This window comes from Isoptericola sp. NPDC019482, from assembly GCF_040632295.1.
In the GTDB taxonomy this organism is placed as follows: Bacteria; Actinomycetota; Actinomycetes; order Actinomycetales; family Cellulomonadaceae; genus Isoptericola.
The window spans coordinates 1-51352 of sequence record NZ_JBEYBQ010000033.1 but is presented as its reverse complement, the minus strand read 5'-3'; the positions used below and the strand labels follow the sequence as shown (position 1 = coordinate 51352).

Annotated in this window: 50 protein-coding genes and 1 tRNA gene; 24 read left to right on the top strand and 27 right to left on the bottom strand. The window is 74.6% G+C overall.

The genetic code is table 11. From position 1 onward, the window contains the following. Positions 1 to 120: 120 nt before the first annotated feature. From fbaA to ABZ493_RS17740, 3 genes are all read right to left on the bottom strand, one after another. Positions 121 to 1140: a class II fructose-bisphosphate aldolase gene (gene fbaA / locus ABZ493_RS17750; protein ID WP_430583474.1), complete on the bottom strand. Its 1020-nt coding sequence runs from the start codon at positions 1138 to 1140 to the stop codon at positions 121 to 123. Positions 1141 to 1250: 110 nt separating this feature from the next. Continuing rightward, positions 1251 to 2015 (bottom strand): TrmH family RNA methyltransferase, encoded by a 765-nt coding sequence (locus ABZ493_RS17745; protein ID WP_430583473.1) that lies wholly within the window; start codon positions 2013 to 2015, stop codon positions 1251 to 1253. After that, on the bottom strand, positions 2012 to 2848 hold the full coding sequence (locus ABZ493_RS17740) for an NAD(P)H-binding protein (protein ID WP_430583472.1): 837 nt from the start codon (positions 2846 to 2848) through the stop codon (positions 2012 to 2014). Before ABZ493_RS17740 ends, ABZ493_RS17745 begins: the two co-directional genes overlap by 4 nt. An 88-nt stretch (positions 2849 to 2936) precedes the next feature. Between ABZ493_RS17740 and ABZ493_RS17735 the strand changes: the two genes are divergently transcribed. Continuing rightward, a complete protein-coding gene (locus ABZ493_RS17735) occupies positions 2937 to 3677 on the top strand; it encodes an HAD-IIA family hydrolase (protein WP_430583475.1) in 741 nt (246 codons plus the stop codon). Further along, complete coding sequence (locus ABZ493_RS17730) at positions 3674 to 3919, top strand: hypothetical protein (protein ID WP_430583471.1); 246 nt, start codon at positions 3674 to 3676, stop codon at positions 3917 to 3919. Before ABZ493_RS17735 ends, ABZ493_RS17730 begins: the two co-directional genes overlap by 4 nt. 4 nt (positions 3920 to 3923) lie before the next feature. Here the strand turns inward: ABZ493_RS17730 and pyrE are convergent, their stop codons facing one another. From pyrE to ABZ493_RS17715, 3 genes are read right to left on the bottom strand one after another with little or no spacing between them, the layout of a single operon-like run. Continuing rightward, entirely contained in the window at positions 3924 to 4508 is a 585-nt protein-coding gene (gene pyrE, locus ABZ493_RS17725) for an orotate phosphoribosyltransferase (RefSeq protein ID WP_430583470.1), read from the bottom strand. Further along, the gene (locus tag ABZ493_RS17720; protein ID WP_430583469.1) at positions 4505 to 5806 is read right to left on the bottom strand and encodes a SpoIIE family protein phosphatase; all 1302 of its coding nucleotides are present in this window, start codon (positions 5804 to 5806) and stop codon (positions 4505 to 4507) included. Before ABZ493_RS17720 ends, pyrE begins: the two co-directional genes overlap by 4 nt. A 55-nt stretch (positions 5807 to 5861) precedes the next feature. Next, on the bottom strand, positions 5862 to 6635 hold the full coding sequence (locus ABZ493_RS17715) for an SDR family NAD(P)-dependent oxidoreductase (protein ID WP_430583468.1): 774 nt from the start codon (positions 6633 to 6635) through the stop codon (positions 5862 to 5864). A gap of 88 nt (positions 6636 to 6723) precedes the next feature. Here ABZ493_RS17715 and ABZ493_RS17710 point away from each other — a divergent pair, with 88 nt between their 5' ends. From ABZ493_RS17710 to ABZ493_RS17700, 3 genes are all read left to right on the top strand, one after another. Beyond that, complete coding sequence (locus ABZ493_RS17710; RefSeq protein WP_430583467.1) at positions 6724 to 7614, top strand: exodeoxyribonuclease III; 891 nt, start codon at positions 6724 to 6726, stop codon at positions 7612 to 7614. Positions 7615 to 7629: 15 nt separating this feature from the next. Next, positions 7630 to 8361: a septum formation family protein gene (locus ABZ493_RS17705; RefSeq protein ID WP_430583466.1), complete on the top strand. Its 732-nt coding sequence runs from the start codon at positions 7630 to 7632 to the stop codon at positions 8359 to 8361. A gap of 462 nt (positions 8362 to 8823) precedes the next feature. Next, positions 8824 to 9642: a C40 family peptidase gene (locus tag ABZ493_RS17700; RefSeq protein ID WP_430583465.1), complete on the top strand. Its 819-nt coding sequence runs from the start codon at positions 8824 to 8826 to the stop codon at positions 9640 to 9642. Between the two features lie 84 nt (positions 9643 to 9726). Here the strand turns inward: ABZ493_RS17700 and ABZ493_RS17695 are convergent, their stop codons facing one another. Continuing rightward, on the bottom strand, positions 9727 to 11757 hold the full coding sequence (locus tag ABZ493_RS17695) for a sigma-70 family RNA polymerase sigma factor (protein ID WP_430583464.1): 2031 nt from the start codon (positions 11755 to 11757) through the stop codon (positions 9727 to 9729). A gap of 182 nt (positions 11758 to 11939) precedes the next feature. Here ABZ493_RS17695 and ABZ493_RS17690 point away from each other — a divergent pair, with 182 nt between their 5' ends. Both ABZ493_RS17690 and ABZ493_RS17685 read left to right on the top strand, forming a co-directional pair. Then, on the top strand, positions 11940 to 13385 hold the full coding sequence (locus ABZ493_RS17690) for a pectinesterase family protein (RefSeq protein ID WP_430583463.1): 1446 nt from the start codon (positions 11940 to 11942) through the stop codon (positions 13383 to 13385). Between the two features lie 53 nt (positions 13386 to 13438). Next, positions 13439 to 14884, top strand: coding sequence for an RICIN domain-containing protein (locus ABZ493_RS17685; RefSeq protein ID WP_430583462.1), 1446 nt, complete (start codon positions 13439 to 13441; stop codon positions 14882 to 14884). Between the two features lie 105 nt (positions 14885 to 14989). On the opposite strand, the gene clpB is transcribed toward ABZ493_RS17685, so the two are convergent. Then, the gene (gene clpB, locus ABZ493_RS17680; RefSeq protein WP_430583461.1) at positions 14990 to 17584 is read right to left on the bottom strand and encodes an ATP-dependent chaperone ClpB; all 2595 of its coding nucleotides are present in this window, start codon (positions 17582 to 17584) and stop codon (positions 14990 to 14992) included. A 147-nt stretch (positions 17585 to 17731) separates the two neighbouring features. Between clpB and ABZ493_RS17675 the strand changes: the two genes are divergently transcribed. The 4 genes from ABZ493_RS17675 to ABZ493_RS17660 all read left to right on the top strand — a co-directional run bounded on the left by ABZ493_RS17675 (position 17732) and on the right by ABZ493_RS17660 (position 22113). After that, positions 17732 to 18808: a hypothetical protein gene (locus ABZ493_RS17675; protein ID WP_430583460.1), complete on the top strand. Its 1077-nt coding sequence runs from the start codon at positions 17732 to 17734 to the stop codon at positions 18806 to 18808. Continuing rightward, positions 18801 to 19808: an alpha/beta hydrolase gene (locus ABZ493_RS17670; protein WP_430583459.1), complete on the top strand. Its 1008-nt coding sequence runs from the start codon at positions 18801 to 18803 to the stop codon at positions 19806 to 19808. Before ABZ493_RS17675 ends, ABZ493_RS17670 begins: the two co-directional genes overlap by 8 nt. Before the next feature lie 83 nt (positions 19809 to 19891). Next, positions 19892 to 21517, top strand: coding sequence for an Ada metal-binding domain-containing protein (locus ABZ493_RS17665; protein WP_430583458.1), 1626 nt, complete (start codon positions 19892 to 19894; stop codon positions 21515 to 21517). Between the two features lie 65 nt (positions 21518 to 21582). Next, complete coding sequence (locus tag ABZ493_RS17660) at positions 21583 to 22113, top strand: methylated-DNA--[protein]-cysteine S-methyltransferase (RefSeq protein WP_430583457.1); 531 nt, start codon at positions 21583 to 21585, stop codon at positions 22111 to 22113. A 42-nt stretch (positions 22114 to 22155) separates the two neighbouring features. Here ABZ493_RS17660 and ABZ493_RS17655 read toward each other — a convergent pair whose 3' ends face one another. The 9 genes from ABZ493_RS17655 to dcd form a co-directional block, all read right to left on the bottom strand. Beyond that, on the bottom strand, positions 22156 to 23148 hold the full coding sequence (locus ABZ493_RS17655; protein WP_430583456.1) for a cation transporter: 993 nt from the start codon (positions 23146 to 23148) through the stop codon (positions 22156 to 22158). 23 nt (positions 23149 to 23171) lie between these two features. After that, positions 23172 to 23528: a monovalent cation/H(+) antiporter subunit G gene (mnhG, locus tag ABZ493_RS17650; RefSeq protein WP_430583455.1), complete on the bottom strand. Its 357-nt coding sequence runs from the start codon at positions 23526 to 23528 to the stop codon at positions 23172 to 23174. Then, complete coding sequence (locus ABZ493_RS17645) at positions 23525 to 23926, bottom strand: monovalent cation/H+ antiporter complex subunit F (protein WP_430583454.1); 402 nt, start codon at positions 23924 to 23926, stop codon at positions 23525 to 23527. Before ABZ493_RS17645 ends, mnhG begins: the two co-directional genes overlap by 4 nt. After that, positions 23923 to 24561: a Na+/H+ antiporter subunit E gene (locus tag ABZ493_RS17640; RefSeq protein WP_430583453.1), complete on the bottom strand. Its 639-nt coding sequence runs from the start codon at positions 24559 to 24561 to the stop codon at positions 23923 to 23925. Before ABZ493_RS17640 ends, ABZ493_RS17645 begins: the two co-directional genes overlap by 4 nt. Beyond that, complete coding sequence (locus tag ABZ493_RS17635) at positions 24558 to 26174, bottom strand: Na+/H+ antiporter subunit D (RefSeq protein WP_430583452.1); 1617 nt, start codon at positions 26172 to 26174, stop codon at positions 24558 to 24560. Before ABZ493_RS17635 ends, ABZ493_RS17640 begins: the two co-directional genes overlap by 4 nt. Next, positions 26174 to 26704 carry a Na(+)/H(+) antiporter subunit C gene (locus tag ABZ493_RS17630; protein WP_430583451.1) on the bottom strand — a complete coding sequence of 177 codons (531 nt, stop codon included), beginning with the start codon at positions 26702 to 26704 and terminating at the stop codon, positions 26174 to 26176. The genes ABZ493_RS17635 and ABZ493_RS17630 overlap by 1 nt, the downstream gene beginning before the upstream one ends. Then, a complete protein-coding gene (locus ABZ493_RS17625) occupies positions 26701 to 29619 on the bottom strand; it encodes a Na+/H+ antiporter subunit A (protein WP_430583450.1) in 2919 nt (972 codons plus the stop codon). The genes ABZ493_RS17630 and ABZ493_RS17625 overlap by 4 nt, the downstream gene beginning before the upstream one ends. A 115-nt stretch (positions 29620 to 29734) precedes the next feature. Then, a complete protein-coding gene (locus ABZ493_RS17620; RefSeq protein WP_430583449.1) occupies positions 29735 to 30862 on the bottom strand; it encodes a hypothetical protein in 1128 nt (375 codons plus the stop codon). Positions 30863 to 30987: 125 nt separating this feature from the next. Continuing rightward, complete coding sequence (gene dcd / locus ABZ493_RS17615; protein WP_430583448.1) at positions 30988 to 31563, bottom strand: dCTP deaminase; 576 nt, start codon at positions 31561 to 31563, stop codon at positions 30988 to 30990. Between the two features lie 302 nt (positions 31564 to 31865). On the opposite strand from dcd, the gene ABZ493_RS17610 reads away from it, so the two are divergent. The 5 genes from ABZ493_RS17610 (at position 31866) to ABZ493_RS17590 (ending at position 34714) form a co-directional block, all read left to right on the top strand. Then, entirely contained in the window at positions 31866 to 32147 is a 282-nt protein-coding gene (locus ABZ493_RS17610) for a hypothetical protein (RefSeq protein ID WP_430583447.1), read from the top strand. Then, positions 32144 to 32347: a cold-shock protein gene (locus tag ABZ493_RS17605; RefSeq protein WP_429765752.1), complete on the top strand. Its 204-nt coding sequence runs from the start codon at positions 32144 to 32146 to the stop codon at positions 32345 to 32347. Before ABZ493_RS17610 ends, ABZ493_RS17605 begins: the two co-directional genes overlap by 4 nt. 102 nt (positions 32348 to 32449) lie before the next feature. Beyond that, positions 32450 to 32523, top strand: a tRNA-Gly gene (locus ABZ493_RS17600). Positions 32524 to 32681: 158 nt separating this feature from the next. Continuing rightward, positions 32682 to 33152: a nitroreductase family deazaflavin-dependent oxidoreductase gene (locus tag ABZ493_RS17595; RefSeq protein ID WP_430583446.1), complete on the top strand. Its 471-nt coding sequence runs from the start codon at positions 32682 to 32684 to the stop codon at positions 33150 to 33152. 137 nt (positions 33153 to 33289) lie between these two features. Next, complete coding sequence (locus ABZ493_RS17590; RefSeq protein WP_430583445.1) at positions 33290 to 34714, top strand: hypothetical protein; 1425 nt, start codon at positions 33290 to 33292, stop codon at positions 34712 to 34714. An 18-nt stretch (positions 34715 to 34732) separates the two neighbouring features. Here the strand turns inward: ABZ493_RS17590 and ABZ493_RS17585 are convergent, their stop codons facing one another. From ABZ493_RS17585 to ABZ493_RS17575, 3 genes are all read right to left on the bottom strand, one after another. Continuing rightward, on the bottom strand, positions 34733 to 35764 hold the full coding sequence (locus ABZ493_RS17585) for a pirin family protein (protein ID WP_430583444.1): 1032 nt from the start codon (positions 35762 to 35764) through the stop codon (positions 34733 to 34735). A gap of 822 nt (positions 35765 to 36586) precedes the next feature. Continuing rightward, entirely contained in the window at positions 36587 to 37594 is a 1008-nt protein-coding gene (locus tag ABZ493_RS17580) for a hypothetical protein (RefSeq protein ID WP_430583443.1), read from the bottom strand. Between the two features lie 84 nt (positions 37595 to 37678). After that, entirely contained in the window at positions 37679 to 38221 is a 543-nt protein-coding gene (locus tag ABZ493_RS17575; protein WP_430583442.1) for a DinB family protein, read from the bottom strand. Between the two features lie 52 nt (positions 38222 to 38273). Between ABZ493_RS17575 and ABZ493_RS17570 the strand changes: the two genes are divergently transcribed. Further along, a complete protein-coding gene (locus ABZ493_RS17570; protein ID WP_430583441.1) occupies positions 38274 to 38876 on the top strand; it encodes a TetR/AcrR family transcriptional regulator in 603 nt (200 codons plus the stop codon). Positions 38877 to 38913: 37 nt separating this feature from the next. Here ABZ493_RS17570 and ABZ493_RS17565 read toward each other — a convergent pair whose 3' ends face one another. After that, the gene (locus ABZ493_RS17565; protein WP_430583440.1) at positions 38914 to 39828 is read right to left on the bottom strand and encodes a sugar phosphate isomerase/epimerase family protein; all 915 of its coding nucleotides are present in this window, start codon (positions 39826 to 39828) and stop codon (positions 38914 to 38916) included. Positions 39829 to 39926: 98 nt separating this feature from the next. Between ABZ493_RS17565 and ABZ493_RS17560 the strand changes: the two genes are divergently transcribed. Further along, on the top strand, positions 39927 to 40571 hold the full coding sequence (locus tag ABZ493_RS17560) for an HAD family hydrolase (protein WP_430583439.1): 645 nt from the start codon (positions 39927 to 39929) through the stop codon (positions 40569 to 40571). 32 nt (positions 40572 to 40603) lie between these two features. After that, positions 40604 to 41611 carry an aminoglycoside phosphotransferase family protein gene (locus tag ABZ493_RS17555; protein ID WP_430583438.1) on the top strand — a complete coding sequence of 336 codons (1008 nt, stop codon included), beginning with the start codon at positions 40604 to 40606 and terminating at the stop codon, positions 41609 to 41611. A gap of 14 nt (positions 41612 to 41625) precedes the next feature. Here the strand turns inward: ABZ493_RS17555 and ABZ493_RS17550 are convergent, their stop codons facing one another. Continuing rightward, positions 41626 to 42384, bottom strand: coding sequence for a GAP family protein (locus tag ABZ493_RS17550; RefSeq protein WP_430583437.1), 759 nt, complete (start codon positions 42382 to 42384; stop codon positions 41626 to 41628). A 123-nt stretch (positions 42385 to 42507) separates the two neighbouring features. Here ABZ493_RS17550 and ABZ493_RS17545 point away from each other — a divergent pair, with 123 nt between their 5' ends. Further along, positions 42508 to 43809 carry a histidine kinase gene (locus ABZ493_RS17545; protein ID WP_430583436.1) on the top strand — a complete coding sequence of 434 codons (1302 nt, stop codon included), beginning with the start codon at positions 42508 to 42510 and terminating at the stop codon, positions 43807 to 43809. Then, on the top strand, positions 43806 to 44516 hold the full coding sequence (locus ABZ493_RS17540) for a response regulator transcription factor (RefSeq protein ID WP_430583435.1): 711 nt from the start codon (positions 43806 to 43808) through the stop codon (positions 44514 to 44516). Before ABZ493_RS17545 ends, ABZ493_RS17540 begins: the two co-directional genes overlap by 4 nt. A 51-nt stretch (positions 44517 to 44567) precedes the next feature. On the opposite strand, the gene ABZ493_RS17535 is transcribed toward ABZ493_RS17540, so the two are convergent. Together ABZ493_RS17535 and ABZ493_RS17530 are read right to left on the bottom strand one after the other, a co-directional pair. After that, entirely contained in the window at positions 44568 to 45434 is an 867-nt protein-coding gene (locus ABZ493_RS17535) for a carbohydrate kinase family protein (RefSeq protein WP_430583434.1), read from the bottom strand. Between the two features lie 36 nt (positions 45435 to 45470). Continuing rightward, complete coding sequence (locus ABZ493_RS17530) at positions 45471 to 47417, bottom strand: NHL domain-containing thioredoxin family protein (RefSeq protein ID WP_430583433.1); 1947 nt, start codon at positions 47415 to 47417, stop codon at positions 45471 to 45473. 78 nt (positions 47418 to 47495) lie between these two features. On the opposite strand from ABZ493_RS17530, the gene ABZ493_RS17525 reads away from it, so the two are divergent. Continuing rightward, complete coding sequence (locus ABZ493_RS17525) at positions 47496 to 47840, top strand: DUF1538 family protein (RefSeq protein ID WP_430583432.1); 345 nt, start codon at positions 47496 to 47498, stop codon at positions 47838 to 47840. Positions 47841 to 47846: 6 nt separating this feature from the next. Here ABZ493_RS17525 and ABZ493_RS17520 read toward each other — a convergent pair whose 3' ends face one another. After that, positions 47847 to 49040, bottom strand: coding sequence for an FAD-dependent monooxygenase (locus tag ABZ493_RS17520; protein WP_430583431.1), 1194 nt, complete (start codon positions 49038 to 49040; stop codon positions 47847 to 47849). Positions 49041 to 49143: 103 nt separating this feature from the next. Between ABZ493_RS17520 and ABZ493_RS17515 the strand changes: the two genes are divergently transcribed. Then, complete coding sequence (locus tag ABZ493_RS17515; RefSeq protein ID WP_430583430.1) at positions 49144 to 49695, top strand: TetR family transcriptional regulator; 552 nt, start codon at positions 49144 to 49146, stop codon at positions 49693 to 49695. A gap of 3 nt (positions 49696 to 49698) precedes the next feature. Here the strand turns inward: ABZ493_RS17515 and ABZ493_RS17510 are convergent, their stop codons facing one another. Both ABZ493_RS17510 and ABZ493_RS17505 read right to left on the bottom strand, forming a co-directional pair. Then, a complete protein-coding gene (locus ABZ493_RS17510) occupies positions 49699 to 49920 on the bottom strand; it encodes a hypothetical protein (protein ID WP_430583429.1) in 222 nt (73 codons plus the stop codon). A 91-nt stretch (positions 49921 to 50011) separates the two neighbouring features. After that, the gene (locus tag ABZ493_RS17505) at positions 50012 to 50254 is read right to left on the bottom strand and encodes a hypothetical protein (RefSeq protein WP_430583428.1); all 243 of its coding nucleotides are present in this window, start codon (positions 50252 to 50254) and stop codon (positions 50012 to 50014) included. 119 nt (positions 50255 to 50373) lie between these two features. On the opposite strand from ABZ493_RS17505, the gene ABZ493_RS17500 reads away from it, so the two are divergent. Next, on the top strand, positions 50374 to 51213 hold the full coding sequence (locus tag ABZ493_RS17500; protein ID WP_430583427.1) for an aldo/keto reductase: 840 nt from the start codon (positions 50374 to 50376) through the stop codon (positions 51211 to 51213). Positions 51214 to 51352 lie beyond the last annotated feature (139 nt).

Here is a 51352-nt window from a genome sequence, read left to right as displayed (position 1 = left end):
CCGGCAAGCTCGAGCAGGACACCGAGGACGCGCTGGCCGCGGCCGTCGAGGGCGCGCGATGCGGGCCGGCCTTCGTACTACCTCGGCGAAATCCGTACTACCTCGCCGTCGGGTGAGAGGTCACATCTTGTGGCCGGCGGAGCGCAGCTGCTGCGCGGCCTCGACGATGCGGGCGGCCATGCCGGCCTCGGCCTGCTTGCCCCAGGCGCGCGGGTCGTAGGCCTTCTTGTTGCCGACCTCGCCGTCCACCTTGAGGACGCCGTCGTAGTTGCGGAAGAAGTGGTCCGCGACGGGGCGCGAGAACGCGTACTGCGTGTCGGTGTCGATGTTCATCTTGATGACACCGTTGTCGACCGCCTCGGAGATCTCCTCGGCCGTGGAGCCCGAACCGCCGTGGAACACGAGGTCGAACGGGTTCTCCTTGCCGATCTCCGAGCCGACGGCCTTCTGGATGTCCGCGAGGATCGACGGGCGCAGCTTCACGGCGCCCGGCTTGTACACGCCGTGCACGTTGCCGAAGGTGAGGGCCGTGAGGTAGCGGCCCTTCTCGCCGGCGCCGAGCGCGCGCACGGTGGCGAGACCGTCCTCGGCCGTCGTGTAGAGCTTCTCGTTGATCTCGGCCTCGTGGCCGTCCTCCTCGCCACCCACGACGCCGACCTCGATCTCGAGGATGGTGCGCGCGGCCTGCGAGAGCTCGAGCAGCTCGGCGGCGATGACGAGGTTCTCGTCCAGGGGGATGTCCGAGCCGTCGAACATGTGCGACTGGAAGGTCGGGTTCTTGCCGGCCTTCACCTGCTCCGCCTCGAGGGCGAGCAGCGGGCGCACCCAGGAGTCGAGGTTCTTCTTGACGCAGTGGTCGGTGTGGATCGCGATGTTCACCGAGTAGTTCTTCGCGACCTCGGTGGCGTAGGCCGCGAGGGCCAGCGAGCCGACGACGCGGTCCTTGATCGTCGCGCCCGACGCGTACTCCGCGCCGCCCACGGAGACCTGGATGATGCCGTCCGACTCGGCCTCGGCGAAGCCCTGGAGCGCGGCGGTCACGGTCTGCGACGAGGTGATGTTGACGGCGGGGTAGGCGAACTTGCCGGCCTTCGCCCGGTCGATCATCTCGGCGTAGACCTCGGGGGTTGCGATAGGCATCTGCGGTACTCCAATGACGGGGCGTACGAGGATGCAGCGGGATGCTTCGTCGCGACGGGCGCCGTGCGACCCGCATGCAACCGGATTTTCTCACGTCCGGGTCATGGGAGTCACATGCCGTCGGCTCCGTGAGACGGCGCGAGCCAGCGCGACGCCCAGGCGTGCATCGCGACGGCGCCTGCGGCGCCCGCGTTGAGGGAGCGCGTGGAGCCGTGCTGGGTGATGTGCAGGACGGCGGAGCACACCGCCTGCGCCTCCGACGTCAGGCCCACGGACTCCTGGCCGAACAGCAGCACGCAGCGGGCGGGCAGGTCGTAGGCCTCCAGCGGTACCGACCCGGGCACGTTGTCGATGCCGATGACCGGGAGTCCTCCCCCGCCGTCCGTCGACGCCGCCCAGGCGGCGAGCGCCGCCGCGTCCGGGTGGTGGTGGGTGTGCAGGTAGCGGTCGGTGACCATCGCGCCGCGCCGGTTCCACCGCCGTCGGCCGACGACGTGCACGCCGGCCGCGTTGAACGCGTTGGCCGTGCGCACCACGGAGCCGATGTTGAGGTCGTGCGCCCAGTTCTCGATCGCGACGTGCAGCTGCCGGTCCGCGGGGCGGCGGGCGTCAAGGTCGGCGACGACCGCCTCCACGGTCCAGTACCGGTAGCGGTCGACGACGTTGCGACGGTCGCCGTGCGCCAACAGCTCGGGGTCGTAGCGGGGGTCGGGGGCGCCGTCGGGCAGCCGGGGCCACGCGTCCGGGCCACCGGGCCACGGGCCGACGCCGACCTCCGGTCTTCCCCCGGGCGGCCGACGGTTCTGATCGCGTTCGTCATTCGGCGGATAACGTTCGCGATCAGAACCGTCGGCGGGGGTGGGCGGCGGAGTCATGCGTCCGCCAGCCACTGGTCGTAGGTGATCGTGCCCACCGCGGCGTCGGGCACGAGGTTGCGACCGGCCCGGAAGAACTCCCCGAGCGGGCCGGGCAGCGGCACCGCCACCGGCAGCCGGCGGGAGCCGTGCGACCGGCGCCAGGCGCGCGCCATCTCCCGCGCGTCGAGCACCTGCGGCCCGCCGACGGTGGCGGTCGGCGCCCCGGACGGTCCGGTCGTGGGCGCGACCCCGAGCGGGTCCGCGCCCTCGGCCGCGTCGACGAGCGCGCGGGCGACGTCGCGCAGGTCGATCGTCTGGAAGCGGCAGCCGCGCGGGTACGGCAGCAGCCCGAGGCGCGACCAGGCCCCGAGGCGGCCGTCGCGGCCGAGGAAGAGGTCGAGGAACCCGTGGAACTGGGTGGCCCGCACGACCGTCGCCGGCACGGACCCGGCGGCGTACACGCGCTCCTGCTCGGCGTGCGCCCGGTAGTACCCGTACCCGCTGCGGTCCACGCCGGCGATCGAGAGGACGACGGCGCGCCCCACGCCCGCGCGGCCCGCGGCGTCCGCCACCCGCCGCGCGCCCGCGGTGAAGACGGCCTGCGCGGCGGGCGTCATGCCGTTGCTGGTGTCGACCACGGCGTCCACTCCGTCGAATGCCGCGGCGAGCGCGCCGGCAACCCGTGCGTCGTCGTCGTCGAGGAGGTCCACCGCGTGGTGCGCCGCGCCGGGCTCGAGGTCCGTGGGGCGCCGGCGCGAGACCACCCGCACGTCGTGGCCGCGCCCTGCGGCCTCCCGCACCACGGCGCGCCCGGCCTGACCGGTGCCGCCCACCACCGCGATCGTCGTCATGCGCCCATCCTGGCGCACGCGCGGGCCCGCCCCGCCCACTAGGGTGAGCCGCGTGAGCGAACGACGGATCGAGTGCTGGCTGACCGACATGGACGGCGTCCTCGTGCACGAGGGGCAGGCCATCCCCGGGGCGCCGGAGTTCATCCGCGCCCTGCGCGACGCGGAGCGCCCGTTCCTCGTGCTGACGAACAACTCGATCTTCACGCCGCGCGACCTGCGCGCCCGTCTCGCGACGTCCGGCATCGACGTGCCGGAGGAGGCGATCTGGACGTCCGCGCTGGCCACCGGGCAGTTCCTCACCGACCAGATCCCCAACGGCTCCGCCTACGTCATCGGCGAGGCCGGCCTCACCACCGCGCTGTACGAGGCGGGCTACACGCTCACCGAGTCGAACCCGGACTACGTGGTGCTCGGCGAGACCCGCACCTACTCGTTCACCGCGATCACCAAGGCGATCCGCCTCGTGCGCGACGGCGCACGGTTCATCGCCACCAACCCGGACACGACCGGCCCGTCCGCCGAGGGGCCGCTGCCGGCCACCGGCGCCGTCGCCGCGATGATCCAGGCCGCCACCGGCCGCTCGCCGTACTACGTGGGCAAGCCGAACCCGATGATGTTCCGTTCCGCGCTCAACCGGATCGACGCGCACTCCGAGGTCACGGCGATGATCGGCGACCGCATGGACACCGACGTCGTCGCCGGCATCGAGGCGGGCCTCGAGACGTTCCTCGTCATGACCGGCTCCACCACGGCGGCCGAGGTGGACACGTACCCGTTCCGGCCGTCGCACGTCGTCGACTCCATCGCGGACCTCATCGGCCGGGTATGACGCCACGCGCGCGGGCTCTCGTGTGGACGGCGGTCGTCGTCGGTGCCGCGCTCGTGGTGCTCGGGGTCTACCAGGCCTCCACCTGGAGCTTCACGTTCGGCTGGTTCGCGTACGCCCCGCTGTCGGACACGACGTTCCACCCGCAGATCGCGAACTTCTGGGTGCCGCCCGCCATGATCGGCGTCGGGGCGCTGCTCGTCGGCCTGGGCGGCGGCTTCCTGCTGGGCCGCCGCCGCGGCTGACGGTTCAGACCAGTCCGAGGTCGGCCAGGTCGTAGAGGTAGTGGTAGGGCACGCCGAGCCCCTCGATCTTCTCGCCCGCGCCGGTGGCGCGGTCGACGATCGTCGCGCAGCCGAGCACCTCGGCGCCCGCGGCGCGCAGCGCCTCGATGGCCGCGATGGGCGACCCGCCCGTCGTCGTCGTGTCCTCGAGGACCACGACCTTGCGGCCCGCGACCTCGGGGCCCTCGATCTGCCGCTGCATGCCGTGCGCCTTGGCTGCCTTACGGACGACGAACGCGTCGAGGTCCTGCCCGCGCGACGCCGCGGCGTGCAGCAGCGCGTCCGCGATCGGGTCCGCGCCCAGGGTCAGGCCGCCGACGGCGTCGACCTCCGCGGTGCCGAGGCCGACCTCCTCCAGGTGGTCGAGCAGCACGTGGCCCACGAGCGGGGCCGCACGGTGGTGCAGCGTGATGCGGCGCAGGTCGACGTAGTAGTCGGCCTCCTTGCCGGAGGACAGGGTCACCTTGCCGTGCACGACGGCGAGCTCGGTGATGAGGTCGCGCAGCTGCTCGCGGGGCGTGGGGCCGAAGGCGGGATCCGAGGAGGTCACGCGGTCATCGTACCGACGGCTTCCGGCCCGTCCGCGGGGACGTCGTCCACCTGGAGCGCGACGAGCGCCACGTCGTCGGTGCCCCGGATCGGCGTGCTCCGCGCCAGCACGCAGTCCGCCAGTCGCTCCAGCCGGAGGTCCACGACCCTCTCCACGTCCCGGCGCAGGTGCTCGAGGGAGTCGCTCAGCAGCTCCCCGCGCCGCTCGACCAGGCCGTCCGTGAAGAGCAGCAGCGCCGCGCAGGGCTCGAGCACGCGGGCCTGCTCCGGCCGTTCCTTCGGCAGCAGCAGGCCGAACAGCCGGCCGGGACGGTCGTCGAGGAGCTCGGCGCCCAGGTCGGCCCACCGCACCAGCGGCGGCAGCGACCCGGCGCGAGCCCAGGTGACGCGCCGGGACCCGTCGGGCGCGGGCGGGTCGACGACGGCCACCGTCACGGCGGCGAACGCCTCGATCCGCAGGGCGGCGGCGGCCCGCTCGGCCCGATCGAGGATCGCGGCCGGGCCCGCGTCGTCCTCGACCGCCACGGTGCGCAGCACGCCCTTGAGGTGCGCCATCGCAGCCGCGGCGTCGACGTCGTGCCCCGCCACGTCACCCACGACCAGCACCGCGCGGCCGGACTCCCGGAGCACGACGTCGTACCAGTCGCCGCCCACCCGCGTGATCCGGTTCGCCGGCTGGTAGCGGACGTCCAGCGTCAGTCCGGGGACGTCCGGCGGCGGAGTGAGCACCGAGGACTGGAGTGTCACCGCCGCCTCGCGCTCCGCGGCGGCCGTCGCCCGCATCCGCGCCACCGTGCTGTGCCACGACATCTGCGCCGGCGTGGCGTCGCCGTCGGTGCCCTCGACGTCGGCCGCGTCGATCTCCTCCACCCGGACCACGACCGCGCGGACCGCGGCGTCGCCCGCACGCATGACCGGCAGCACGAGGAGCATCCAGTACCGCGCCCCCGTCTCGCCCGTACGCGGGTCGGGCAGGTCCCACCGGGTCGGTTCGACAACCTCGGGCATGCCCGTGCGCAGGCACCGGGCGATCGCGTCCATGGCGCGAGGCACGGGCGGCGGGCCGCCCGGCACCCGCGCCAGCGCGTCGGCCAGCGTCCGCCCGACGAGCGCGTCCACCGGCATGCCGAGGAGCTCGGTGTACGAACGGTTCGCGTCGAGCACCACGAGGTCGGGGTCCAGCACGATCTTCGGCACGGCCAGGGCGTCGAACAGGTCGCGGTAGTCGAGCGCGTCGCCTCCCGGGACGGCGCTGCGAGCGCCCCCGGTGTCCGTCGCCGGTGTCGTCCCCCCGATCACCCTTCCATCGTGGGACAGGCGGCAGGATCTCGCCCGGCCTCGGTGACGACCGAGGTCAGCGGTACTTGCCGACGGCGCGCACGGCGGCGCGCGGGGCGAGGCGCAGCAGCGCGGAGGCCGCCTTGTAGCGGACGGACGGCGTCGAGATGACGACGCCGCGGCGCACGTCCGCGAGCGCCTCGGAGACGACGCGCGGGGCGTCGAGCCAGCCGACGTCGGGCACCGTGGTCATGTCGATGCCCGCCCGGTCGTGGAACTCGGTGCGCACGAACCCGGGGCAGAGCACCGTGGCGGTGACGCCGGTGCCCTTGAGCTCGACGGCGAGCCCCTCCGTGAAGGACCGCACGTACGCCTTCGCCGCCGCGTAGGTGCCTCCGGCGGTGAGGGCCGCGACCGACCCGACGGTGAGGATCGCCCCGCGCCCCCGGGCCGTCATCTGCCCGACGGCCGCGTGCGAGAGGACGAGCACCGCCCGGACCATGACGTCGAGGGCGGAGAGCTCGACGGCGAGCTCGCCGCGCACGAACGACTGCGCCGTCGCGAACCCCGCGTTGTTGACGAGCAGGCCCACCGGGCGCCGGTCGTCGCCCTCCTCGTCGCCGGTGACGGCGAGCCGGGCGGCGACCCGCTCCAGGTCTGCCGGGACGGACAGGTCCGCCGGCAGCACCTCCACCCGGACGCCGGCGGCGGCGCGCACCTGCGCGGCGACCTGCTCCAGGCGGTCGGCGTCGCGCGCGACGACGACCACGTCGTGTCGCGCGGTGGCGAGCTGCCAGACGAACTCCAGGCCGAGGCCGGCGGTGGCGCCGGTGACGAGCGCGGTACCCATGGGGGCAGCCTAGAGGGCGGACAGCCCCGGGTCTGACCCTGACGCGACCGCCACCCGGGGCGACGGGGCCGGCCGGTAGCCTGGCGCGGTGCGCCTCGCGACCTGGAACGTCAACTCCGTCCGTGCCCGCGTCGACCGGGTGATCGCCTTCCTGGAGCGCTCGGGCACCGACGTGCTCGCCATCCAGGAGACCAAGTGCCGCGACGAGCAGTTCCCGCACGCGGCGTTCGAGGCCGCCGGGTACCAGGTGGCGCACACCGGGCACTCGGCGTGGAACGGCGTCGCGATCGCGTCGCGGGTCGGGATCAACGACGTCGAGACGTCCTTCCCTGGCCAGCCGGGGTTCGCCAAGCCCGCCGCCGCACCGGCGCCCGCGGACGGCGCGCCCGCCGAGGCCCCCGACGCGTCACCCGACGAGCCGGGGGCGGCCACCCTCCTCGACGTGCCGCCGCCGGTCGAGGCGCGCGCCCTCGGCGCCACCTGCGGCGGCGTCCGCGTGTGGTCGCTGTACGTGCCGCACGGCCGGGCGGTCGGCGACCCGCACTACGCGTACAAGCTGGCGTGGCTGGGCGCGCTGCACGACGCCGCCGCGGGCTGGCTCGCGGCCGACCCGCGCGCCCAGGTCGCGCTGGTCGGCGACTGGAACGTCATCCCGCTCGACACGGACGTCTACGACCCCGCCGCGTTCGAGGGGCACACCCACGTGACCCCCGCGGAGCGGGAGGCGTTCACCGCGTTCGCCACCGCCGGGTATACCGAGGTGACGCGCGAGCACCTGCCCGCCGAGCACACCTACACGTACTGGGACTACCAGCAGCTCGCCTTCCCGCGGAACAAGGGCCTGCGCATCGACTTCGCCTACGCCTCCCCCGCCGTGCGCGAGCGCGTCACCGGCGTCGTCATCGACCGGGACGAGCGCAAGGGCAAGGGCGCCAGCGACCACGTCCCGGTGATCCTCGACCTCGCCGACCCGGCCTGACGCGCGGAGCACGTCGTGACCCAGGACCCGGCGCAGGACCCCCTGCAGGACCCGGCCCGTCACCCGGCCCAGAACGCGTCCCAGGACGCCGCGTCGCCCGCGGATCCCGTCTTCGCCGCGCCCACGCCGGCGGGCGTGCTGCCCGCGGACGGCCTGGCCGACCTGGGACTGCCTGACACGAGCGGGGACGAGGCCGGTCCCCACGGGGCCCGTCCCGGCGACGCGCGGCGGGGCGCGGCCCCCGCGCCCGGAGGCGTCCGCGCCGCCGGGGTCCGTCGCGTCGCGGTCCGCGGGGCCGTGGCGGTGGTGGCGCTCGCCGTGGTCGGCGGCGCCGTCGCGATCGGGGTCACGACGGCGCGCGACCGGGCCACCGCCCCCGTGCCTGCCGCGGTGACCGGGGCGCGCGAGGTGAACGCGGCGCAGCTCGTGCTCGGGTCGTGCCTGCGCGACCTCCCGCCCGGCGACGTCGGCCGCGTGACGGTCACGCCGTGCGCCGACGCGCACGCGGCGCAGGTGGTGGGGCGCACGGACTCCGCCGCCGGGGCGGTGTGGCCCGGTCACGACGCCCTGGTGCGCAAGGCGTCCGCCGACTGCGGCCCGGGGCTGCTGGGGGCGGCGGGCCGCGAGGTCGAGGGGCTGACCTTCGTCGTCCTCACCCCCTCCGAGGACGGCTGGTCGGCCGGCGACCGGACCGGGCTGTGCCTCGCGGTCTCCACCACCCCCCGGTCGGGCGACCTGCTCGCCTGAGCCTTTCCGGACGACGGGCCCATAGCAGAGTCCCGGTCGTGAAAGGCGTCGTCCGTCTCCATCCACGGGGGGATTCTTACAGTGACCTTCGTCACATCCGGTATCACGCGACCGCGCCCGGTTCGGACCGGGATGCCCGGACTCGTCCAGCGACGATGCTCGTGGACCGCCCCGTCAACGACACGCCCGGGGTGTTACCTGAACGTGACCTCGTGGGGTCTGCAGGGTTAGCGTCCCTCGACCGCACCTACCCCACGGGTGCCGGCCGACCGAGGCGCAGCCGAGTGCTGCCGGCGCCCCGGTGACCACGACATCCACGGCAGCAGCGGGAGACCCACTTCCGGCCGGCCGCCCGGGCACACCGCCCGGACGCTCCCGGCCTTGGGGTTCAGCCACCTTGGTGGCGGGCCAACGATCTCGGCCTCACCCGACAGCTCATCTCGCAGGCTGGAGGTCACGCCCATGTCAACGACCCCTGCTCCCGCGCGCCCCGGCACCGTCGCCGTGGCCGCCCGCCGGCCCCGACGGGCGATCATCGCCCTGGCCGTCGCCGGCGCCCTCACCGGCGGTGGCCTCGTCGCCGCCGCGCCCCACGCCTCCGCGGCCCCGGTCAGCGCCGTGGCCGTCAAGACCGCCAAGACGACGCCGTACGCCAAGCTCACCGTGTCCAAGCGGACCGTGGTGAAGAACGACCGCTCCTCGCGGCCGAAGTTCACCATCGTGGCCAAGCACGCCGGCAAGCCGATCTCGGCCCGCGCGAAGCTGATCATCAACGGCAAGACCATCACGACGCGCACGATGCACGGCGGCAAGATCACCTTCCAGCCGTACAAGAAGCGCTACAAGGTCGGCACCAACAAGGTCCGCCTGGTCGTCCTCCCGAAGTCGAGCGCGCTGGCCGACAAGTCGTCGCGCACCGTCTCCGTGAAGGGCGTGAAGAAGGAGACCCGCAGCCAGAAGATCGTGCGCGTCGCCAAGGCCCAGGTCGGCGACCGGTACGTCTACGGCGCGAGCGGCCCGAGCTCCTTCGACTGCTCCGGCCTCACCCGGTACGTCTACAAGAAGGCCACCGGCAAGACGCTGCCGCGCTCGTCGTCGGCCCAGAAGAGCCGCGGCAAGGCCGTCTCCCGGAAGAACGCCCGCCCGGGCGATCTCATCTGGACCCCCGGCCACGTCGCGATCTACATCGGCAACGGCAAGCAGGTCGAGGCCGCGCGCCCCGGCGTCGGCGTCGTGAAGCGCCACATCTGGCAGGACAACCCGCGCTTCATCCGCATCTGACCCGGCCGAGGTAGCACGACACCCGCCGAGGGAGTTCGAGGGCGGGCCGCATCGGATGCGGCCCGCCCTCGAGCCGTCTCGACGTCATGCCGGCCCGGGCCACGAGTTGCCGGACGCGTCCACGTCGTCGCCCAGCTTGGCCGCCACGTCGTTGCCCGACGTCGTGTTGTCACGCAGGACGGCGGCCGCGGTCTCCAGGAAGAACCCCGCGGCCCCGTTGTCCCGCGCCGTGTTCCCCACCAGCCGGATCGCCCCGGCGTTGCCGCCGTCCGTGAAGCCGTGGTGCCCGTTGCCCCACGCCACGTTGCCCTCGACGACGTGCGCGACGGCGGGAGGCTCGTCCCCGCCGCCCAGCGTGTAGCCGCCCCCGTTGCCGTGCCAGCCGGCGATCCCCCACCGGTCGATGCCGTTGCGGAACGACTCGTTCGAGCGCAGCGTGACCGGGCTCGCGAACTCCCCCAGGTCGACGCCGTCGTCGGCGTTGTCGTAGAAGCGGTTGCCCTCCACGACGTTGCCCGTGCCGGAGCCGAACTTGACCCCGAGGCCGAGGCCGGCGTCGCCGGCGGCGGAGTCGTCGTGGTTGTCGTAGAACGCGCTGTCGCGCACGACGTTGTCCGCCGTCCCCGCACCGCGCAACTCGAGGCCCGAGCGCGTGTTCGCGTGCACGCGAAGGCGCTGGAACACCCCGCCCGCGCAGGACACGCAGAGGTAGCCGTGGCTCCGCGACCCCCGGACCTCCAGGTCCTGCACCGTCCAGAGGTCCGCCTCCTGCACGAGCGGCCACTCGTCGGCGGGCACCGCCGCCAGGTCGAGCACCGCCCGCTCGTCGCGGTAGCCGCTCAGCGTGATCCGGGCGCCCGGGGCGCCGTCGGTCGTGATCGACACCGGCTCCTCGACGCGGTAGGTGCCGCCCCGCAGCGCGATCACCTGGCCCGGCCGGACCACCGACACCGCGCGGGCGAGGGTGGCGAACGGCCGCGCGTAGCTGCCGTCCGCCGCGTCGGAGCCGTCGGGCGCGACGTACAGGTCGGCGGTGGGCACGCCCGACGTCGGCCCGTCGGCGGGCGGCTCCGTCGCGGCCGGCGCCGCGACCGGGTCGACCGGTGACGACGGCTCCGGCGCGGGCGACGCCGCCACGACCGGTGCCGCATGCTCCGGTCCCGGCAGGACCACCGTGGTGACCGCCGCCCCGCCCCCGGCCACGACGACCGCCGTCGCGGTCACCGCCGCCACCGGGCGGGCGACCACCGCGTCCCACCCGTCGCGCAGGTGCTCCGCGAGGGCGTGCCACCAGCCGGGCGGCCCCGGCGCGCCCGCGTCGAGCACCCCGCGCACGACGTCGTGCGCCGCCCCCGCCGGGATCGCCACGAGGCCGATCGCGGGGACCAGCCGCTCCGGCGGCACCAGGGCCGCGGCGAGGCCGGAGCACGCCGGGCAGTCCCGCACGTGGCGCCCCAGGCGCTTGCGCCACAGCGGCGACGGCACGCCGTCCCAGCCGGCGGCCGCGCGGTCGAGCCCCGCGCACCGCGGGACGGCGTCGAGCGCGAGGCCGACACCACGGGCCGTGGCGAGCTGCGCCCGCATCCGCTGCACCCGCACCGCGGCGTGACGCCGGCCGACGCCGAGCGCGCGGGCGAGGTCGCGCCGGCCGAGCCCGCCGCACAGCTCCTGCCACCACAGCCCGAGGACGCCCTGGTGCGCCGGGTCGAGCCAGCGACCCGCCGCGACCAGGCCGCGGCGCTGGTCGGCGGCGACGACGTCGGCCGTCACGCGCAGGTCCGGGGACGGCGCCGGGTCCGCGACGCGGGCCAGCGCGGGGTCGGCCGGGACGGGTCGTCCGCGGCGCGCGCGGTGGTGGTCCTGCATCTGCCGGTAGGCGACCGCCATCAGCCAGGACCGGAACCGGGCCGGGTCGCGCACGCTGCCCAGCGACGTCACGGCCCGCAGCATGGTCTCCTGCACGACGTCGTCGACGTCGGCGGCGCAGGAGCCGTCGTCGCCGAGCCCTCGCGCGACGACACCGCGCACGAGCGGCAGGTGCCCCGCGAGGAGCTCCCCGAGCGCCGCGCGGTCGCCGGCCTGGGCGCGCACCACCAGGTCGGCCGTCCCGTCCACGTCGCGCCCCGTCCTCGTCGTCGGCGGCCCGCGCCGTCGTCGGGCCGTGTGCATGCTAGCGAGCGGTGCATCGATGAAAAAGTGTTGTCCCCTCCCCCGGCCCACCGTCTACCTCGTGGCCCGCGACGACGCGGGCCACGGACCAGCACCGGTCCGTCAGCCTGAGGGAAGGACCGTCGGACATGACCGACATCCCCACGCACCACCGTCGACGGCTGGCCGGCGCCGCAGCCGCCACGGCCGTCGCCGCCGGGCTCCTCGTCGGGGCCACGACCACGACCGCCGCCGCGGCGCCCGCCGCCGGCACCTACCAGCTCACCGTCGCCCGCAGCGGGCAGTGCCTCGACGTCGTCGCCGGGTCGAAGGACAACAGCGCCCTGCTGCAGCAGTGGGGCTGCAGCGGCGCCGCCTGGCAGCAGTTCCGGCTCGAGCCGCTCGGCGGCGGCGCGTACCAGCTGCGCAACGTCAACAGCGACCGCTGCCTCGACGTGCCCAGCGGCACCGACGTCGTCGGCACCCGCATCCAGCAGTGGAGCTGCAAGCCCGCCCAGACCAACCAGCAGTGGACCCTCACCGCGTCCCGCGACGGGTCCTACCTCGTCGCCAGCGTGGCCAACGGCCTGTGCCTCAGCATCCAGGGCGCGTCCACCGCGAGCGGCGCGGCCGTCATCCAGGAGGGCTGCACGCACAACACCAACAAGCAGTGGACGTTCACCACCACCGGCGGCGGCTCGACGGAGGACGCCACGGTCGCGGCCGATGGCTCCGGGACGTACCGCACGGTCCAGCAGGCGGTCGACGCGATCCCCGCGAACGCGACGTCCAAGCAGCGCATCACGGTCGCGCCCGGCGCCTACCGCGGCAAGGTCGTCGTCGGCAAGGACAAGCCCTTCGTGGAGCTCGTCGGGCTCGGGGACGACCCCGCGGACGTCGTGATCGTCGACGGCGTGAGCGCCGGCGAGGGCGGCAGCCACCGCGGCAGCGCCACGATGGTGGTCGAGGGCGCGAACTTCAGCGCGGACAACCTCACGGTGTCGAACGACCACGACGAGTCGGAGACCACGGAGGGCAACCAGGCCCTGGCGATGTATCTCAACGCCGACCGCACCCTGCTCGACGACCTCCGCCTCCTGGGCGACCAGGACACCCTGCTCGTCAACGACGCCGCCCGCGCGTACGTGACGGACACGTACGTCGAGGGCACGGTCGACTTCATCTACGGCGGCGGCATCGCCGTGTTCCACCGCAGCACGATCTACGAGAAGCGCACCACCGGCGGCCCGATCACGGCGGCGAGCACGCCGTCGGACCGCAAGTACGGCTTCCTCTTCTACCAGTCCCGCATCACGGGGGCCACGAACAACACCACCCAGCTCGGGCGGCCGTGGCGGCAGGGCGCCCAGGTGCTGTACCGCGAGTCGGACCTCTCCGCGACGATCAAGACGTCGCAGCCGTGGACGGACATGTCGGACAGCACCTGGCAGAACGCCCGGTTCCTGGAGTACCGGAACACCGGCGCCGGCGCGACGGTGAACTCCAACCGCCCGCAGCTCTCCGACGCGCAGGCCGCCGAGTACACGCCGCAGAAGTACCTGGCGGGCTCCGACGGCTGGAACCCGGTGGGCTAGCCGTGACGATCACGCACCGCCTTCAGACCCACGCTGAGAAAGGACGATCGGACATGTCCGACACCACGCACCGCCGACGACGCCGTCTCCTGGCCGCCGTCACGACCGCCGCCGTCCTGGCCACCGGCCTCGCCGTCGGCTCCACCACCACCGCCACCGCGGCGCCCGCCGCCGGCACCTACCAGCTCTCCGTCGCCCGCAGCGGCAAGTGCCTCGACGTCGTCGCCGGGTCGAAGGACAACAGCGCCCTGCTGCAGCAGTGGGGCTGCAGCGGCTCCGCCTGGCAGCAGTTCCGGCTCGAGCCCGTCACCTCCACCACCTACCAGCTGCGCAACGTCAACAGCGACCGCTGCCTCGACGTGCCCAGCGGCACCGACGTCGTCGGCACCCGCATCCAGCAGTGGAGCTGCAAGCCCGCCCAGACCAACCAGCAGTGGGCCCTCACCGCGTCCCGCGACGGGTCGTACCTCGTCGCCAACGTCGACAGCGGGCTCTGCCTCAGCATCCAGGGCGCGTCCACCGCCGACGGCGCCGCGCTCGTCCAGGAGGGCTGCACGCACAACACCAACAAGCAGATCACCTTCACCCCCGCGGGCTCGGGGGGCGGCTGGTCGTCGACCGCCGACGGCTTCGCCTCGACCGACGGCGGCACCACGGGCGGCGCGGGCGGCACGGCGGTGACGGTCACGACCCAGGCCGACCTGGAGAAGTACGTGACCGCCTCGGGCCGGTACGTCATCACCGTGGCCGCGCCGATCACGATCTCGCCGAAGGGCAAGGAGCTCAAGGTGGCCTCCGACAAGACGATCGTCGGCAAGGGCACGTCGGGCCAGATCGTGGGCGGGGGCTTCTTCCTCGGCGACACCACCAGCAACGTCATCCTCCGCAACCTCACCATCCGGGACACGCGGATGACCGAGGACGACCCGGACGACAAGGAGTTCGACTACGACGCCATCCAGATGGACGGCGCCGACCACGTCTGGATCGACCACAACCGGCTCACGCGGATGAACGACGGCCTGATCGACTCGCGCAAGGACACCACGAACCTCACCGTGTCGTGGAACGTGCTCGAGGAGAACAACAAGGCCTTCGGCATCGGCTGGACGGAGAACGTCTCGGCGAAGATCACGATCCACCACAACTGGATCCGCGCCACGAACCAGCGCAACCCCAGCACGGACAACGTGGCCTACGCCCATCTCTACAACAACTACCTGCAGGACGTCGCGAGCTACGGCAACTACGCCCGCGGCGGCACGAAGATGGTGCTGCAGAACAGCTACTTCGAGCGGGTGAACGACCCGTACTACCGCGACGACACGGCCGCGCTGGCCCAGTCCGGCAGCATCGTCGTCGACTCCACCGGCCAGAAGGAGAGCGGCGGGACGGCGTTCGACCCGGCGTCCTTCTACCCCTACACGCTCGACGCGGCGGCCGACGTGCCGGCGCTCGTGCGCGCGGGCGCCGGCCCGCAGGCCTCGATCGGCGGCTGACCCCGGCCGAGGTAGTACGAGAAACGCCGAGGTAGTACGAGGGGCGCCCACAGCTTCTGTGGGCGCCCCTCGTACTACCTCGGCGTTTCTCGTACTACCTCGGCATCAGCTCGGGGTCACGACCAGACCCGCGGCGTCCGGGGCCCGGTCGACGACGACGGTGCCGCCGTCGGACACCGCGCCCGACAGCAGCTCCTTGGCGAGCCGGTCGCCGATCTCGCGCTGCACCAGGCGGCGCAGCGGACGGGCGCCGTACGCCGGGTCGAAGCCCTCCAGCGCCAGCCACTCGCGCGCGGCGGGCGTGACGTCCACCGTGATGCGCCGGTCGGCCAGCCGCTTCGCGAACGCCGCGACCTGGAGGTCGACGATCTCGCCCAGCTCCTCGACGTTCAGCGCGTCGAAGATCACCACGTCGTCGAGCCGGTTGAGGAACTCCGGCTTGAACGACGCGCGCACGGCCGCCATGACCGCCTCGCGGCGCGCGGCGTCGTCGAGCGCCGGGTCCACGAGGAACTGCGAGCCCAGGTTCGACGTCAGCACGAGGATGACGTTGCGGAAGTCGACCGTGCGGCCCTGGCCGTCGGTGAGGCGGCCGTCGTCGAGCACCTGCAGCAGGATGTCGAAGACCTCGGGGTGCGCCTTCTCCACCTCGTCCAGCAGGACGACGGAGTACGGGCGCCGCCGCACGGCCTCGGTGAGCTGCCCGCCCTCCTCGTAGCCGACGTACCCGGGGGGCGCGCCGACCAGCCGCGACACCGAGTGCTTCTCCGAGTACTCGGACATGTCGATGCGCACCATGGCGCGCTCGTCGTCGAACAGGAAGTCCGCGAGCGACTTGGCCAGCTCGGTCTTGCCGACGCCGGTGGGGCCGAGGAACAGGAACGACCCGGTCGGCCGGTCGGGGTCGGCCACGCCGGCCCGCGAGCGCCGCACGGCGTCGGACACCGCGCGCACCGCGGCGGTCTGGCCGATGAGCCGCTCGCCGATGACGTCCTCCATGTGCAGGAGCTTCTCCGACTCGCCCTGCAGCAGCCGCCCGGCGGGGATGCCGGTCCAGGCGGCGACCACCTCGGCGATCTCGTCGGAGCCCACCTTGTCGGCGATCATCGGCGCCTCGTGCGCGGCCTCCTGCGACGCCTCGGCCCGCTCGGCGTCCGCGAGCTCGCGCTCGACCTGCGGGATCTCCCCGTACAGGAGGCGGGCGGCGGACTCGAGGTCGCCCTCGCGCTGCAGCCGGTCGGACTCGGTGCGCAGCTCGTCGATGCGGGCGCGCAGGTCGCCGACGCGGTTGTGGCCGGCCTTCTCCGACTCCCACCGCGCGGTGAGCGCGGCGAGCCGCTCGCGCGTGTCGGCGAGGTCGGCGCGCAACCGCTCCAGGCGCTCCTTCGAGGCGGCGTCGTCGGACTCCTTGAGCACGACCTCCTCCATCTCGAGGCGCGTGACGACGCGCTGCAGCTCGTCGATCTCGACCGGCGAGGAGTCCATCTCCATCCGCAGGCGCGACGCCGCCTCGTCGACGAGGTCGATCGCCTTGTCGGGCAGCTGGCGGCCGGTGATGTACCGGTCGGACAGCGCGGCGGCGGCCACGAGCGCGGAGTCGGCGATCGTCACCTTGTGGTGCGCCTCGTACCGCTCCTTGAGCCCGCGCAGGATCGCGACCGTGTCCTCCACGGACGGCTCGCCGACGAACACCTGCTGGAACCGGCGCTCGAGGGCCGGGTCCTTCTCGATGTGCTCGCGGTACTCGTCGAGGGTCGTGGCGCCGACCAGCCGCAGCTCGCCGCGCGCGAGCATCGGCTTGAGCATGTTGCCCGCGTCCATGGCGCCCTCGCCGCCGGCGCCCGCGCCGACGACGGTGTGCAGCTCGTCGATGAAGGTGACGACCTCGCCGTCCGACGCGGTGATCTCCTCGAGCACGGCTTTGAGCCGCTCCTCGAACTCGCCGCGGTACTTGGCGCCCGCGACCATGCCGGCCAGGTCGAGCGCGACGAGGCGCTTGCCCTGCAGGGACGTCGGGACGTCGCCCGCGACGATGCGCTGGGCCAGGCCCTCGACTACGGCGGTCTTGCCGACGCCGGGCTCGCCGATGAGCACGGGGTTGTTCTTGGTGCGGCGGCTCAGCACCTGCACGACGCGGCGGATCTCGGAGTCGCGGCCGATGACCGGGTCGAGCTTGCCGTCGCGGGCGCGCTGCGTGAGGTCGCTGCCGTACTGCTCCAGCGCCTTGTACGTGCCCTCGGGGTTGGGGCTGGTGACGCGGGAGGAGCCGCGGACGGCGGGCAGCGCGGCGCGCAGCGCGTCGGCGGTGGCGCCCGCCTCGGTGAGCGCCTGGGCGGCGGCGGACTGCCCGGCGGCGAGCGCGATGAGCAGGTGCTCCGTCGAGACGTACTCGTCGCCGAGCGCCTCGGCCTCCTTGCCGGCGTTCTCCAGCACGGCGCTCATAGCGCGCGACGGCGCGGGCTGCGCGACGGCGGACCCGCTCGCCTGCGGCAGGGCGACGAGGGCCGCGCGGGCGCGCTGGCCGATCTGCTGGGCGTTCGCGCCGACGGCGTCGAGCAGGCCGACGGCGACGCCGCCCGTCTGGTGGAGCAGCGCCTGCAACAGGTGGACGGGCTCGAGCTGGGGGTTGCCCGCGGCCGACGCCGACTGGACGGCGTCGCCGAGCGCCTGCTGCGACATGGTCGTGAGCTTGATGTCCATGGGACCTCCGGGATGACGTGCGATGACACGGGAAGAACGTCTGTCGGGAGAACGCCGCCAAAGTTGAGTGTATTCCGCTCAACTTTGATCGCAAGGCGCTCGGGGCGCCGGGTGGCTCGCGGAGGGCCGCTGCGGGATGCTGGGCCGGTGACCACTCCAGCCCGCGGCCCCGTGCGCCGCCTCCGCACCGCGATCGCGGCGGTCCTGGCCGCCGTCGGCCTCCTCGCCCTCGCCGGGTGCATGAAGGTCGACATGGACATGACGCTCTCGGAGGACGACACCGTCTCCGGCACGATCGTCATGGCCGTCTCGAACAGCCTCGCCGAGACCATGGGGATGGAGCCGGGCGAGCTGTGGCAGCAGGCGGGCGGCGAGCTCTCGCAGAACCTGCCCGAGGGCACCTCCCAGGAGCCGTACTCGGACGACGAGTACACCGGCACCAAGTACACCTTCACGGACGCCCCGATCAGCCAGATCTCCGGCGAGGGCGGCGAGGACCTCACCATCACGCGCGACGGCGACGACTACGTCGTCGACGGCACCATGAACCTCTCCGAGGGCGCCGACCAGCTGAGGTCGCTGCCGCAGAACGTCCAGGACGCGTTCGACGTCAGCCTCGCCATCACCTTCCCCGGCCCCGTCAGCGACGCCACCGGCGCCATCGACGGCAACACCGTCACCTGGACGCCGAAGGTCGGCGAGAACACCGAGATCCACGCCGTCGGCTCGGCCACCACCGGCAGCAGCTTCCCGTGGTGGATCGTCGGTCTCGTCGTGGGCCTGATCGTCATCGGGCTCGTCGTGTGGTTCGTCGTGCGGAACAACCGCCGCCCCGCAGTGGCGACGGGAACGGTCACGGGCACCGCGACCGGGGACGCCGCGTTCGCCGCGGAGACGACACCCGGAGTCGTCCCCGCCACCGGCCCGACGCCGGAGGAGCAGGTCTTCGGCGCCCCCGCGGCCCCGCCAGCCGCCGGGCCGACGACCGGCCCCGTGGCCGAGCCGCTCGAGCCCGAGACCGCGCCCGAGGCGACGCCGCCGGCCGGCCCGACCACCGGCCCGACCACCGGCCCGACCACCGGCCCGACGACCGGCCCGACGACCGGCCCCGTCGCCGAGCCGCTGGAGCCGGGCCGCCCGGGCGAGGAGGACACGGTCCGCCAGGAGCCCGGCCAGGAGCCCGGCGACGAGGACCGCCCGTCCGGTCCCACGCACGGTGCCTGACGCGTCGACCGCGCCGCACCCCGAACCCGGGGCGTGGCGCGAGGACGTCCTCGGACCGGACTTCGAGGCCCGCACCCTGCCGCTGCCCGACGGCGCGGAGGCCGTGCTGGTGCGGCACGTGCCGTCCACGCCGGGCGACGACGGCGGCTCACCGGGCGCCGTCGCGCGCACGGCGGTGCTGTCCGTGCACGGGTTCGTCGACTACTTCTTCCACCCGCACGTCGCGCGCGCGGTCGCCGCCCGCGGGCACGCGTTCTACGCCGTCGACCTGCGCGGCCACGGGCGGGCGCTGGCCGCGCACGTCGCCGGCGGGCGCGACCCGAACCTCGTGGACGACCTGACCCTGTACGCCCAGGACCTCGACGCCGCGGCCGCCGTCGTGCGCGCCGCGGGGCACGAGCGGCTGGTGGTGCTCGGGCACTCCACGGGCGGCCTGGTCGCGCCCCTGTGGGCGAACGCCCGCCCCGGCCGCGCGGACGCGCTCGTGCTCAACAGCCCGTGGCTGGAGCTCAACGAGAGCTGGCTGATGCGCGGCCCGGCGACCTGGGCGATCGACGTCGTCGGGCGCGTCGCGCCACGGCTGGTCGTGGGTTCCGTCGGCGAGCACTACGGCGCCGCGCTGCACCACGAGACCGGCGGAGAGTGGGACTACGACCTGGCCTGGAAGCCGCACGCCGGCTTCCCCGCCCGCGCCGGGTGGCTGCGCTCCGTGCGCCGCGCGCACCACCGGGTGGCCCGTGGGCTCGACCTCACGATCCCGGTCCTCGTGCTCGCGTCCGACCGGTCCGGCCCGGCACGGTCGTGGCACGACGAGCTGGTCACCACGGACTCCGTGCTGGACGTCGCGCACATCCGCGACCGGGCGCCCCGCCTGGGGAGCGACGTCACCGTGCGGACGGTCGCCGGCGGCGCGCACGACCTGGCCCTGTCCCCGCGGCCTGCCCGCGACGCCTACCTCGCCGCCGTCCTCGACTGGATCGAGGCGCTTCCCCACTCCTGACCCGCAGCTCCGCCGAACAGGCCCCCACGGCCGTGTCCGATTCCCGCTAGCCGTCCGTCGGGGGCGCGCGTGAGGATGGGGACATGACCACGACAGCCCGGCCGCAGGAGCGGGAGTTCGACGAGCGGTACCGCGCCATCGCCGCGCGGGACACGCGGTTCGACGGCCAGTTCTTCACCGCCGTCCGCTCGACCGGCATCTATTGCCGGCCGTCGTGCCCGGCGCGCACGCCCAAGCCGGAGAACGTCACCTTCTACCTCACCTCGGCGGCGGCGCACGAGGCCGGCTACCGCGCGTGCAAGCGGTGCCTGCCCGAGGCCGCCCCCGGCACGCCCGCCTGGGACCTGCGCCACGACCTCGCCGGACGGGCGATGCGCCTCATCGCCGACGGCGTCGTCGACCGGGAGGGCACGGACGGGCTCGCGGCCCGCCTCGGGTACAGCGCCCGGCACGTGCACCGGCTGCTCGCCGCCGAGCTCGGGGCCGGCCCGCTCGCGCTCGCCCGCGCGCAGCGGGCCCAGACGGCGCGGAGCCTCGTCGTCGGCACCGACCTGCCGCTCGCCGACGTCGCGTTCGCCGCCGGGTTCGGCTCCATCCGGCAGTTCAACGACACGATGACCGAGGTCTTCGCCGTCGCGCCGAGCGAGCTGCGGGCCCGCGCCCGCCGTCGCCCCCCTGCCTTCCAGCAAGCGATCCGTCGCGCCGACGGACCGGGTGCCGCGACGGATCGCTTGGTGGAAGGCGGGTCCGTGGGCGACGTCGCGCGCGTCCGCCTCGACCTCGAGCTGCCGGTGCGCGAGCCGTTCGACGCCCGCGGCGTGGTCGCGTTCCTCGCGGCGCGCGCCGTCGACGGCGTGGAGGTGGCGGACCTCGCCGGCGACGACGTGCGGTACGCCCGCACGCTGCTGCTCCCCCACGGGCCGGGCGCGGCGGAGGTCCTCGCCGGGCCGGGCGTGGGGCCCGGCCGGGTCGCCGTGCGCCTGGAGCTCGCGTCCGCCGCCGACGTCTCGGTCGCGGTGGCCCGCCTGCGCCGACTGCTCGACCTGGACGCCGACCCCGTCGCCGTCGACACGGCCCTCGCGGACGACCCCTCGCTGGCGCCGCTCGTCGCGCGCACGCCCGGCCTGCGCCTGCCCGGCACGGTGGACCCGCACGAGATCGTGGTCCGCGCCATCGTCGGGCAGCAGATCAGCGTCGCGGCGGCGCGCACCCACCTGGGCCGGCTCGCGGCCGGCGCGGGCACCCCCTTCTCGTCGGCGGTGCCCGGGCTCACCCGCCTGTTCCCGACCGCCGCCCAGGTCGCGGCGTCGGCGGCGGACCACCTACGTCTGCCCGCGCGGTCGGTCGCGACGGTCGTCGACACCGCTCGGGCGCTCGACGACGGCACCCTCGCCGTCGGTGTGGGCGATGACGGCGACTCCCTGCGCGCCGCGCTCGTCGCGCGGCGCGGCATCGGGCCGTGGACCGCCGCATACGTGGCGATGCGCGTGCTGCGCGACCCGGACTCCTGGCTCGACGGCGACGTCGCGCTCCTCGCGGGCGCCGCCGCGGCCGGCGTCGACCTGGGGCTGCCCGACGACGGGGAGACGACGCCGACGCGCGCCGCCCGGTCGCGGGCCCTCTCCGCCCGGGCCGAGCGCTGGGCCCCCTGGCGCTCGTACGCCGCGCTGCACCTGTGGCGCGCCGCCCTCCCGCCGACCATGCAGTAGCGCACCTTCTCAGCCCGCATTCCGAGCACGAGTGCATGCTCGGCGCCCGACCCCACGGAGGAACCATGCCCACGAAGCTGTCCGCCCGCACCACCACCCTCAGCACCCCCGACGGCCCGTTCACCGTCGTCGTCGACCCGGACGGCACCGTGCTCGCGTCCGGGTGGACCACCGACACCGACTCCCTCGTCGGCCTCACCCACCCCGACCTCCGCCCCGCCGAGACCGTCGCGGTCGTGGAGGACGACGGGGCCGTCGCGCCCGCCGTCGCGGCCGTGCGCGCCTATTACGCGGGCGACGTCCGCGCGATCGACGCCGTCCCGGTCCGCCAGGTCTCCGGCCCGTACCGCGCGCACGCGTGGGACGTGCTGCGCACGGTCGACGCGGGCGACCCGGTCACCTACACCCGCTACGCGGAGCTGTCCGGCCGCCCGGCCGCGGTCCGCGCTGCGGCGGGCGCGTGCGCGATGAACGCCGCCGCCCTGTTCGTGCCGTGCCACCGCGTGCTGCGCACCGACGGCAGCCTGGGCGGCTTCCGCTACGGCCTGGACGTCAAGCGCAGCCTGCTCGCCCACGAGGCCCGGCACGCCGGCTGAGACCACCGGCTGACCCGGCACGTGCCCGGCCGCGCGACGACGTCAGAGCGACGGCTCCTCCGGCGTGGACACGGTGAACACCGCGCCGGCGATGACGGGCACCCGCGTCGCCGCCCGCTCCAGGTCGTCCAGGCGCCGCGCGACGGTCTCCTCCGGCTCGTTGCCGCTGAGGTCGACGCTGGCCACGAGGTACAGCGACCGCGGCCCCACGTACTCGAGCCGCAGGTACGTGACCCGCTCCACCTGGGGCATCGTCACCAGGTGCGCCAGGACCGCAGCCCGCGTCTCGGGCCGGGCGGCCTCCCCGACGAGGAACCGCCGGTTGCGGTCCACGAGCACGAGGGAGACGACGGCGAGCACGACGCCGACGACGATCGACCCGACGGCGTCGGGCACGGGCGACCCGGTGAGCTGGTGCGCGAGCACGCCGCCGAACGCGACGACGAGGCCGATCAGCGCGGCGGCGTCCTCGGCGTAGACGGCGCGCAGCGTCGGGTCGGACGTGACGAGCACGTGGTGGAGCACGTCGTGCTCGGCCTTCTTCGCCTCGGCCCGTGCCTGCCGGCTGGCCTGCAGGAACGAGACGCCCTCCAGCACGAACGCGATGCCGAGCACCGCGTACGCGACGCCGAAGTCGCTCGCGGGCTCGGGGTGCACCAGCTCCTGGATGCCGTGCGTGATGGAGACGCCGGCGCCGACGGCGAACAGCCCGATGGCCGCGAACATCGACCACACGTAGGCCTCGCGGCCGAAGCCGAGCGGGTGCTCGCGGTCGGCGGGGCGGCGGGAGCGCCGGTCGGCGACGAAGAGGAAGACCTCGTTCCCGGTGTCCGCCCAGGAGTGCACGGCCTCCGCGAGCATCGACGCCGACCCGGTGAGCACGGCGGCGACGGACTTGGCCGCCGCGATGAGCAGGTTGGCGCCGAAGGCGACGGCGACGGTGAGGAGACTCTCGCCGCCGTGCGCGTCCTGCACCACGCGCGCGCTGACGCCGGGCTGCGGAGGGGCGGGGCGGTCGGGCTCGGCGGATGCCATGCGCCCGGTCTATCAGCCGTGGGTCAGTCGGGCTCGCCGAACTCGTTGGGGCGCAGGTCCTCGGGGTCGACCTTGCCGGTGCGGAACCCGGCGCGGCCCACCATGTGCGCGGCGACAGGCGACGTGACGAGCTGGAACGCGACCACCAGCACGAGCATCGCGACGGCCGACCAGCTGCGCACGCGCAGCGCGAGCGCCGTGAGCAGGAGGATGAGGCCCAGCACCTGCGGCTTGGTGACGGTGTGCATGCGGGCCAGCAGCGACGGGAAGCGCACCAGGCCGAGCCCCGCGGCGAGCGTCAGGAACGCGCCGGCGAGCAGGCAGACCGCGGCGACGGTGTCGGCGATCGTGGTCCACAATCCCGGGTCCACGTGGGTCATCGCGGCGCACCCCCCGTGCTCTCGGCGTCGTCCTCGGCATCGATGGCGCGGGCGCCGTCGCGCTGTTCGCCGCGCGGCACGTCGGCGGCGCGCGCCTGCGCGGCGACCTCCTCGGGCGTGCGCACGCGGCCCTCGCCCTCAGGCTCCTTCGCGGCGAACCGCGCCATCGTCACCGAGCCGACGAAGCCCACCATCGACAGGGCGACGAGGATCGGGATGGTCTCCGTGCGCCGCGACCAGACGGCCTCGATCGCGATCGCGCACACGAGCGTGACGGTCAGGGTGTCCAGCGCGACGGCGCGGTCGAGCATCGACGGTCCCCGCTCCACCCGCACGAGGGCGAGCATCGCGGCGACGGCGACGAGCACGGCGGCCGCGATCACGGCGGCGAGCATCATGCGTCCTCCTCCCTTCGCCCGGACGACGGCCGCGGCACGACACCGGAGCCCGCGTCGACGACAGCTCCGGCGTCGCCGGGCGCGAGCCCGCACCGGGACAGCACGGCGTCGCTGGCGAACGCGCGCAGCACCCGCTCCTCCAGCGCGAGCGTGTCGCGCCGCACGGCCTCGGGGCCGCCGGAGGCGTCGATGTCGAGCACGTGCAGGTAGACGACGCCGGTGCTGCGGCGCGCCTCCACGACCAGCGACCCCGGCACCAGCGACGACATCACCGCGGTGATGGTGAGGTAGGCGTCCTCGGGGTTGCGCAGCCGGACGGCGACGATCGCGCCGTGCGGCGTCGGGCCCGGCCGGACGGCCTTCCACGCCACCTCGAAGGACGCGACGAACAGGTCCGAGACGAACCGCGCCACGAGCACGAGGGCCCGCCACGGCCGCACGGTGCCGTGCATCTCGATGGTGGGCAGCGGGAAGAGCGTGACCACCGCGCCGGCGATCACGGCGCCCGCGATGACGTTGGCCCACGACAGGTCGCCCCACAGCAGCACCCACACGGCGGTGAGCAGGACGAGCGCGTGCCACTGCGAGCCGAGCCGGCGCAGCAGGTGGGCGGGTCGGCGCGAGGTCGGGCTCATCCGTGCCCACCCCCCTCGGCCGATCCCTGCGCGTCGTCGGCGTCGTCGCCCACGACGACGGACTCGCCGCGGCCCCGGTCCGCGCCGTCGGGGAAGACGGCGTCCACGTACGTGTGGCCGTCCATCGACGCGGTGGCGGCACGCTCGGCGTACCCGTACAGCGGGCCGGCGGCGACGGTGAGCAGCAGGCCGAACGCGACCAGCGCACCGGTGGGCAGCACCATGCCGCGCGGCAGCGGCACGTCGGACTCGATCTCCTCCGACGGCGCCTGCCAGAACGCCTTGTTCCACGCCTTGACCACGGCGTAGAGGGTGAGCAGCGACGTCACGACCGACCCGACGACGAGCACCCACGCCAGCCCCGTCCCGACGGTCGCGCCCTCGGTGAGCAGCCCGACCTTGCCGAGGAACCCGGACAGCGGCGGGATGCCGGCCAGGTTGAGCGCGGGCACGAAGAACAGCACCGCGAGCCCCGGGGCGAGCTTGGCGAGCCCGCCGAGCCGGTCGAGCGACGTCGACCCGCCCCGCCACTCGACGAGGCCCACCACGAGGAACAGCGCCGTCTGGACGGAGATGTGGTGCACCACGTAGTAGATGGCCGCGGCCGTGCCCGCCTCGGTGGCGAGCGCGATGCCGAAGATCATGTAGCCGATGTGGCTGACCAGGGTGAACGACAGCAGGCGTTTGACGTCGTTCTGCGCCACGGCGCCCAGGATCCCGATGACCATGGTGAGCAGCGCGAGCACCATGAGCACCTGGTCGACGGTGGGGTTGTCCGGGAAGAGCAGGGTCTGCGTGCGCAGGATCGAGTACACGCCCACCTTGGTGAGCAGGCCCGCGAACACGGCGGTGACCGGCGCGGGCGCCGTCGGGTAGGAGTCCGGCAGCCACGCGGACAGCGGGAAGATGGCGGCCTTGATGCCGAAGGCGAGGAGCAGCAGGAGCTGCAGCGCCGTGCGCACCGTCGGGTCGATCTCCGGCAGCCGCTCGGCGAGCTGCGCCATGTTCACCGTGCCGGTCGCGCCGTAGATGAGCGCGATCGCGGTGAGGAAGAGCAGCGACGACACCAGCGTGACGATGATGTACACCGACCCGGCGCGGACGCGCTCGGCCGTGCCACCCAGGGTGAGCAGCACCGCGGACGACGCGAGCAGGATCTCGAACCCGACGTAGAGGTTGAACAGGTCGCCGGTGAGGAACGCGTTCGCGACGCCGGCGGCCAGGATGAGGAACGTCGGGTGGAAGATCGCGACGGGGATCATGTCGCCGCGCGTGGTGCCCGGGTCGTCCTCCCCCTCGGGCACGCCCTGCCCCAGGGAGTACAGGAGCACGCACAGCAGCATCACGAACGAGACGGTGAGCATCACCGCGGAGATGCGGTCGGCCACCAGGTCGATGCCGACGGGCACGGCCCACGAGCCCACCTCGACGACGATGGGCCCGCCGTCCGCGGCGACCAGCAGCCCGACGGACGCCGCGAGGGCGGCGGCGAGCGCGGTGACGCTGATGATGCGCTGCACGCGGGCGTACCGGTGCAGGGCGAGCGTCAGGCCCGCCGCGAACAGCGGGAGCATGACGGGCAGCGGCACCAGCGTGGCGGAGTCCCAGGGCATCAGGGGCGCTCCTTGCTGCCGTCGGCGCGGTGACCGTCGGCGCGGTGACCGTCGTCGTCGCTGTCGTCGACGTCGTCGTACACGTCGGCGGCCTCCTCGTCGAGCGTCTGGTCGAGCCCGCCGGCGTCCGCGTCCTCGAACGCGGGCGCGTTGAGCGCGGCGTGCCGGGCGACGCGCCGGTCCTCGACGTCGTCCGCGACCTCGTCGTGCCCGTGCAGCTGCCAGGACCGGTAGGCCAGGGCCAGCACGAACGCCGTGAGCGCGAGCGTGATGACGATCGAGGTGAGCACCATCGCCTGGGCGAGGGGGTCGCTCATCCGCACGCCCTCGGGGGCGTTGCCGATGATGGGCGACGCGCCGGAGCGGCCACCCATGACCAGCAGCATGAGGTTGACGCCGTTGCCGATGAGGACGAAGCCGAGCAGCACCCGGGTCAGCGGCCGCTCCAGCAGCAGGTAGACGCCGGTGGCGAAGAGGACGCCGATGGCCAGCACGAGGATCGCCGGTGGCGTGTTCTCGAGGACGATCACGCGGACACCTCCTCACGGGCGGGCCGCGGGTCCTGGCGGTCGATCTCGGCGCCGAGCGTGCGCAGCAGGTCGAGCACCAGGCCGACGACGACGAGCATCACGCCGATGTCGAAGAACAGCGAGGTCACGAGGTGCACCTCGCCGAGCACCGGGAAGTGCAGGTTGACGATCGTGCTCTGCAGCACCTCCTGCCCGGCGACGAGCGTCGCGAGGCCTACACCGGCGGAGAGGAACAGGCCGGTGCCGAGCAGCACGCCGGGGTTGACCGGCGCGGCCTCGCCCAGCTCGTACCGCCCGCCCGCGAGGTACCGGACGGCGAACGCGATGCCCACGACGAGCCCCGCGGCGAAGCCGCCGCCGGGCGCGTTGTGCCCGCTGAACAGCAGGAACAGCGCGAACACGATCATGGCGTGGAAGACCACGCGGGTGACGACCTCGAACAGCACGGACCGGCGCTCCGGCTCCAGCGTGCTGCCCGCGGCGAGCCACACGCGGCGCGTGTGCTGGTCGGACCGGCTGACCTCGTCCACGCGGGACAGCCGCAGCACCTCGCCGCTGCGCTGCCGCAGGAAGATGAGCGACGCGACGCCGGTCGCGGCGACGAGCAGCACCGAGATCTCGCCCACGGTGTCCCAGGCGCGGATGTCGACCAGGGTCACGTTGACGATGTTCTTGCCGCCGCCCCACGTGTAGGCCTCGTCGGGGAAGTGGGTGCTGATCGGCTCGGCGACCCGCACCAGCGGCGCCGCGATCGTGAACGCCATCATGACGGCGCCGGACACCACGGCCAGCGCGAGCCGCACCCAGCGGCTGGCGGCGAGCGGCCGGTCGGTGAAGTACGGCGGCATGCGGCGCAGCACCAGCACCATGACGACCAGCGTGATCGTCTCGCACAGCACCTGGGTGAGCGCGAGGTCGGGCGCGCCGTGCAGCATGAACAGGGTCGCGTTGGCGTACCCGGCGACGCCCACCAGCACGACGGCCTTGAGGCGGCGGCGGGCGCGCGCGGCGAGCACGCAGGCGACGACGACGACGGCGACGACCGCGGCGTCGGCGGGGCGGTCCCACAGCACCAGCTCCACCTGGGGGTGGCCGTTGAGCAGCCCGGACGCGATGACGGTGCCCGGCGCGACCGCGAGGACGACGAGGATCACGCCGAGGTAGACCGGCAGCGAGCCGCGCTGGGTGGCGGCGGTGACGTCGGCGGCAAGGTCGTCCAGGCGGCGCATGGTGCGGCGGTAGGTGACCTCGGCGGAGCGCGGCGACCACAGGAGGTCCTGCGCCTTCTCCACGCGAGCGCGCTGCCAGAAGAGGACGAAGCCCGCGAGCAGCACCAGCACGGTGATGGCGAGGACCGGGGTGAACCCGCCCCACAGCACGAGGTGGCCCGGATCGCCGGCCGGGTAGCGGTCCGCGTACGGGGCGAGCAGCCGTTCCCCCGTGGCCGGCACCAGCGCGACGGCGAGGCCGAGCAGCGCGAGCACGAGCGGCGGGGTGACGAGCAGCCACGGCTGGCGGCGCACCGGCGTCGCGGGCGCGGGCTCCGCGGCGGCGTCGCGCGTCGTCGGGGTCTCGCCCGCGGCGCCCGCCGCGACCGCGCCCGGCCGCCGCTTCGTGCCGAACGCCCCCCACGCGAACCGCAGGCCGTACGCCACGGTCAGGGCCGACCCCACGACGACGGCGAGCAGCGCGATCCACTCGAGCGCCCCGGCGCCGTGCGTGACGTCGTGCCACAGCCCCTCGAGCGCGGCCTCCTTGGCGACGTAGCCGGCGAACGGCGGGAAACCGATCATCGAGGCCGTGGCGAGCACGCCCGCGACGGCGGTGAACGGCATCGTGCGCCACAGCCCGGACAGCTTGCGCAGGTCGCGGGTGCCGGTGGCGACGTCGACCGCGCCGACGACGAGGAACAGCGCCGCCTTGAACATGGCGTGCGCGCCGAGCATCGCGAGGCCGGCGAGCGCGAGCGCCTTGGTGCCGAGCCCCAGGAGCAGCACGATCAGGCCGAGCTGGGAGACGGTGCCGAACGCGAGGACGAGCTTGAGGTCGTGCTGGCGCAACGCCTGGTAGCCGCCCAGCAGCAGGGTGCCGCCGCCCAGGACCAGCACCAGCCAGCGCCACACCGGCAGGTCCGCGAACGCCGGGGCGAAGCGCGCCACGAGGTAGACGCCCGCCTTGACCATGGCCGCCGCGTGCAGGTACGCGGACACCGGCGTCGGGGCCGCCATCGCCGCGGGGAGCCAGAAGTGGAACGGGATGAGCGCGGACTTCGTCGCGGCGCCGGCGAGGAGGCAGACCGCCGCCCACGTCACCGCGGTGCCCGACGGCGGGTCCGCGACCAGCTCCGAGACACGCCAGGTGTCGCCCGCGACGCCGAGGATGATCAGCCCGACCAGCATGGCGAGGCCGCCCGCCGTCGTGACGATGATGGCCTGCATGGCCGCCCGTCGCGACGCCTTGCGGTCCGCGTAGTGGCCGATGAGCAGGTAGGAGAAGACGGTGGTCAGCTCCCAGAACACGAACAGGAGCAGCAGGTCGTCGGCGACGACGAGTCCCACCATGGCGGCGGCGAAGGCCGTGAGGACGGCCGCGAACCGGCCGAGCCCGAGGGCGTCGCGCGCGAAGTAGGCGGAGCAGTAGAGCAGCACCAGGGCGCCGACGCCGCCCACCACGAGCAGCATGAACCACGCGAGCGTGTCGAGCTGCAGGGTGATCGACAGGTGCAGGCCGGGCACCCACGGGACCTCGGTGGTCGGGAAGTCGCCGGCGGTCACCCGGGGCGTCATCGCCAGCGCGTACGCGGCGGCCGACGCGGGCCCGAGGGCCAGCACCCAGAAGGCTCTCCTGCCCACCCACGCCACCAGAGCCGGCGCCGCGAGGGCCAGCAGGAAGGTGAAGAGCAGCACTGAGAGCACAGCACTCCGTCCGGTCGAGGGGCGGGGCGTCGGCTTTACTTTACCGGCATCGAGGGATGGTCCGACGCTGACGAGATGACAGGTGGGTGTGACCTGGGTCGCTCGACGCCGCGCCCTACAGGTCCTCGGGGGCCAGCAGGAAGTCCGCCTCGTCGGCGATCTCGCCGCCCACGGCGGCGTGGATCGCCACCGCCATCTTCCCGACGAGGTCGGCGGCGCGACGCCGCGCGACGACGTGCGCCGCCTGCGGGAACTCCTGGTTCGCCTCGTACACGTCCGGCGGGTCCCACCGCACGTGGTAGCAGACGGCGCCCGCGGCGGCCCACGGCAGCTCGCGCACCAGCAGGGGCAGGGTCTCGTCGCCCGTCACCTCGACGGTGACGGAGCCGTCGAGGCCGAGGTCGGTCGTCAGGCCGTACGCGTCGAGCACCATCGGCGCCTGCAGGGCCTCGATGTCGACGTCGTCGGCGCGCTCGTGGATCGCCTTGCGCACCTCGGGATCGAGCGGCTCCCCCGGGTACAGGGGCCGGTCCGCGATCCCCGCCGGCGGGCCCTGGTACGGCCTGCCCTCCGTCGCGAGCCGCACCCGCGGGTGCGTGGCCTGCAGCACGCGGTGCGCGGCCTGCGGGTCCAGCCAGATGTCGGAGTACACGGTGAGGTCCACGGCCCGGTCCGGGTCGGGGGTCAGCACCACGCCCGGCCCGGCCGGGCGGCGGCCGCCGTCGGCGTCGTCCCACGTGCCGGCGACGTCGAGCCGCACCGAACCGCCCAGGCGACGCGCGGTCTGGACCAGCCAGGCGACGACGCGCTCCTCCTCGCGGTTCGGCAGCGCCGCCGGGAAAGCGCGACCGATGCCGTCCCGGTCGCCGCCGAACCGGGTGGCGTCGTCCCAGCGCTCGCGCGGGCACACGACGTCGAACACCATCGCGGTGCCCGACGGCAGACCGGCCTCGACGTCCTTGCCGCCCTTGCCCGACGGCGCGTACGGGCCCGAGACGGCGCTGTGGCGCGACAGCCGCAGCACCCCCGGCTCCCCCGGGTTGGCCATCCGGCCCACCGGGACGTCCGCCCCGGGCAGGTCCGCGGGGACCACGTCCCAGCGCGTCCCGACGAAGCGGGACATCGCGAGGACCTCGATCTCGTCGACCACGACGTCCGACGGCACGCCCAACAGGTGTCGCGCCTGGTGACCCTGCGCCGCCACCTGGGGCAACGGCGGCAGGGTGGGCTGGTTCTGGGCCACTTGGCGGAGCTCCTTCCGGGACCGGGGCGCGCCGGTGCCGGCGCGGCGGGACCGAGCGTAGCGACGTCCGGACCCGTCGCGGAACGGCCCGTCAGGCGTCCCGGTGCCGCGGCCGCGCGCCGCGCTCAGACCTCGCTCCGGTGGAACGACTGCCACGACCTGCTCGCCGTCGGGCCGCGCTGCCCCTGGTAGCGCGAGCCGTACGCGTCCGAGCCGTACGGGTGCTCCGCCGGGGACGACAGGCGGAAGAAGCACATCTGGCCGATCTTCATGCCGGGCCACAGCGTGATCGGCAGCGTCGCGACGTTGCTGAGCTCCAGCGTGACGTGCCCGGAGAAACCGGGGTCGATGAACCCGGCCGTGCTGTGCGTGAGCAGGCCCAGCCGCCCCAGCGACGACTTGCCCTCGAGGCGCGCCGCGACGTCGTCGGGCAGCGTCACCGACTCGAACGTCGAGCCCAGCACGAACTCGCCCGGGTGCAGCACGAACGGCTCGTCCGGCGCGACGTCGACCAGGCGCGTCAGCTCGGGCTGCTCCTGCGACGGGTCGATGAAGGGGTACTTGTGGTTGTCGAACAGCCGGAAGTACCGGTCGAGGCGGACGTCGATGCTGGAGGGCTGGAGCATCGTCGGGTCGTACGGGTCGAGGACGACCCGCCCGGCGTCGAGCTCGGCCCGGATGTCGCGGTCGGAGAGCAGCACGGGGACACGGTAGTCGGGTCGGGCGGGGAGCGCTCCGCCGTCCGACCGCGGGGCCCGACCGGCCCTCGTGTACCATGGAGGCCGCGCACGCCGCGGGATCCGACCCCGGCACTCTTCGGTACCTCGCATCGAAGCCAGGTCCGCGCGCAGACGGCGAACCGCCGTCCACGACGATCTCCGCCCGACGAACCGAACACCGAGTCGCGCGGAGCGAGAGCAGAGCAGAGAGCATCACTTCTTCCACCATCGCAAGGCCCCTCACGTCCGCGTCCGCGGCGGAGGGCACCACCCGACCCACCCCCGTGTGGCGCCGGGCCGACGACGACCTGTGGGTCGCGACGGTCGACGGCGAGTACGGGGGCATGATCACCCGACACCCGGACGGCTTCCACGTGCACGACCGCTTCTCGCGGCCCGTCGCCGTCGTCCCCACCCTGGCCGAGGCGACGGCGCAGCACGCGCCCGCCCGCCACGTCACCGCGCGCGCTCGTCGAGCCCGCGCCCGCACCGTCCGCACCCGCCCGGGTGCGACGACCGGACCGGCGTTCGCTGGTCCGTCGCATCAACGAGAGAAGACACCATGACCACCGGAACTGTGAAGTGGTTCAACGAGGAGAAGGGGTTCGGCTTCATCGCCCCCTCCGACGGCACCGCCGACGTGTTCGCGCACTACAGCGCCATCGTCGCGGACGGCTTCCGCTCCCTCAACGAGGGCCAGCAGGTCGAGTTCGACGTCACGCAGGGCCCCAAGGGCATGCAGGCGTCCAACATCCGCCCGCTCTGACGCCGCCGCCGGCACGCCGTCCGCGGCGTGCCGGCCACCGGTTCGGAGCATCACCCCCGGTTGGGTATGATCGGGGCGCGCACACCGTCAGGGTGCTGCTGCGCGGGTGTAGTTCAATGGTAGAACTTCAGCTTCCCAAGCTGACAGCGCGGGTTCGATTCCCGTCACCCGCTCCACCGCGAGGCCCGGACCGTTCGGTCCGGGCCTTGGTCGTTCCCGGACCCACCGCTCACCGCGGCAGTCTGCGCTCGGGGCGGCAGTTCGAACTGCCGCGCCGGGCGCGAAGTGCCGCGCCGACGGGACGACGACGGCCCGCGCCGATACGTTCGCAGGCATGAGCCTCGCGTCCCGTCTGCTGCACACCCGATGGTTCGTCCGCGCCCCGATCGGCATGTTCCGGGCGGGTCTGGGCTTCCTCACGGGCGGCCGGCTGCTCATGATGCAGCACCGCGGGCGCAGCAGCGGGCAGCGGCGGTACGTCGTGCTCGAGGTGGTCGCGCGGCCGGCGGCGGACCGCGCCGTCGTGGTCGCCGGGCTGGGGCCGCGGTCGCAGTGGTTCCGCAACGTGCAGGCCGACGCGCGCGTGCTCGTGTCGATCGGGACACGGCGCGACGTCCGGTCCCGGGCCGTCGTGCTGGCCCCGGACGACGGCGCCGCGATCCTGCGCTCGTACACCGACGCGCACCCCGGACCGTGGGCGACGCTCGGCCCCGTCCTCGCCGAGTGGGCCGAGCCGCTCGCCGCCGAGCGGGGCGAACAGGACTGGCTGCGCGTCGTGCCGGTGGTCGAGCTGCACCTCGGGTGAGCGCCCTGGGCGACGATTTCACCCGCTGATGGGCCCACCTCACCCCCGCCCCCACGGGCGGCGCCACACGGCCGGTGCCTACGCTTCTCGGGCCGATCGCGCCGTCCTGGTGCGCGTCCGGAGCCCCAGGGGGAACCATGCAGGCACGCGCGATCACCATCGCAGCCCTCGTCGCCACGGCGGCCCTGCTGGCGGAGCCGCTCGCGGCCGTCGGCGTCCCGGCCGCCGCACCGTCGGCATCGTCGGCATCGTCGGCATCGTCGGCGAACACGACGGCGGTCACGTCGGCGGACACGTCGCCCGCGCCGGGACGGGCGCCCGACGCCGAGGCCGTCGACGACGTCGTGCGGTGGCAGTCCGCCGTCACCGGTCCGGACCTCTCGCAGGCCCGCGTCCGCGCCCAGACGGACCGCAGCGTGCACCGTGTGGACGTCGCCGTGGCGACGCCGCACTGGATGTCGAAGAGCCGGGCGGCGCAGCTGGTGCGGAACGCCGACGTCGACGCCCTGCTCGCCAAGGTGTCGGCGTACTGGTCGCGGCAGTCGGGCGGCCGGGTCCGGTTCGTGCGCGCCTCCGAGATCAAGCGCATCGACACCGGCGACGGATCGTGCACGACGACCGGCCGCATCCTCACGCAGGTGAAGCGGGGCGGGCGCGCGCACTACGGCGCGGACTGGATGGACTCCACGACCCGCGGCCCGGGCACCCGCGAGCACCTCGTGGTCCTCTTCCCGTACCTGCGCGGCGACTACCCGGGCGGCCCGCGCGAGACGGACACGTGCGGCGGCACGCTCGGGCTCGGCTCGCTGCCGAGCAAGGCGGGCCGCGACAACCCCGGGGGCTGGTCGTTCTCGCTCTTCGGCGGCCCGGACGGAGCGACCCGGAGCTCGCGCTTCGGTCACGCCCAGTACGCGACGGCGGTGTCCACGCTGGCGCACGAGCTCGGCCACAACATGGGCCTGGAGCACTCGGGGGTGGGCTGGTGCACGGGAAGCGTCCCGGACCGTACCTTCACCTCGTCCCGCTGCGGCGCGCTCGAAGGGCTCGACCCGATGGACCTGATGGGGGCCGACTTCGCGGCCGTCGGTACGGCGCCGCTGTCCGGCGCGCAGAAGAAGCGCCTCGGCGTGCTCCCGTCGTCCGACGTCGTGACCGTCACCAGGAAGGGTGGCGCGCGCACCGTGACGCTCGACGCCCGGCACCGGAGCACCAGCCGGCCCACCCTGCTGCGCGCCGTCGACCCGACGACCGGGCAGTACTACTACGTGGAGTTCCGGCGCCCGTCCGGGGCCCGATACCCGTACCTCGGCGGGATCCCCTGGCGGGCGGGAGGCGACTACACCGTGGCGTACGGGATCACGGTGAGCCGGCTCGGACGGCAGGGCTCGACGTGGGCCTACCCCGGCGAGCACCTGATCGTGCCGATGGGCAAGGAGTCCGCCCGGCGGTCGAACCTGCGCGAGGGTTCGTCGTTCACCACCCGATCGGGGGCGATGCGGGTCACCGTGCGCTCCACGTCCGACGGCGTCGCGACGGTGCGCGTGACGTTCCCGCGGACCTGACCCGCGCCTCCGGACCCGTCAGCGGCGGGTGCGCGGCCGCAGCCGCACGTCGGGCAGCGCGGGCGCGCGCAAGGGCCCGCTCGCGTACCCGTGCACCTCGCCGAACCGGCGGCCGGCGGCGCCGTCCGCGTAGCGGGTGGGCGTGCCCTCGCCGTCGTCGGCGACCTGCGCCATCCAGTCCGCGCGCGCCCGTGCGACGTCGTCGTGCGTGCGCCCCACGAAGTTCCACCACATGACGACGTCCTCGGTGAACGGTTCGCCGCCGATGAGGACCGCGCGCACGGGGGACGCACCCGCCGTCACGACGAGCCGGTCGCGGCCGGGGGCGACGTAGCCGAGCTCGGCGGGCGGCACGGTCTCGCCCTCGAGGGTGGCGTCGCCGGCGTCGACGAGCAGGGCGTGCTCGAACGACGGGGCGGTCTCGAGCGTGACGCTCCCGCCCGCGGGCAGGTCGAGCTGGGCGCCGACGATCGGCGTGTACGTGCGGGCCGGCGACGCGAGCCGCTCCCCCGCGACCCCGAGCTCCCCCATGAACACCTGCACGCGCGCGCCGTCCGGCGTCGCCACGGGCAGGTCGCCGTGGTGCTCGAAGTGCGGCTCGGAGGCGCGGTCGGCCTCGGGCAGCACGGTCCACAGCTGGACGCCGTGCAGCAGGGGCGGACGCCCGTCGGCCGGCGACTCCTCCGAGTGCGAGATGCCGACGCCCGCGGTCATGAGGTTCAGCTCGCCCGGGCGCACGGTCCGGAGGGAGCCCACCGAGTCGCGGTGCAGGATCTCGCCCGCGAACAGCCACGAGACGGTCTGCAGCCCGATGTGGGGGTGGGGCGGCACCTGCATCCCGGCGGACTCCGACACGTCGTCCGGCCCGTAGTGGTCGCAGAAGCACCAGGCGCCGACCAGCGAGCGCTGCCGCTGCGGGATGGTGCGCCGCACGTTCATGGCGCGGGGGCCGCCGAGGGGCACGTCGCGGGCGGTCAGCAGCTCGACGCCGGCCGGCCGGTCGCCGGCGGTGCAGGTGCGCTCGGCCGGGCGGGTCTCGAGGTTGCTCATGGCCCGAGCGTAGGCCGCACGGTGCGGCAGGGGGCGACGGCGGAGCGCACGGGCCCTGGGGAGTGCCGAGGCCCCCCGGGGCGGCCGGGGGGCCTCGGAGAGAACCGCGTACCCCTGATCGACGGTCCCGGGGACCAGGGGCGCCGTGGCGACGTCACGACCCCGGCCGTTCGCCGTGTCCTGTCGAGGCCTGGTGCGTCGTCGCCTCTGCAGAACCCGTTCTCCACGAACAGCCGGACGCGGGTGGTCTTCCGGCCCCGTACAGGCACCTGTGTCGTCACCCACAACCCGCACCGCGGTACGGGACGGCCCGTCGTTCTCCGGTCGACCGTGTCCCGTGGAGCGGGCAGGCGACCGCCCTCTCGGGTGATCGTCGGCCCGGTCTCCGCAAGACCGGTACGCACGTTTCTAGACCCGCCGCGGAGGCGGTGCAAGGGGTTCGGGGCACGTATTTCTAGTGGGCCCTCCGGTCACAGGTTCGTCCACAGGACGACCCGCGGAATCCCCATGTCACCCACAGGCCTGTGGAAGAAATCTGTGGACGACGCGCCGGGCGCGACACGCCCCGGCCGACCGCCCGTGCTCCTGCGGCGTTCTCGACGGCCACCCGGCCGACCGTCGCCGCGGGCGCGCAAACCGCGAGATCTCGCGGTTCTCGCGGGCTCCGGCGGGCCACGTCACGGCATCGCGAAGGACGCGCCGCGGGCCTCCGCGCACCGTTCCATCGTGGAACGTCGCAGGTGAGGCAGCACGGGGGCGCGCACCCTCGTCCACCCCGCCCTGTGGACAGAGGCTGTGGACAAGAGCTGTGGACGACGTGCGTCACACCCAGGCCCGGGCCCCCGGCGTCGAGGCCGCGCGCCGCAGCTCCAGGTCGCCCTCCGCGAGCTCGAAGCCCGCGTCGTCGACGACGGCCCCGCCCGCCCGACCGCGCAGCAGCGTCGCGGCCCTCGCGAGCATCGCCCGGGCCCGGTCCCGCGCGATGAGGTGCACCCCCGACGGCGCGGACACCTGCAGCTCGTACGGGTCCGGCGGACGCCACGCCAGGCGGACGACGCCCGCGGGAGCCCCGGCGGGCCACGGCCGGGACACGAGCGCGCGCGGCAGGGCGCCCACCGCCTCCGGGGTGACGACGAGGTCGCCGTCGTACGGCGTCCTGGCGAGCACGCGGGGCCCCGGGCCGCCGCCCGGCGCCGCCTCGGGCGTCGCGGTCGCGACCACGGCCCGCACCACCTCGAGCAGCTCCCCGGCGGGGACCGGCCGGGCCGGCCAGACCGTCAGGTCGACGGAGGCGCCGGGGTCGGGGCGCAGCAGGTGCCGGCCGTCGGCGAGCAGGAGCCCCGAGGAACGCCGGGCCACGGCCACCGCCCAGGCGACGAGCCGCAGCTCCTCCCCCACCGGCAGCGCCGCGGCGAACGCCCGCACGATCCCGTCGCGGTCGTCGTGCACGGCGGGCCGGCCGCCCCGCGCGTCGAGCGCGCCGTCCGCGCGGCCCAGCGCCCAGGCGTCCGCCGGGCCCGGCACCCCCAGGGCGGCGGCCGCGGCGGCGTCGAGCGGATAGGGACCGGCCGCCCGGTGCTCCGCGCCGAGCCGCAGCACCCCCGCGGCGGGCCGCGCCTCGGCCCGCACCCCGTGGAACCGCGCGCCGCCCGCGGGGCGGGCCGGCGCCGGGGCGGAGGGCGCGCTCAGCCAGCCGACGTCGTCGAACCACGCGGCCGCCAGGGCGGGCAGGTCGTGCCCCGGGCCGCCGGCGTCGTCGGGCCGACGTGGCACGACGAGCACGTGGTCGGAGGTGTGCTCCGCGGGGACGAGCGCAGGGACCCTGGCCATGGCGCGGACCGTACCGGCACCGGGGTCACCGGGCGATGACGGCGGTGTTGCCGTCGTGTGACGGCGTGACCTGCGGGTTCGCGGTCAGGCGCGCACGTCGTGCAGGTGGTGCACCACGTCGTGCAGGAAGTACTGGCCCAGCGTGCGCACGGTGAAGACCGAGCCGTTGGACCGGCGTCCGGTGCGCTCCGCCTCGCCGGGCGCGACGGCGTCGAACGCCGCTGCGACGGCCGCGCCGTCGGCGTCGAGCCCGGCGACCAGCGTCGCGACGTCCTGGTGGGCGTAGTCGCCCTCGACCGCGGCGACGTCCTGGTCCCAGTTCGCGAACGCCGGGTCGTCCTCGGCGAGCATCAGCGCGAGGCGCTCGTCGAAGATGCGGAAGACGTCGCGCACGTGGGCGGCGTACTCGAGCGTCGACCAGACGTCGGGGCGCGGGCGCTCGGCGACGCCGGGGCGGGCGAGGGCGGCGCGCCAGCGCGGCAGCGTCTCGCGGACGGCCGGCCCGACGTCGGACGGCGCGATCTCGGCGGCCGCGAAGCCGCACTCCGGACAGGGGCGCTCCAGCACCCAGGTCCAGTCCTTGGTGTCGGGAACGATGCCGTCCGGCTGAGCGGTGGGGTCGGTCACAACGGAACCCTAGCGTCCGGAGGTGCTGACAACGGATGCCTATGATGTCAGCATGCCCAAGATCATCGGGAAGAGCCTGCACGAGCACCGCCAGATGACCCGGCACAAGCTGTTCACCGCCCTCTCGACGCTGATGTCCGAGAGGGGCTTCGACTCCGTGACGCTGGCCGACATCGCGACGGCGGCCGGCGTCGGTCGTACCGCGGTCTACAACCACTTCCCCGACAAGGAAGCGCTGCTGCTGGGGTTCATCACGCACGAGACCGAGCAGTACGCCCAGACCCTGGAGCGGGCCCTCGCCGAGGTGGACGACCCCGTCGAACAGCTCCGGACGTACATCCGCCAGCAGGCCCAGCTCACCCGCGTCTTCCACCTCGCCCCCGGCCCGGACCTGCGCACCGTGCTGTCGCGCACCACGCAGGCGCGGCTGCGCGAGCACGCCGAGATCGTGGAGTCCATCCTCAAGCGCATCCTGCGCGCGGGGATCGCGGAGGGCGAGTTCCCCGAGCAGGACATCGAGCCGACCGTGCAGCTCGTCAACGCGTGCCTGTCGGGCCGGCTCATCCCGGACGACCCCGCCGCGCGGGAGCGCGCGATCCGCGCCACCGAGGCCTTCGTGCTGCGCGCCGTCGGCGCCCGCGTCGTCGCGGCCTGACGACGCCCCGACCGCCGTCCGGCGTCGCGCCTGGTCCCTACCAGGCGTCCGCGGGCAGGTGGTGGTGCTCGGGCGGCGGCGGCTGGTACGGCTCCGGCACCGGCGCGAGGTGCGCCCGCGCGAACTTCAGGGCCGCCTGCAGGTCCGCGTGCCGCTCGCTCGCGGTGCGCGCCTTGCGCGTCGAGATCTCGACGACGACGTCGCCCGCGTAGCCGCGCCGCGCCAGCTCCTCGAGCACCTTGTCGCAGGCCATGTCGCCGCGGCCCGGCACCATGTGCTCGTCGCGGCCCGACGCCGTCCCGTCGGCCAGGTGCACGTGCCGCAGCTTGTCCCCGAAGCCGTGCACCAGCGCGAGCCCGTCCTGGTGCGCGATGGCGGCGTGCGACAGGTCGAGCGTCACCGCGTCGTAGTCGTGGTCCGCGGGGTCCCAGCCCGGCAGGTACGCCTTGAGCTCGCGGTCGCCGCGGGAGCGCGGCTTCCACGGGTACATGTTCTCGACGGCGACGGTGACGCCGCCGTCCTGGTGGCGGCCGGCCTGGTCGAGACTGGCCTGGTTGGGACTGGCCTGGTTGAGCTCGTGCACCAGGTCCTGGAACTGCCTTGCGTACTTGTACTGCCAGCGGAACGGCGGGTGCACGACGACCGTCGCCGCCCCGAGCTCGCCCGCCATGTCGACGGAGCGGCGCAGCTTGTCGGCGGGCGACCGGCCCCACACCCGCTGGCTGACCAGCAGCGTCGGGGCGTGCACCGACCGGATCGGCATCCCGTGCTCGTCGGACAGACGCCGCAGCTGGGCCGGGTCCTGCGTGGCCGGGTCCGACCACACCATGACCTCGACGCCGTCGTACCCCAGCTCGGCCGCGACCTCGAACGCGAACGCCGCGCGGCGCGGGTACACCGAGGCGGTCGACAGCGTCACGGGGACTGCCTGGGCTTCGCGCGGTTCGGCCATGCTCCGCACGATAGCCGCCGTGTCTGAACGCGCACTGACAACCCGCTGTCCTCCGGCCGCGCGCGGGCGTCGCCGGCGCGGCAGATAGGGTCGCGGACATGGTGCGCGCGGTGGTGTTCGACGTCGGCGAGACCCTCATCGACGAGACCCGGATCTGGACCCGATGGGCCGACCGGCTGGGCGTGCCGGCCCTGACGTTCCTGGGCGTGCTCGGCGGGTGCGCGGCGCTCGACCTGTCGCACCGGCACGCGTTCGAGCTGGTGCGGCCCGGCGTCGACGTCCCCTCCGAGATCGAGCGCTGGGCGGCCGACGACCCGGCCGGCCTGCGCGAGAACTTCGACGGCGACGACCTGTACCCCGACGTGCGCGAGGCGCTGGCCGCGCTGCGCGCCGCGGGGCTCGCCGTCGTCGTGGCCGGGAACCAGCCGCCGCAGGCCCGCGCCGCGCTCGAGGCGATGGACCTGCCCGTCGACGCGATCCGCACCTCCGACGAGTGGGGGGTGCAGAAGCCCGACCCGGGGTTCTTCGCCAAGGTCGCCGAGCTCACCGGGGTGCCCGCCACCGAGATCGCGTACGTCGGCGACCGGCTCGACAACGACGTGCTGCCCGCCGCCGACGCCGGCATGGTGCCGGTCCTGATCCGGCGCGGCCCGTGGGGATACCTGCACGCCGAGCGCCCCGAGGCGGCGCGCGCCACCGTCGTCGACTCCCTCCTCGAGCTGCCCGCGCTCCTCGCCGGCTGACTGTCCGAGGGGGGCCCGCTACGCTCGCGCGCGTGCTCACCAAGACGGCGGTCTCGGACGACCAGGTCGTCGCGCTGCTCGCGCCGCTCGGCGCCGTGCGACGTGTCGCCCCGCTGAGCGGCGGCCTGTTCGCGAGCGTGCTGCGCGCCGACCTCGCCGACGGACGGACGGTGGTCGTCAAGGTGACCGGCTCCGACACGTCCCGCCTCCTGCGCTACGAGCACGGCGTGCTCGGCACGGAGGCCGACGTCGACCGGGTCGCTCACGCCGCCGGGCTGCCCCTGCCGCGGGTGCTGCACCACGACGCCACCCGCACCCACGTGGACGGCGACGCCCTCGTGACGACGTTCCTCGACGGCGACCTGTGGAGCACGCTCGAGCTGGACGGCGCGGCCACCGCCCGGGCGCGCCGCTCGCTGGGCGCCCTCATGGCCCGCCTGCACCGCGTGACCCGCGACGACGGCGCCCCCGACCGGTTCGGCTACCCGGCGCCCGAGGCGGGCCTCGCCGCCGCCACCTGGCCGGAGGCGTTCGCGGGCACGGTGCGCGCCGCCCTCGACGACGCCGTCCGCTGGGACGTCGACCTGCCCGCCGACCGGCTCGTGGCCGCCGTCGAACGGCACCGCGACCTGCTCGCCGCCGTCACGACGCCGCGGCTCGTGCACGCCGACCTGTGGCCCGGCAACCTGCTGCTCGACCCCGTCGAGCGCACGGTGGTCGGGGCGTTCGACGCCGAGCGGGCGCTGTGGGGCGACCCGGTGTTCGAGCTCGTCGGGGCGGACCAGCTCGGCGTCGGCGCCGTGGACGCCGACCTGCTCGCCGGCTACCGGGACGCCGGCGGCGACCTGGGCGTCGGCGACGGCACGCCGGGGTCCGGCGATCCGGACGCCTGGCAGCGCCTGCGCCTCTACCGGGCGTACTTCGCCTGCCTCCTGGTCGTCGAGACCGTGCCCCGCGGGTACTCCGGAGACTGGGTGGCCGGATACGTGCGCACGGCCCGCGCCAACCTTGCGCGGGTGCTGGACGAGCTGGAGGGCTGAGGGCCGCCGGGCCGTCAGGTCCAGCCGAGCCGACCGAGGGCGTTGAGCGCGAGCAGCACGCCCAGGATGCCGAGCGTCCAGCCCGTGAGGTCGGCGGCGTTCCTGGACAGCCACCGCTCCAGCCGGGCCAGCATCGGGGTGACGCGGCGGGAGAACGCCAGCCGGGCCCCCAGCAGGAGCAGCGCCGGCAGCACCATGACCACGCAGTACGCGGCGAGCACGCCGAGGCTCGTGCCCGTGCCGAGGTCCGACGTCGTGAGCAGACCGATCGCCGCCAGGTACGGCAGCATCGTCCCCACCTCGAGCGCCACCGCGCCGAGCGCGAGGCCCAGCAGCGGCAGCAGCGACGCGTTCGCCTCGGTGCCCATGGCCCGCGCACGCCAGCGCACCAGCCGGCCCGGCTTCGCGCCCTCCCGGGCGGCCCGCGCCTCGGCCTTCTTGCCGTCGAAGCGCCAGCTGATCGCGAAGAGGAAGACGCCGAGCGCGAGCTGCAGCAGCATCACCGGCCGCGAGTCCAGCACGTCGCCGTAGCGGGCCAGCAGCGCGCCCGCGCCGAGCATCACCGCGATCCCCACCGCGAGGTAGAAGCCCGCGACGGTGCCGAGGTAGGCGAGGAGCCGTGCCGGGCGCGGACGCCCCGGCGCCATCAGCAGCCACACGGGGACGAGCAGGGTGCCGAAGCTCGTCGAGTCGATCAGCGCCAGCACGACGAGCGCGCCCGCGAGCACGCCGAGGCCCGCGCCTTCCAGCCCGCCGAGGTCGATGAGGTCCATGCCGTCGATCCTCGCGACGCGCCCCGCCCGTCGTCGTCGCCCGAACGAGTGATCCTGGCCCGACCGCCCCGGGTACACCGTTCGACCGATCCCCCGCGCGGCGCGCTGTGCTGGGATGGGGCCGTGACGACCGACCGCCCCGCACCCACCCTCCTGGGCAGGCTCGTGCGGCTGTGGGGCGGCGACGACCGGCGCGGCGACGTCACCACCGCCGTGACGCTGTTCCTCCTCGGCTGGCTCTTCATCGAGGTCGGGCTCGTCGACATGTACACCTGGAACCCGCCGCTGACGACCGAGCCCGAGCCGTGGTGGCGCGTCGCGCTGCTCGCGGTGGGCTGCGCCATCACGCTGGCGAAGCGGTCGCGGCCCGTGCTGGCGCTCGCGGGCGGCGTGCTCGTGACGGCGCTCGACGTCGTCTGGGGCGGCAGCCTCGCGATCACGCTCGTGTTCTGGGACCTGCTGTACGCGGCGGCGATGTGGTCGGGCCCGACGGCGCGCCGGTGGCTGTGGGCGACGGCGGTCGCGGTCGCGGTGGGCGGGGCGATCGTGGTCGGGGAGGTCACCCGGGACGTGCGGATGTTCGTCTACGGCGGCCTCCAGCTCGGCGCGATCCTGCTGGTGCCGATGTGGTGGGCCGACAACGTGCGGCAGAAGTCCGAGCTCGCGGCGGTGGAGCGGGCACGCGCCGACGACCTCGCGCGGATCGCCGAGCTGGACCGGCACGAGGCGGTGCGCGCGGAACGGGCGGCGATGGCGCGCGACCTGCACGACGTCATCGCGTCGCACCTGTCCACCATCGCGATCCACTCCGGGGCGGCCCTCAGCACCCCGCCGGACGCCGCGCGCGACCGCGGTGCGCTGGAGCAGGTCCGCACGAGCGCCGTCGCCTCGCTCACCGAGATGCGGTCCATGATCGAGCTGCTGCGCGCCGACGAGCCGCGCGACCCGCTCGCCGCACCGGGGCGGCTGGACCGGCTGGGCGACCTGCTCGAGCTCGCCCGCGCGGACGGCACGGTCGTGACGGCCGAGGACCCGGACGGGGTCGCCGGCGCCGACCTGCCGGCCGCCGTCGGCCACGCCCTGTACCGGATCGCCCAGGAGGCGCTGACCAACGCCCGCAAGCATGCGCCGGGCGCGCCCGTGACGGTGCGGCTGGCCCGCGAGCCGCGGCCGCACGGCGGCGCGGTGCTGCTGGAGGTACGGAACGCGGCGCCCCCGGCGGACGGGGGCGGCACGGTGGACGCGGCCGCCCTGCCGTTCAGCGCCGGGACGGGGATGCTCACCATGCGCGAGCGTGCGGAGGCGCTGGGCGGCACGTTCGACGCCGCCGCGACGGACGACGGCGGCTGGGCCGTGCGCGCGCGGGTGCCCGCAGAGGCCGGCCGGGAGAACGCCGGCCTGGAGAACGGAAGGACCAGGGGATGACCACACCTGCGACCCGGGGCGGCGCGGCGGGCGCCGTCGTCCGGGTGCTGATCGCGGACGACCACGCCGCGATCCGCGCCGGGCTGCGGCTGCTGCTCGACGCCGCGCCCGACGTCGAGGTGGTGGGCGAGGCGGCCGACGGCGACGCAGCCGTGACGAATGCCCGCGCGCTGCGGCCCGACGTCGTGCTCATGGACCTGCGCATGCCCGGCACGGACGGCATCGCCGCCACGCGCACCATCGCCGCCGAGGGCCTGGCCGACGTCCTGGTGCTCACCACCTTCGACCTCGACGAGTACGTCGACGGCGCGCTGCGCGCCGGCGCCGCCGGGTTCCTGCTCAAGACGGCGGAGCCCGCCGCGCTGCTCGACGCCGTGCGCCGCGTCGCGGCCGGCGACGGCGTCCTCGCCCCCGAGGTGACGCGCCGCGTGCTCGCCCAGCTGACGGGGGCGGCCGTCCCGGCGGTACCACCGCCTGCCGGCGCCCGAGGGCAGGCGCCCGACGACCCGCGCCTGGCCGACCTCACGCCGCGCGAGGTCGACGTGCTGGGCGCGCTGGGACGGGGGCTGTCCAACCAGGGCATCGCCGACGAGCTGGTCATCACCGAGGCCACCGCGAAGACCCACGTCTCCCGGGTGCTGGCCAAGCTGGGCGTGGTCTCCCGGATGCAGGCGGCGATCGTCGCGCGGGACACGGGGCTGGCGTGACGCCGGCCTGACGCGCCGCGGGCGGTCCACGCCGCACGACGCGCCGATGCGTCAGCCGGCGGGTGCCAGGCCCGGGCTACGCACCACGCGCGCGGCGTGGGCCGCGGCCGCGGTGAGCGCCGCGGCGAGGTCCGCTCCGCGCAGGTGGGCGTCGAGGAAGCCGGCGAAGAACCCGTCGCCGGCGCCGTTGGTGTCGACGACGTCGTCCACCCGCTCGGCGGGGACGTCCACGAAGCCGTCGGCGGTGAGGGCCGTGGCACCGCGGGCGCCGTGCGTGCACACCACGAGCCGCGCCCCGGCGTCGAGCCGCTCCGCCATGAACGACCGGTGGTCGGGCAGCCGGTCGGAGCTGAGGAACACGTGCGTGCCCGCGTCCGCCCACGGGCGGTGGAACGCGGTGACGCCGTCGTAGTCGTGCAGGTCGACCCACACGTCGCGGCCGCGCTGGGCGGCCGCGACCAGCACGGGGACGGAGTGCGCTGCGAGGTCGACGACGACGGCCGCGGCGGCGTCCACGGCGGCGAGCGTCGCGTCCCAGCCGGGCCCCTCTGCGGGGACCTCGCCGGGCGCGCGCAGGTAGACCGACAGCCGGCCGCCGCCGGTGTCCATGAGGTTCAGGTGGCTCTCGGTGCGCCCGTCCGGCGACGGCTCGGCGAGGACCCGCACGCCGGCGTCCTCGAGCACGCCGCGTACGCGCGCGCCCTCGTCGTCGTCCCCGAGCACCGTGCGCAGCACGACGCCGCGGCCCAGGCTGGCGAGGTTGAGCGCCTTGCCGGCGGACGTGCCGCCGGCCGTGTCGTACGCGCCGCGCGCGAACACGGTGTGGGGCGTCGGCTCGGGCAGCGCGTCCAGGTGCACGATGCGGTTCCAGGACGCGGGGCCGGCGACGAGGACGTCGCCCGTGCTGGGTGTGGTCACGCCCGGAACCCTAGGGCCCGGGCACGCCGCGGCGGGTCAGCCGCGCAGCGGCAGGCTGAGCGACGCGTCGCCGTCGGGCGTGACGCGCACCGGCACGCCCCAGTCCTGCTGCGCCAGGTGGCAGGCGGGGAAGACGTCGGGGTCGGGCTCGCCGTCCGGGCCGAGGGGGACGACGTCGCACGAGGCGGCCTTGGCGGTCACGTGCAGCACGCCCTCGGCGACGTCCGGGTTGAGCACCAGCACGCGACCCAGGTCGACGCCGTCGCCCGCGCCGTCGAGCAGCAGCTCGGGCGGGGTGGCGCTGACCCGCAGCTCGGTCGACGGGCCCCAGCGGTCGTCCAGCTTCTGCCCGGGCGCGGGCACGAACGGCACGTCCAGCCGCAGCTCGCCGGGCGTGACCTCGGTGGCCGGGCGCGCCACCCGGTGCGCGCCGCCGTCGAGCACCTCGCCCGCGACGTCGGCCGACAGCGCGACCCGGGTCAGCCGGTGCGCGGCGGACTCCACGACCAGCAGGTGGACCGCGTCGTCGGAGGCCTCGACGAGCACGTCGCTCGGCTCGGCGAGGCCGGTGGTGAGCGTCGTGACCCGCCCGGTGGCGGGGTCGTACCGGCGCAGCGCGCCGTTGTACGTGTCGGCGACGACGAGGCTCCCGTCGGGCAGCGTCGCCACGCCCAGCGGGTGCTGCAGCAGCGCCTCGCCCGCCGCGCCGTCGCGGTGGCCGAAGTCGAACAGCCCCTGCCCGACGGCGGTCGTGACGACGACCGACCCGTCGTCGGCCGGCGTCACCCGGCGCAGGGCCGAGGTCTCGGCGTCGGCGAGCCAGATCGCGTCGTCGGCGCCGGGACCGGTCGCCGGCGCCAGCCCGGAGGGCTGCGCGAACCACGCCTCGGCGCCGGGGCCGTCCTTCAGCCCCTCGTTCATCGTGCCGGCGAGCAGCGCGACCGTCCCCGCCAGCGGCTCGAACGCCCACAGCGTGTGGTTCCCGGCCATCGCGACGACGAACGCGCCGAGCCGCGGCGACCACGCGACGTCCCACGGCGAGCTGAGGCGCACGGAGGCGGCGGGGTAGGCCGCGGCCGGGTCGAACGCGTCGGTCGACCCGACGACGTTCTCCTGCCCGCCCACCATGAACTGCTCGCCCGTGCCGGCCACCGTCCGCACCCGGCCGGTCGCCAGGTCGACGCCGCGCAGCGCGTGGTTCACGGTGTCGGCGACGAGCACGTCGTACCCGAGCGCCGGCCGCAGCTCGTCCGGCACCCGGCACAGGCCGTTCGGCTCGCTGAACCGCGCCTCGTCGGGGGCGGCGTCGCCGCGGGAGTCGGCGAGCCCGCGCTCGCCAGAGCCGATGCGCCGCACGAGGGTCTCGCCGTCGGGCCCGAGCTCCGCCAGCGAGTGGTGCCCGGCGTCGGCCACGAGCAGGTTCCCGCCCGGCAGCGCGACCGCCTTGGCCGGGAAACGCAGCGTGCCCGACGTCGGCTCGGGCGGCACGTACGGCCCGTCGCCGCGGTGCAGGGTGCCCTTCGCGTCGTGCTCGGCGACCAGCTCGTCGACGATCGCCTCGATCGCCGAGGCGTGGCCCTCCCCCGCCATCTGCGCCACGACGTACCCCTCCGGGTCGACGACGACGAGCGTCGGCCAGGCGCGCGCCGTGTACGCGCCCCACGTCACCAGCTCGGGGTCGTCGAGCACCGGGTGGCGCACCTCGTACCGCTCGACGGCGGCGGCCAGCGCGTCCGGGTCCGCCTCGTGGGCGAACTTGGGCGAGTGCACGCCCACGATCACCAGCTCGTCGCGGTGCCGTTCCTCCAGCTCGCGCAGCTCGTCCAGCACGTGCAGGCAGTTGATGCAGCAGAAGGTCCAGAAATCGAGGATCACGACCTTGCCGCGCAGGTCCGCGAGGGCGACGTCGCGGCCGCCGGTGTTGAGCCAGCCGCGGCCGACCAGCTCGGAGGCGCGGACACGAGGCAACCGAGAGGAGTTCACCGATCCATTCTGCGGGATCCGCCGGGTTCACCCGCGTCGTGGCGGCGTGACGCCCCCGCCCGCCGCCACACTGGGCCCATGACCGACGACGGCGGCACCCCCGCTGCAGGCCTCGCCCCGTCCGCCGACCGAGCGGACGTCTCCGAGAACCCGCCCCGCAAGCCGTCCGCCACCGCGCTGCTGGTCGGGATCGGTCTGCTGGTCGTCGGGCTGGTCCTGTTCCAGGTCGGCCAGCAGATGAACCTCGACGCGATGGTCGTCCTCGACGACGAGGTGCCGCCCAGGGGCGACGTGCCGTACGTCCTCGGCCTGATCACCGCGGTGGTCGGGTTCCTGGTCGTCCTCGCCGAGGTGGCGCGCCTCGCCAAGCAGCTCGACGTCGTCTACAACCGGGCGATCGGCGCTCCGCCAGGCGGGGAGTGACGGCGCTCAGGCCGCGTCGGGCAGCTCGACGGCGTTCGCGGCACGGTGGATGGGCGCCGTCATCGCGGCCATCATGCGCTCCTTGCCGGGCAGCCTGTCCATGACCCGCAGCATCGCGAGCGAGGCGCGCACCTGCCCGCGGGTGCCGACCACCATCCGCTTGATGTTCGCGGGGCCGAGCTCCTGGTTGGCCGCCACGAACGGGCGCATCCGGCGCTCGTAGTCGGCGAACGCCACGGCGGGGTCGTCGTGCGCGTCGAGGGCGGCTGCCAGCACGTACGCGCCGACGAGCGCCAGGCTCGTGCCCTGCCCGGACGCAGCGGACGCGCAGTACGCGGCGTCGCCGAGCAGCACGGTGCGACCCTCCGACCAGCGGTCCGTGCGCACCTGGCTGAGCGAGTCGAACAGCAGGTCCGGGGACGCGGGGACGTCGGCCAGCAGGCCGGGCACCTCCCAGCCCTCGCCGGCGTACGCGTCGGCGAGCAGCCGCTCGCGCTGCTCGCGCCCGAGGTCGCGGTGGCCGAGCGGCGCCGACGACCACAGGAACATCGCCCGCGCGCCCTCCTCGCGCGCCGTCGCGTAGACCAGCGCGGTGCGGCCGGGGCCGACATAGGTGACCTCCTCGCGGTCGAGGCCGAGCCGGTTGGGGACGGTCGCCACGGCCACGTAGTACCCGAGGTCGACGACGTGCCGCTCGTCCGGCCCGAGCACCAGGTTCCGCGTCCGCGAGCGCAGCCCGTCGGCGCCGACGACGACGTCGTAGCGCCCCGTCCGCCCGGAGGCGAAGCCGACCTCCACGCCGTCGCCCGTGTCCTCGAGGGTCGCGATCGAGTCGCCGTGGACGTGCTCGGCGTCGGCGGCGCCCTCGCGCAGGAGGCGGTGCAGGTCGCCGCGCAGCAGCTCGACGTCGTCGTGCACGCGCCCGCCGAAGGTGTCGCCGTCCATGCTGGCGGCCCGGCGCCCGCGGGCGTCGACGACGGTGCCCGCGCGGACCTCCGTGCGCAGGCTCCGCGCGTCCTCGAGCAGGCCCATGCGGTCCAGCACCTGCAGCGCGGCGCCCCGCACGTCGACCTTGTAGCCGCCGGCGCGGGGCGCGGGCGCCTGCTCGACGACGGTCACGACGTCGCCGCGGGCGGCGAGCCGGTGCGCGAGGGAGAGGCCGGCGACGCCGGCGCCGGAGACGAGGACGGAGCGGTTCATGGGAGTTCTCCTGACCATGAGGAAGGTGGCGCGCACCACGCTAGACCCGATTGAGACGATCGTGCAAGACGTTCGTTTCAGACGATCGAGCTACGATGGGCGCATGCGCTCCACCGACAACAGGGCCGCTCTGCTCGCCGCCGCCCGCACCTGCCTCCGCGACAAGGGGTACGCCCGCACGTCGGCGCGCGACGTCGCCACCACGGCCGGTGTGAGCCTCGCGGCGATCGGCTACCACTTCGGCAGCAAGGAGGCGCTGCTCGACGCGGCCCTCGTCGACGCGCTGCGCGACTGGGGCGACGTGCTGGAGGCCATCGGCGCCGAGGACCTGGGCGCGTCGCCGGGCGAGCGGTTCCGCGCGGTGTGGGAGCGCGTCATGGCGTCGGTCGCCGACGACCGGTCGCTCTGGGCGGTGCAGCTCGAGCTCGTCGCGGCCGCCACGCGCGACCCGGAGCGGGCCGCCGCCGTCTCCGCCGACAACGCGCACGCCCGCGCCGCGCTGGCCGAGCTCTTCGGCGTCCCCGACGCGCAGGGCGCGCTCGTGCAGATGCTGTTGCTGGGGGCGGTGTCGCGCGTGCTCCTCGACCCCGACGACACCGTCGGGGCGGACGAGCTGCTGGAGCAGGTCTCCGCCCTGGGTGCGCTCGCCGCCTGAGCGTCAGAGCGCGGTGACCGCGCCGACGACCGTGACCTGGACGGGGACGCCGTCCATCTGGGGCGGCACGTCCTTGCGCGCGCTGAGGGAGACGACGTTCACCTGCAGCACCCAGTCCGTCTCGTCGCCGCGCTGGGCGAGCCCGACGCCGCACACCCCGTCGACGCTCTCGAGCGCCTCGCGCAGGGCGGGCTTGGCGGCGCGCGCCTCGTCGATCGTGACCATGGAACACCTCCGACCCCTCCATTGTGCGCCCACCGCCGACCGGAGCGCAGCCCTGGGGACGATGACCCGCGTCCCGGCGGGCTCCCCCGCCCTACCGCACGGTCGGGCTCGCGACCTCCACGGGGCCGTGCGACGACTTGCCCTCCACGTGCAGGTTGAGCGTGCTCCTCGACGTCGGGACGACCGAGATCTGCGCCTCTCCCTCGCCCGTGTCGATGGCGCGCACGTGCAGGTGCCCGTCCTTGAGCTTGATCGCGAACTGGTGCGACCCCGCGACGAACCGCACCTCCCGGTCGTCGTCGATCACCGTGGGACCCAGGGGCAGACTCTTCATGGGTCCAGCATCGCCGATCGCGACGACCGCCGCGCAGAGCCGGCCCGCCCGTCGGCTGCTGCAGCCCCGCGGACCGGACGGCCGCGCGACGCCACGCCGTCCGGGCCAAGATGGGTGACATGAGCACCGAGATCCCGTCCCTGCCCCTGAACAACGGCACGTCGATCCCGCAGCTCGGCTACGGCGTCTTCAAGGTCCCGCCGGAGGAGACGCGCGAGCTGGTGCTGACCGCCCTCGAAGCGGGCTACCGGCACATCGACACCGCGCAGATGTACCGCAACGAGCGCGGGGTCGGCGAGGCCATCGCCGCGGCCGGGCTGCCGCGCGACGAGCTCTTCGTCACCACCAAGCTGAACAACGCGTTCCACGAGCACGACGCAGCCCTGGAGTCGTTCGACCGCTCCCTCGAGGAGCTCGGCCTCGACCACGTCGACCTGTTCCTCATCCACTGGCCGCTGCCCGCCGTCGGCCGGTTCGTCGAGGCGTGGGGAGCGCTGGAGGAGCTGTACCGCTCGGGCCGCGCCCGCGCGATCGGCACGTCGAACTTCCAGCCGCACCACCTGCGCCGCGTGCTCGCCGAGGGCACCGTGGTGCCCGCCGTCAACCAGGTGGAGATCCATCCGTGGTTCGGCAACGAGGAGGTCCGCGCGTTCGACACCGAGCACGGCATCGTCACCGAGGCCTGGTCCCCGCTCGGCCGCGGCCGCGTGCTGGACGACCCGACCCTCGCCCGCATCGCCGTCGAGCACGAGCGCACCCCCGCCCAGGTGGTGCTGCGCTGGCACGTGCAGCGCGGCGACGTCGTCTTCCCCAAGTCCGCGACGCCGTCGCGCATCCGGGAGAACCTGGAGATCTTCGACTTCGAGCTCTCCGGCGACGACATGGCCGCCATCACCGGCCTCGACCGCGGCGAGCGCATCGGCTCGCACCCGGACGAGATGAACAACACCGGCCGCTGATCCGGAGTGTTGTGAGCGCGATTTCGGGGACTATTCGCCACCGATCCTGGAGTTTGCGGGTGGTGATGTAGACGACCTTCCAGCCCTTGCCCGTGACCTGCTTGTCGAGCCTGAGCTGCTTGTCCGTGATCGCGGAGCT

Excerpts from the sequence above, each read along its gene's own strand:
- ABZ493_RS17740 (WP_430583472.1), bottom strand. The coding sequence starts at position 2,848 with ATGACGACGATCGCGGTGGTGGGCGGCACCGGTCAGGCCGGGCGCGCC.
- ABZ493_RS17700 (WP_430583465.1), top strand. The coding sequence starts at position 8,824 with ATGTCAACGACCCCTGCTCCCGCGCGCCCCGGCACCGTCGCCGTGGCC.
- ABZ493_RS17640 (WP_430583453.1), bottom strand. The coding sequence starts at position 24,561 with ATGAGCCCGACCTCGCGCCGACCCGCCCACCTGCTGCGCCGGCTCGGC.
- fbaA (WP_430583474.1), bottom strand. The coding sequence starts at position 1,140 with ATGCCTATCGCAACCCCCGAGGTCTACGCCGAGATGATCGACCGGGCG.
- ABZ493_RS17565 (WP_430583440.1), bottom strand. The coding sequence starts at position 39,828 with ATGGCCGAACCGCGCGAAGCCCAGGCAGTCCCCGTGACGCTGTCGACC.
- ABZ493_RS17735 (WP_430583475.1), top strand. The coding sequence starts at position 2,937 with ATGGACGGCGTCCTCGTGCACGAGGGGCAGGCCATCCCCGGGGCGCCG.
- mnhG (WP_430583455.1), bottom strand. The coding sequence starts at position 23,528 with ATGACCCACGTGGACCCGGGATTGTGGACCACGATCGCCGACACCGTC.
- ABZ493_RS17520 (WP_430583431.1), bottom strand. The coding sequence starts at position 49,040 with ATGAACCGCTCCGTCCTCGTCTCCGGCGCCGGCGTCGCCGGCCTCTCC.
- ABZ493_RS17515 (WP_430583430.1), top strand. The coding sequence starts at position 49,144 with ATGCGCTCCACCGACAACAGGGCCGCTCTGCTCGCCGCCGCCCGCACC.
- ABZ493_RS17580 (WP_430583443.1), bottom strand. The coding sequence starts at position 37,594 with ATGGCCAGGGTCCCTGCGCTCGTCCCCGCGGAGCACACCTCCGACCAC.
- ABZ493_RS17560 (WP_430583439.1), top strand. The coding sequence starts at position 39,927 with ATGGTGCGCGCGGTGGTGTTCGACGTCGGCGAGACCCTCATCGACGAG.
- clpB (WP_430583461.1), bottom strand. The coding sequence starts at position 17,584 with ATGGACATCAAGCTCACGACCATGTCGCAGCAGGCGCTCGGCGACGCC.
- ABZ493_RS17510 (WP_430583429.1), bottom strand. The coding sequence starts at position 49,920 with ATGGTCACGATCGACGAGGCGCGCGCCGCCAAGCCCGCCCTGCGCGAG.
- ABZ493_RS17690 (WP_430583463.1), top strand. The coding sequence starts at position 11,940 with ATGACCGACATCCCCACGCACCACCGTCGACGGCTGGCCGGCGCCGCA.
- ABZ493_RS17500 (WP_430583427.1), top strand. The coding sequence starts at position 50,374 with ATGAGCACCGAGATCCCGTCCCTGCCCCTGAACAACGGCACGTCGATC.
- ABZ493_RS17715 (WP_430583468.1), bottom strand. The coding sequence starts at position 6,635 with ATGGGTACCGCGCTCGTCACCGGCGCCACCGCCGGCCTCGGCCTGGAG.
- ABZ493_RS17525 (WP_430583432.1), top strand. The coding sequence starts at position 47,496 with ATGACCGACGACGGCGGCACCCCCGCTGCAGGCCTCGCCCCGTCCGCC.
- ABZ493_RS17685 (WP_430583462.1), top strand. The coding sequence starts at position 13,439 with ATGTCCGACACCACGCACCGCCGACGACGCCGTCTCCTGGCCGCCGTC.
- ABZ493_RS17730 (WP_430583471.1), top strand. The coding sequence starts at position 3,674 with ATGACGCCACGCGCGCGGGCTCTCGTGTGGACGGCGGTCGTCGTCGGT.
- ABZ493_RS17605 (WP_429765752.1), top strand. The coding sequence starts at position 32,144 with ATGACCACCGGAACTGTGAAGTGGTTCAACGAGGAGAAGGGGTTCGGC.
- ABZ493_RS17665 (WP_430583458.1), top strand. The coding sequence starts at position 19,892 with ATGACCACGACAGCCCGGCCGCAGGAGCGGGAGTTCGACGAGCGGTAC.
- ABZ493_RS17745 (WP_430583473.1), bottom strand. The coding sequence starts at position 2,015 with ATGACTCCGCCGCCCACCCCCGCCGACGGTTCTGATCGCGAACGTTAT.
- ABZ493_RS17590 (WP_430583445.1), top strand. The coding sequence starts at position 33,290 with ATGCAGGCACGCGCGATCACCATCGCAGCCCTCGTCGCCACGGCGGCC.
- ABZ493_RS17505 (WP_430583428.1), bottom strand. The coding sequence starts at position 50,254 with ATGAAGAGTCTGCCCCTGGGTCCCACGGTGATCGACGACGACCGGGAG.
- ABZ493_RS17635 (WP_430583452.1), bottom strand. The coding sequence starts at position 26,174 with ATGCCCTGGGACTCCGCCACGCTGGTGCCGCTGCCCGTCATGCTCCCG.
- ABZ493_RS17645 (WP_430583454.1), bottom strand. The coding sequence starts at position 23,926 with ATGATGCTCGCCGCCGTGATCGCGGCCGCCGTGCTCGTCGCCGTCGCC.
- ABZ493_RS17540 (WP_430583435.1), top strand. The coding sequence starts at position 43,806 with ATGACCACACCTGCGACCCGGGGCGGCGCGGCGGGCGCCGTCGTCCGG.
- ABZ493_RS17585 (WP_430583444.1), bottom strand. The coding sequence starts at position 35,764 with ATGAGCAACCTCGAGACCCGCCCGGCCGAGCGCACCTGCACCGCCGGC.
- ABZ493_RS17655 (WP_430583456.1), bottom strand. The coding sequence starts at position 23,148 with ATGGCATCCGCCGAGCCCGACCGCCCCGCCCCTCCGCAGCCCGGCGTC.
- ABZ493_RS17660 (WP_430583457.1), top strand. The coding sequence starts at position 21,583 with ATGCCCACGAAGCTGTCCGCCCGCACCACCACCCTCAGCACCCCCGAC.
- ABZ493_RS17570 (WP_430583441.1), top strand. The coding sequence starts at position 38,274 with ATGCCCAAGATCATCGGGAAGAGCCTGCACGAGCACCGCCAGATGACC.
- ABZ493_RS17595 (WP_430583446.1), top strand. The coding sequence starts at position 32,682 with ATGAGCCTCGCGTCCCGTCTGCTGCACACCCGATGGTTCGTCCGCGCC.
- ABZ493_RS17550 (WP_430583437.1), bottom strand. The coding sequence starts at position 42,384 with ATGGACCTCATCGACCTCGGCGGGCTGGAAGGCGCGGGCCTCGGCGTG.